Genomic DNA, 48,894 nt, shown 5'->3' on the forward strand with positions numbered 1-48,894 from the left:
TGCTCTTTCCGTGCGTGAACTTTCGGTGCTGGAGATGCTGATGGGTCGTGTCGGGCGGGTTGTCACCAAGCGCCAGATCGTCAATTCGCTGTCGGCCTGGGACGCCGATTTCAGCGAGAACGCGGTCGAGGTCTACGTGTACCGGCTACGCAAGCGCCTGGAAGGTACTGGTGCGTCGATCCAGACCGTCCGCGGTTTCGGTTATCTGCTTGATGTCGACGAAGTCTCATAACCAGCACTCTCAACGCGACGGCTCTGCTTCGCCGGATACGTTAAGCGCGCGGCTGCTGCGGCTGATGCCACGCGGCTCACTGGCCCGTCATCTTATTTTTCGTCTGCTTCCTCCGGTTCTGGTGCTGGTCGCTGTTGACCTGGCGGTGACCTGGCTGGTGACAACCAAGATTCATCTGGAATCCTGGCTGCTGCGCGACATTTTCTGGCTGATGCTTCTCAGCCAGATCCTGCTTGTGTTTTTGGTAGCCTGGGTATTGGTGTCGGGAGTGCGTTCCAGTCTGCGGTCCATCAACCGGCTTGCCGACGACATCAAAGAGCGGGACCTGGACGACCTTCAGCCTCTGGACGCTACGGGTCTGTCCAGTGAAATTGTTCCGGTTGTTGCGCGCATCAACGATCTGCTTCAACGCCTGGATCAGTCCGTCAAGGCCCAAAAGCGCTTTATCGGGCATGCGGCACACCAGTTGCGTACGCCTTTGAGCGGCTTGAAGCTGGAGTGTGAACTGATGTTGGCCAACGAGCTTCCCCAAGACGTGCGCTTGCGTGCAGAGCGGATCAAGTCAGTCACTGATCGCATGATACGGCTGGGCGAACAGTTGCTGGTCCTTGCCAGGGCCGACGCCTCGACTCGTCCACAAGATTCGTTCCAGCGCCTGGATCTGGCGGACTGGGTGCGCAATACAGGTGCAGAATGGGTGCCCCAGGCCCGTCGCCAGCATGTCCGACTGCAGCTGCGCGCGCCTGAAGAGGCGGTATGGATAGATGCGGACCCACTGCTGCTGACAGAACTATTGGGTAATCTGATTGATAACGCCCTGCGGTACGGCGGACATGTCCAGAACATCCGCCTGCAGGTCAACGCAACACCTCCCGCCCTCGTGGTCGAGGATGATGGCCGGGGTATCGATCCGGCACACCAGGAGCGGGTCTTTGATGCGTTCTATCGTTCACCTGATTCCGATGCACCAGGATCGGGCCTGGGGCTGGCTATCGTGCGCGAGATAGCCCAGGCACACGGTGCCTGGTGGAGTCTGACCAGTACTCCTCAAATTGATGGAACGCGCGTCAGCATTGTTTTTCCGGGCCCGCGAATGGGTACTCATCTGAATCGACAATAATCCAATATCCTCTGGGCAAGACCAAGCATGAAATGGAGCCAATCGAGAGTTCTCGCTGCGCGGGGTGCGCCGTGCAGCGCTTCAGGACTTAGTTCATGAGCACGCTACCAGCCGAGCGCAAGGTGGCCGAACTACACCCGGCCTCAGGCCTGACCATAGGCGCACTGGGTGTCGTGTACGGAGATATCGGAACCAGTCCCTTGTATACGGTGCGGGCCGCGCTGTCTCATATGCCGGAGGCCCTGCCCGAACACATTCTGGGCCTGCTCTCACTTCTGTTCTGGATGCTGATGCTGGTGGTGTCACTGAAGTACGTGACACTCATGCTTAGGGCGGATAATCGGGGGGAGGGCGGAACATTGGCCCTTATGGAGCTTGCCGCTCGAGGATTGAGCGGCCGCCGCCGTTGGGTAGTGGTAATTCTTGGGCTGACGGGCGCCTGCCTTTTCTACGGTGATAGCGTCATCACACCGGCAATTTCCGTGCTGTCGGCCGTCGAGGGCATTGGCGTGGTGTCGCATACGCTGGACCCATGGATTGTTCCCATAGCGATTATCCTGATCATCGCCTTGTTCACTGTTCAATCCAAGGGTACAGGCACCATGGGTCGCCTGTTCGGCCCGATCATGTTGTTGTGGTTCATGGTTCTGGGTGCGCTGGGCGCTTGGCGCATTGCGCAGTCGCCCGAAATTCTGTGGGCGCTCAACCCGATGTGGGCCATATCTTTTGCCTGGACTGCCCCCTGGACGACCTTTATTTTGCTGGGTGCGCTGGTGCTGGCCCTTACCGGCGCGGAAACCCTTTATGCGGACATGGGCCATTTCGGGCGCAGCGCCATACGTCGGGCCTGGTTCGGCGTTGTGCTGCCATCGCTGTTGTTGTGCTACTTTGGGCAGGGTGCCCTGTTGCTGGCTCATCCGGCAGCTGCCCGCAATCCCTTTTTTCATCTGGCTCCTGAATGGGGTCTGTGGCCCCTGGTCGTTCTGGCCACCATGGCAACCGTAATCGCGTCTCAGGCGGTGATTACGGGAAGCTTCTCGGTGACGCGACAGGCGATCCAATTAGGATTCTGGCCGCGCATGACTATTCTTCATACCTCAGCCGAAGAAGAAGGGCAAATCTATCTGCCCAGAGTCAATATCGCCATGTGTATTGTGGTGCTGGCACTGGTTGTGGGTGCCGGTACTTCACAGGCTCTTGCGGGAGCCTATGGTTTCGCTGTCACCGGCACCATGCTCATGACGTCGTTGCTGGCATTCAGGGTGTTGCCTGACCGCTCCGCTGGCACAAGAAAAATGCTGTTGCTGGCCTTGCTTGTGGTGCTGTTGAGTTTTGACGTGCTGCTGTTCTCGTCCAATGTGCTCAAGACTTTCGCCGGAGGGTGGATTCCATTGCTTCTGGCCACGTGCCTGTTTACCTTGATGATTACCTGGAAGCTGGGTCGCCAGCATTTGCACGACTCCCTGGCGGGCGGTCAACCGTCGCTGCATGAATTCATCGAGAGCCTGGAGGAACATCCTCCGGTAACAGTTGCGGGTACTGCAGTGTTCATGAGCGTGCTGGTCGATACCGTCCCACCGGCGTTCATGCACAATTTGAAACACAACAAGGTGCTGCACGAACAAGTCGTGTTCCTCACGGTTACCAGCTCGGATGAGCCCTTCGTCTCTTTTGACGAGCGATATCGCATCGACCGGCTTGGGCGCAGTACCTGGCAGGTGGTGGCAAAGTGGGGGTTCAAGCAGGAGCCCAATGTTCCGCAACTGCTTGAGCAAATTGCGCAAGAGCATCCCGAGCTCAATCTGGATCCGATGCAGACCTCGTACTATTTGTCGCGTCAGACCATTATTGTCGTGCGCCGCTTGCCGTTTTACCTTCGCTGGCGGCGAACGCTTTTTGCCTTCATGACACGCAATGCCGCCCGTAGCACGCGGTTTTTCAAGATTCCGCCCAATCGGGTAGTGGAAATGGGCATGCAGATCGAGCTCTAAAAAAATACCGCCCTCGACAGAGGGCGGCGATACCTGAATTCAGCTGCAAGGCTGCAAGGCTTACTGCACGGTTCCAGCCCTGGGAAGATTGCTGACAGCAGGGTCAACCGTTGTGGGCGTGATGATATTGGTCTGGGTCTCGGTCGAACCCGGGATAGTAATGGTAGTGGTGCGAAGGATGCCGCCTCCGGCCACGCTACCCTGAATGGTCGTGGTGGCAGATTCGGTCATTTGTGCCATGCAGTCTTCGCGTGCACCGGCAGGCAGGGCCTGGCAGCGGGCCGTGGCGTTGGCTTGTGCCGACTGCTCGCGGTCAGAAATCAGGCGTTGACGCCGGGCCTCTTGCAAAGCAGCCCCGGCCTCGCGTTTGCAGGTCTCGATGTCCTGGTTAGTCTGACCGGCGTTGCAGCGTTCGATGTCCTGGCGATACTTGGCTTCGAAATCGCTTATGGCTCCGGAACCATTTGCAGCAAGAGCGCCCATGGAAACCAGGCTGGCGCCAAGTGCGCAAATGGCCAGAATGTGCCGACCCGGTGTTGCTGAACGATGTTTCATTGTGAACTCCTTCTTAGACTAACTCAGCCACTATGACTGAAAACGGGTTGCTGGCAGTCAGTATATAAGAATGCTTTCGTGTCTCTGTAACTAAATGTTTGGCACGAAAACGGTGCTTGCTTGGCGCAAGCAGCAAGCGTCGTGCCGTCAAAAAATAGTCAAGAATCTGGGCGCGGCCAGCTGCCAGACAAAAGGGCGGTTAGTCTACGATCAAAATGTTATGTTATAACATTGCATTAATGAAAAAACTCCAATCGACTTTAGGAACACCATGCGGCCCGTTCTCCAGCCCTTTGCCATCGCTCTTCTCAGTACATGCCTTCCAGTTTCATATGCACAAGAAGGTGAGTCAATCGAGTCAGTGGTAACCAGTTTGAGGCCGATTGTTGTGTCACCTGATTCTTCGGCTTGGGAAGACGACCGCCTGACACCTCCCGCAACTGTCCTGACAGGTGAAAAGATGATTCTGAAGCGGCGGGGAACACTTGGTGACATGCTCGAGGGTGAACCCGGTGTCCATTCTGATTCCTTTGGGGGAGGGGCAAGTCGGCCAGTGATCCGGGGTCAAACTGCACCCCGCGTCAAAGTATTGAGCGATGGTTCTGAAATTCTGGATGCGTCCATGGTTTCTCCCGATCACGTGATCACCGCAGACACCGGTCTTGCCCGGGAAATCGAAATCCTGCGTGGTCCTTCCGCCTTGCTTTATGGTGGCGGCGCCATCGCGGGCGTGGTCAATGTACTCGACAGCAAGATTCCCACTGAGATACCGGTCGGAGGCGTTGAGGGCTCAATCGAGATGTCGGCCGAGACGGCTGCGCGCGAACGTTCCGGCGCAATAGGGATTTCGGCAGGCGAAGGCGCGGTCGCCCTGCGTGTCGAGGGCGCTCGGCGAAGAGCCGATGACTACCGGGTACCTCATTGGACGGAAAGGCGGGTCCCCAACTCCAATGCAGAAAGTACCAGTGGAAGTGTCGGAGTGTCCTGGGTGGGCAGTCGTGGCTTTCTCGGAGCGGCGTATACCTACCGCCAGGATGTTTACGGCTTGCCAGGTCACAGTCATGAATATGAAGATTGCCATCCTCATGGCCCCGCCCTGCATTGCGGAGCGCACGATCATGATCTTCACGATCACGACGATGATGAGCACGGCCATGCCGACCATACCCCCACGGCCCATGTGCGTAGTGACCGGGTCGATGTCCGCGGCGAGCTATACGACCCTTTTCCGGGCTTCACGAGCTTGAAATTCCGGGGTGGCCATACCAATTATCGGCACGAAGAAAGGGAAGATGGAGTACCAGGTACGACTTTCACCAACAGGGGCTTCGACGGGCGTCTGGAACTTGCCCACGAGCCAATTGGAGATTGGAATGGCATCGTTGGAATGCAGGCAGCGCAATTTGACTTTGCGTCGTCCGGAGGCTCAGAGAGTTTTGTTCCGAGGTCGCGAACGCAGACAGGGGGTGTTTTTCTGCTTGAAAACTATGTGTTGAACGACTGGCGATTCGAGTTCGGTGCGCGACACGACTGGCAGCGGGTCACGCCCGACTCCCGCGAGCTTCCATCGTACAGCGGTCGGACGCTGTCCTTCTCGGCGGGCGCTGTCTGGAACTTCACGCCAGGGTATTCTGCGTCGGCTTCAATTACCCGCTCCCATCGCATGCCCGACGCACAGGAGCTCTACGCGAGAGGCTTGCACCTGGCAACGCTGACCTACGAAGTGGGCAACCCCAATCTGGATAAAGAAAGCGCGACCACTTTCGACTTCGGTATCAAACGGACAGAAGGGGACCTGCAGTTTGCCGTGAACCTGTACCTTAGCCGCATAAACAACTACATCTACGGCAATACCCTGGACCAGCACGACGGTTTTCGCTTGATTGAATATACACAACAAGACTCCCTGTTCAACGGACTTGAAGCAGAGGTTTCGTATCGCCTTACCGGGTCAACAGTTGCAACGGTTTTCGGAGATTATGTGCGTGGCAGGCTGAAGGGTGGCGCGGGGAATCTGCCGCGCATTCCCGCCGCGCGGCTGGGTGCCAGGGTTCAGTACGATCGCGATAGCTGGGCAGGTTTTGTTGAATTTGTCCAGGTATTGCGTCAGAAACGTGTAGCCAGTTTCGAAGAAGACTCGGCAGGCTACGGCTTGCTTGGTGCCGGGGTGTCGTATCGCGGGAAGCTGGCAGACACGGATTATGTGTTCTACCTGAACGGAACAAACCTGTTGAACCGGCTGGGTTATAACCACGTTTCGTTCATTTCCCGCGAGGCGCCGGTTCGTGGACGCAGCGTGATGGCCGGTGTCAGGGTTGAGTTCTGATCAGTCTTCAGAAACCGGCCGTCGCGCATCACGACGAAGTGCAGCCTGCATCAGCAAAATTGCGGTAACTGGCGAAACAATTACCAGGAACATGACGATCAGCAGTTCGTGAAGCACCGGTCGCTCTGCCAGGGTCGACGCCACCAATACGCTGGTAAGCACTACGCAGCACACGCCCATCGTGTTGCCCAGGGTCACCGCGTGCATGCGCGAGTAGAAACGGCGAAAACGCAGCAAGCCTGCCGAGCCGATCAGCGTGATGGTGCCGCTTAGCAGCAAAAGCAGAGTGCCGGGAATGGTTACCCAAAGGGGCAGGTCGTTCATGGTTCGATTACCTCTCCGCGCAGCAAGAACTTGGCCATGGCCGTAGAACTGATAAAGCCGAAAATACTGATGATGACGGCGATATCGAAGTAGAGCCCTACCTGGTACTGCACACCCAGCACCAAAATAATCAGCATGCCGTTGATATACATGGTATCGAGCGCAAGTACCCGGTCTTGAGGCGTGGGTCCCCGCAATAACTGGAAAGTGGCAAACCCGAGGGCGATGGCGAAGCAACACAGGGCGTAGGTGCCTGCCCAATACAAAATGGTTGTCATTCGAAAATCTCCATCAACAGGCTCTCATAGCGATTCTGCACGGTGTCGATCCATTGGCTTTCGTCCTTGAGGTCAAGCACGTGCAGCGTCATGGTATTGGTTTCTTCCGAGAAACCCGACCAGACGGTACCTGGTGTGTAGGTGATGATGCAGGCGAGCGCGGCTCGCGCATGCGGGTCGCGCATGGTCAGCGGAATCTTCATGAACCCAGGCGTGTGAGAATCGGGACCCAGGATAATCAGTCGCGCTACCGCAAAGTTGGAAACGGTGATGTCGCAGGCAACGCGCCACATCAACTTCAGGATCAACAGCGGATGTTTGGGGCGCGACCGTACAGGGCGCAGCGCCATGGCTGCCCAAGCCAGCAGCAAGGCAAGAATGGTCCCCATAACAAGGTGACCGGGCGACACCGAATTGTTCAGCAGCAACCAGATGATCAGCAGAACGGCGGGCAGAAGCAGCCAGTAAAGTACGTTCTTCATGGCGTCCCTCCTAGTTGCCGAATGGTCTGTGACGTCATGACTGCATCGATATAGGCAGTCGGGCGATCGAGCAGCAAGGCAGTATCTTCAAGAAAGTCCATCACCGGGCCGGCCCAGATGGCAAGCGCAATGCACGAGAGCAGAAGGATGCCCACAGAGCCCGCCTCGCTGACGCGCAGCCTGGGCACCACGATGTCCGAACTCCAGAAAAGCCGGATGCCGGCGCGAGTCAGTGCAATGATGCCCGCAAACCCCGACAGCAGTACGGTAGCAACCAGCGTCCACGCGGCTGCCGAAGGGGTGTCGGTAATGGAGGTTTGCAGTGCTGCCGACAACATCGAGAACTTGGCGACGAACCCCGGTAACGGGGGCAGGCCTGCCACCAATAGTGCGCAGCAAAAGAATGCCATGCCCAGGAAAGCCAACGCGGCTGGAATGGCCACACCCACCACGTCATCAGAGCGGTCAGGAGACTCCGGGTCGTCAAGATCGAATGCTTCCATACTGACCGCCAGAACGTCGGCTCCGAAGGTTCTGGTGCGCTCGATCATTTCGATAAGCAGATAGAACGCACCCATTGCCAGCACTGATGTCAGAAGATAGAACAGGGCTGGCGCAGTCAGCGTGACGCCGGGCATGCCAAGCGCTGCCAGCAAAGTTCCCGACGACATGATGACGCAATACCCGATCATTCTTTCTGTCTGTTGCGTGGCCAGCATGCCGATTGATCCAAACACCAGTGTTGCTACGCCTACCGGAAACATCCATTCCCCGCCGAAGGCAGCTGGAGCGCCGGTAGGCAGCAACAGCGAGCCCAGCCGCAACAACGCGTAGATGCCGACCTTGGTCATGATGGAGAAGACTGCAGCCACGGGTGCGCAGGCATTTCCATAGGCATTGGGAAGCCAGAAGTTCAGGGGCCAGGCCGCTGCCTTGATGAGGAATGCGACGCCCAATATCGCCGCGGCTGTTTCGAACAGGCGGCGGTCGCCACCGGATAGATCTCCCGCACGTATGGCCAGATCGGCCATGTTCAGGGTGCCGGTGACTCCGTAAATTAACGCTATGCCGATCAGGAGCAGGAACGAAGCGACCAGATTGGTGGCGATGTAATGCAGCCCGGCAGTCACGCGCAGTTCACCGGAGCCATGCAACATGAGACCGTACGAGGCGCAGAGCATGACTTCGAAGAACACAAACAGGTTGAAGAGATCGCCCGTGACAAATGCGCCGTTCAAGCCCATCAGTAGTAACTGGAACAACGGCAGGAAATGCACCCCGGCTTTTTCCCACCGTGCGGTGGAGTAGGTAAGGGCTGCCAATGCCAGAATTGATGTCAGAAGAAGCATGACTGCCGACAGCCTGTCGGCGACCAGCACAATGCCAAACGGAGCGGGCCAGTCGCCGACCAGGTATACGGCAATGTTCTGTGGCCACAGGTCGGGCATTTGCCCCTTTGTCAGTTGCAATATCTGATAGGCGACAAAGATCTGTAGCAGCACCGACGCGAATGACAGGGTGAGCCGTGTCTTGCGACGCGATTCCTTCAGCAGCACCAACAGGGCACCTGCCATCAGCGGGACCGCGATGGGCAGTATGGGCAGATGTTGCAGCCAACCGTTCACAGGTCGGCCTCCCGCCCATCGACGTGGTCATTGCCGGCAAAGCCACGCGACGCCAGAAGTACCACCAAAAACAGCGCTGTGGTGGCGAAGCCGATTACGATGGCGGTGAGTACAAGGGCCTGAGGTACAGGGTCGGTGTACAGGGAAGGATCGATGTCCCCCGCCTTGTCGATTACAGGGGCCGCGCTGACGCGCAGGCGCCCCATCGAAAAAATGAACAGGTTGACCGCGTAGGCCAATAATGAGAGGCCGATAATGACCTGGAACGTGCGGGGCCGAAGAATCAGCCAGACACCCGATCCCGTCAACACGCCAATGCCTAGAGCCAGAATGATCTCCACTAACTTGCTCCGGAGTTTGAGTATGTTGCAGCAGGAATTGCCTCAGCCGGCGGCGTTTTCCGGCGAAAGCGCAGCGACTGGTGAGCCAGTGCCACCAGGATAAGTACCGTCGCGCCAACAACCAGCATATATACGCCCAGATCGAAGAAGAGCACGCTCGACAGATGCAGGGTACCGACGACCGGCACGGGAATATCCCACACCAGGGCAGACAGGAAGGGACGCGCAACGACCCAGGCGGATACGGCGGCAGTGCCCGCAAGGATCAACCCGAGGGCAATCCACTTTTGCGGCCGGATGCTTTGCCGCGATTCGACCCACACCACGCCACCCACGATGTATTGCAGAATGATGGCCATTGCCATGATCAGGCCACCGACAAATCCGCCGCCCGGAAGGTTGTGGCCACGCAGCAGGAAAAAGAGCGACACCATCACCGCGATCGGAAGCAACAGTCGGGCCAGGACGGCCGGCGCCTGCATATTGCCGCGAGGCAGATCCGCTTCTGGATCGGGCTCTGGCTCTTGCTGGTTCAGCGAAGGATTGTTGGCACCTTGTTGACGACGCAATGGTCCGTCCTTGACGCTTTCTGGTGGTGGCCGGAAGCGACGCAGCAGCGCATAAACCGTAAGCGCCACAATGCCCAACACGGTTATTTCGCCCAGAGTATCAAAACCCCTGAAGTCGACCAGGATCACATTGACTACATTGGATCCATGACCTTCGGGCAGGGCGTTACGCAAGAAGAACTCGGCAATTCCTTCACCCGCGGGGCGAGTGAGTACCGCGTATGCAAGGACAGACATGCCCGCGCCGGCCAGAATGGCTACGACCAGGTCGCGGGACCGTCGGGTGATGGTTCGGGCATTCAGTGGGGCGCTGGCGTCAGTGGCCTCGATTCGGGGCGGCAGCCAACGCAGGCCCAGGAGAATCAGTACGACCGTGACGACTTCAACAGCCAGTTGAGTAAGAGCCAGGTCGGGTGCCGAAAACCAGGCAAAGGTCAGTGCCGTAGCCAGCCCGGCACCTCCGGACAGGGCCAGCGTGGCAAGACGGTGGAATTTGGCCTGACGTGCGGCACCGATTGCACAGGCGGCTCCGGCCAGCCACAAGGTCAGGAAGAAGAAATTGACAGGTGTGCCCAAGCTGAAGGTAAACCAGCCCCCACGTGTTAAGGGAAGCAGTGCCACCACGAAGGTGGCTACCGTGACGATCAGCAATTGGCGTTGTAAACCGGAGGAGTACAGGCGATTGAGCAAAGACGCTGACAGGGCGTCAACGCCTTCCATGAACAGTTCGAAGCTGCGGCGTCCATCAAATCGGTAGATGAAAGGAGCGACTCCGGGACGAACGTGATTCTGGTGACGCAGCAGGTGCAGCAACAGAATGCCACCGGCCAATGCCGTCAAGCTCATGACCAGGGGCAGATTGAAGCCGTGCCAGATCTTCAGGTCGTAGTGAGGGGTGGCATCGCCCAAAATTGAAAAGGCGGCCGACTCCAGCAAGGGGCCAAGCGTGAACTTGGGCAATATGCCCACAACCAGACAGGTCAGGACCAGAAGGCCGCTTGGAACCAGCATCCAGAAGGGCGGCTCGTGTGGAGCGCGAGGAAGGTCGGTTGCAGGCGGTCCAAAAAATACCTGCAATACAAAACGAAGCGAATACGTGACGCTGAAAGTACTTGCCGCAACCGCCATTAGCGGAAGTCCCGATTCAATGATGGGCCCGTGGCCGGTCAGAACCGTTTCGGCAAAGAACATTTCCTTGGACAAAAAACCGTTCAGCAAAGGCACCCCCGCCATTGAGGCCGCCGACACCACGGCCAACGTGGCAGTGATCGGCATCGCCTTTCGCAGCCCCGATAGGCGCCCCATGTCGCGGGTACCTGTTTCGTGATCGACAATACCTGCCGCCATGAACAGCGATGCCTTGAAGGTGGCATGGTTCATCATGTGGAAGATGGCGGCTACGAGCCCGAGAGTGCTGTTCAGGCCCAGCAGGAGCGTGATGAGCCCCAGATGGCTGATGGTGGAGTATGCCAGCACCCCCTTCATGTCTTGCTGGAAAATCGCTGCGTAGGCGCCCAGCACCAGAGTGCACAGTCCGGCGCCGCCAATGATGTAAAACCATTCGTCGGTGCCGGCCAGTACGGGCCAGAACCGGGCAAGCAAAAATACGCCGGCCTTGACCATGGTGGCCGAGTGCAGGTACGCAGAGACCGGCGTTGGCGCTGCCATGGCGTTGGGCAGCCAGAAATGGAATGGGAACTGCGCGCTCTTGGTCAGCGTTCCCAGGGCGATCAGGACCAGAATGGTGGTGTACCAGGGGTGCTCGCGCACCAGGTCGCCCGACGCCAGCACAATATCGAGATCGTAGCTTCCTACGACATGGCCCAGCATCAGCACTCCGGCCAGCAGGCACAGCCCGCCTCCTCCGGTTATGGTCAGTGACATGCGCGCCCCGCGCCTGGCATCCAGACGATGGTTCCAGTATGCGATAAGCATGAAGGAGGTCAGGCTGGTGAGTTCCCAGAAGATGACCAGCTGGACCAGGTTGCCCGACAAAACCACGCCGAGCATCGAGCCCATGAAAAGCAGAAAAAACGAGAAGAAGCGTGGAACCGGGTCTTGTGGAGACAGGTAGTAGCGCGCGTACAGGACAATAAGCGCGCCCATCAGGGCGATCAGCATGCTGAACAGCCATGCGTATCCGTCCATGCGCAGATTGAAGTCTATGGACAGTGCGCCGGGTATCCAGGCGGTGGAGTACTGGATGACTTCGCCTTGAGCAACTACCGGGTACTGCAATGCCGTTAAAACTGCACAACTCAGGGCAATGATCCCTGAAAGCCAAGCCTCAATATTGCGCGCGTTTGATGGCAGCGCGACGGCGATCAGGCTGCCAATGAACGGCAATATGAGGATCAGAATCAACGACATTCGGTATGCGGCGGATAAGAAGAGACGTGACGAAGAAAGACCGCTCTAATGATACGATATTTTTCCAGGCCCTTATCCACGGCCGTTTTCATCGATGTGCCGAGTTTCGTTTCGGGGTGCGCCAGGAATGGTCTTGAGCCGGAAGATCAGATACAGGCTGACACCAACTCCGATGATGCCAATTGGCCACCATAGGGCCGGCAACAGGTACATCGTATAAAGTAAGGACCCCCACATCAGGCTTATGGCAAGAATCTTGACGCGCAGCGTAACGCCCTTATGGCGCTGGTAGTCGAGCAGGTATCGGCCAAAGACAGGGTTGTGTGTCATCCAGTGGTACATCCGGTCCGAGCCCCGCATGAAGCATGCTGCCGCCAGCAGCAGGAAGGGCGTCGTCGGCAAGAGTGGAAGAACCATGCCAACGACGCCCAGCGCCAATGCGATGAACCCGACGGTGTTGAAGAATATTTTCATGCCCGAAAACCGTTGTTATGTCGATCATACCGCCAACGCTCGGGCATGAACTGTCAGGCAGCCTGCTCCAGAAAGACATCCAGCCGACGTGGTGCCAGCAAGAGCCGGTCGCCCGGACGGGGTGCCAGCTTGCGATAGACGTCGGCGGGCACCAGGGCGTGCAATAAATGGTCGTCGTCTTCGCGCTGGAACTCCAGTTGTGCAAGTGGACCGATTGCCGTCACGTGCAGAAGGCGGGCCACAATCCCTTCGGCGCCAGGGCGATAGGGCAGCACATCGATTTCGTGCGGGCGCACGTACCCAACGCCGGGCAGATCGTTTACATCACTGAATTGCGGCGCCTCAAGCGTGGCCCCGCCCGCATGCAGCACGCCCTGATTGACGCGGCCGGTGAACAGGTTTACATCTCCCAGGAAACCGTAAACAAACGGCGTGGCGGGATTCTCATAGACTTCGGTCGGAGAACCCGTCTGTTCGACCCGTCCCTTGTTGATGACCACGACCTGGTCCGCGACTTCGAGGGCCTCTTCCTGATCGTGAGTGACAAAAATACTGGTGACATGAAGTTCGTCATGCAGGCGCCGCAGCCATCGCCGCAGATCTTTACGCACTTTTGCGTCCAGCGCTCCAAAGGGCTCATCCAGCAAGAGCACCCGTGGTTCGACAGCCAGGGCGCGTGCCAGCGCTATGCGCTGACGCTGTCCGCCCGACAGGTTTGATGGTGATTGATCGGCCAACCAGTCAAGCTGGACCAACTTCAGCAAATGATGCACGCGATCACGGATTTCTGTCGCCGAGGGGCGCTGATTGCGCGGTTTGATTCGCAGGCCGAATGCAATATTGTCGAAAACCGACATATGGCGGAACAGGGCGTAGTGCTGGAACACAAAACCGACCTGGCGTTGTCGAACGTGCTGATGTGACGCGTCATTTCCATCGAGCAGGACCTGGCCGCTGTCGGCCTGGGCCAAGCCGGCGATAATGCGCAGCAAGGTAGTTTTGCCGCAGCCAGATGGACCCAGCAGCGCCGTGAGGGCACCCTGCGGGAAGTTAAGCGACACATCATCAAGTGCCACAAATTCGCCAAAGCGTTTATTGATATTTCGAACTTCGATGCTCATGAAAGAGCCTCCTGTAATTGGCGTGCAGTGCACTTGTCGCGCCATTCGATGTAGGACTTGAGCGCCAGCGTCGCCAGAGCGAGCAAGGCAAGCAGGGAGGCGACGGCGAACGCGGCCGAAAAGTTATATTCGTTGTATAGAATCTCGACGTGCAACGGCATGGTGTTGGTTTCGCCCCGGATATGGCCCGATACCACCGATACCGCACCAAATTCGCCCATGGCACGTGCATTACACAGAATCACGCCGTACAGAAGTCCCCATTTGATGTTGGGCAAGGTGACGTGCCAGAAGGTTTGCCAGCCTGAGGCACCCAGCACAATTGCCGCTTCTTCTTCGTCTGAACCTTGGGACTCCATCAATGGAATCAGTTCGCGTGCGATGAACGGAAAAGTGACAAACACCGTGGCCAGCACAATGCCTGGTACGGCAAACAGTATGCGAATGTCGTGTTCGAGCAGCCAGGTACCAAACCAGCCCTGTGCCCCAAAAAGCAGAACGAAGATCAGGCCGGAAATTACCGGTGATACAGAAAAGGGCAGGTCGATCAGGGTGATCAGAACGCTCTTGCCCCGAAACTCGAATTTGGCGATGAGCCAGGCAGCGCACACGCCGAACACCAGGTTTAGTGGAACGGCGATGGCGGCAGTAAGTAAGGTGAGCCTGATTGCCGACAGGGCATCGGGTTCGGTAACGGCTGCCGCGTACGCCGACCAGCCTTTGCGCAAGGCTTCGACAAACACCGCAGCCAGCGGCATAAGAAGAAACAGGGCCAGGAAGAAAAGGGCGGATGCGATGAGTGCACGGCGAACCCACGCGGGCTCGTCCAGTACTGAAGGGGCGGGTGTGCTTGGCGAAGTAATGGCGGCGAGGCTTGGGAGGGTGTGTGTGCTGCTCATGTCAGTTCCTCGACGACAGGCCGCGACGCCGGGTCCAGGCTTGCAGCAGGTTGATGGCCAATAACAGAACAAATGATGTAAGCAGCATCACCATGGCTATCGCAGTGGCTCCCGCGTAATCGTATTGCTCCAATTGCGTGACAATCAGCAAAGGAGTGATTTCCGAGATCATCGGCATGTTGCCGGCGATGAAGATCACTGATCCGTACTCCCCCGAGGCCCGCGCAAAAGCCAGTGCAAATCCGGTCAGCAGGGCGGGCAGAATGGCTGGAAAGATGACTCGGAGGAAAACCTGGAACCGATTGGCTCCCAGGCTGGCTGCAGCTTCTTCAAACTCCCGGTCGGCTTCGGCCAAAACGGGCTGGACGGTGCGAACGACAAAGGGCAGGCCAATGAACGTCATGGCAACAATGATGCCCAATGGCGTGAACGCAACCTTCAGGCCGACTGCATCCAGATAGGAACCAATCCAGCCGTTCGGTGCATACAGGGCCGTCAGCGCGATCCCGGCCACGGCAGTGGGCAGGGCAAATGGCAAATCCACCAGCGCGTCGATTAGCTTTTTGCCCGTGAAGTCGTAGCGCTCGAGTACCCAGGCGACCAGCGTGCCAAAGACAACGTTGATCGCCGCTGCGATCAGGGATGCGCCGAAACTCAGTCGATACGAGGCCATGACCCGGTCGCTGGTGGCGGCGCGGACGAACTCCTCCCAGGTCATGGAGAAGGTGTTGATGAAGATCGCCGACAGGGGAATCAGCACAATCAGGCACAGATAAAACAGGGTGAAGCCGGCTGTTATTCCGAAGCCTGGCAGTACGCGACCGGAGCTTCGGCGTTGCATGGAAAACGGTAAGGCAATCTGCATGGGTGGGAACGGAACAATTAGGACGCGACGCCGCTTATGGTTACACCGTCGCGTCCGGGACGGAACGATTTACTTTGCATGTGCATAGACCTGTCAGGCATAACGGGTCTGATGCGCAGGGAAGGTCAGGCATTTATTTATTTGCTGCCCGGGGCGTAGATTTGATCGAATACGCCACCGTCGCCAAAGTGTTTGGCCTGTGCATCGGTCCAGTTTCCGGCTACGTCGTTGATGGTAAACAGTTCAATCGCCGGAAACTGGCTGGAATATTTCTTCCGGATTTTTTCCGAAATGGGGCGAAAGTAATTTTTTCCTGCAATGTCTTGACCCACATCGCTGTAGAGGTATTGAAGATAGGCTGTAGCGACTTCCCGGGTGCCGTTGCGTTCTACGTTCTTGTCCACCACAGAAACTGGCGGCTCTGCAAGAATGCTTACTGGCGGTACGACAATCTCGACCTTGTCCGGGCCGAGCTCGTTCAGGGCGAGCAGTGCCTCGTTCTCCCAGGCCAGCAACACGTCGCCAATTCCGCGTTCGACGAATGTAATGGTCGACCCGCGCGCGCCGGAATCCAGGACGGGCACCCGCTTGAACAGTTGTCCTATGAATTCTCGGGCGGCCGCCTCGTCGCCGTTTGCTTTCTTCAGCGCGTAGCCCCAGGCCGCCAGATAATTCCAGCGGGCACCACCCGAAGTCTTTGGATTCGGGGTGATGACAGAGACGTCGTCCTTGAGCAGGTCTTCCCAGTTCGAGATCTTCTTGGGATTCCCTTTTCGGACGAGGAACACGATGGTAGAAGTGTATGGAGCGCTGTTGTGTTCAAAACGCGACTGCCAGTCTTCGGCTATCAGGCCACGCTTGGCGATCGCGTCGATGTCCGGTGCAAGGGCCAGCGTCACGACATCGGCGGCAATGCCGTCAATGACTGTTCTGGCCTGTTTGCCCGACCCGCCGTGTGATTGCCTGACCTTGACGGTGTCACCGGTCTTTTCTTTCCAGTAGCTGGAAAACGCCTCGTTGTACTCCTGATATAGCTCGCGCGTCGGATCGTACGAGACATTCATCAGAGAGATATTGGCGGCATGCGAGATGCCGGAAGTAACGGCAGCCAATGCTGCCACCTGGAAAACGCGACGAAAGAAAACAGAAACGCGGAAGGCGTGCGAACGATGGTTTTGCATGATGACTCGATAAGCGGTTGCAGTTGGACGAGTCATCAGAGTAGAGGTGCCGTGGAGCAAAGTGAACGAATGCTTTCTCACTTGCAAAGACTGTAATGGCATATAGCCCGTAAATTGCCGCCCCTGCGTGGCAAAGTACTCAACCAAGTTGTCCGCGAACCTGCCGCTTGTTAGCATTACGCCTTGCGGTGATTTGCCGCATATTCATAGCAGGACGCGGCGCCCCTCTCACAACTGGAACACAAAATGAACGACAACCTGACACCGACTCCAACAGCCGTTGATTCTCAAGCCGGGCGGCCGCCCGATTCTCTCAAGACCGTGGCTGTGGTGGTGTATGCCCTGCAGGCCATCGGGTATTTTGTGGGTATTACCGCCCTGATCGGAGTCATCATCGCCCATATCAAGATTGGTGATGCGCGAGGAACCTGGCTCGAGTCCCATTTTCGCTGGCAGATCCGCACGTTCTGGTATTCGCTTTTGTGGGGCATTATCGGCGCCCTTCTGATTGCGGTTCTGGTCGGCTACCTGGTACTTGCGGTTGCCTTTGTCTGGAGCATCTACCGCGTAGCCAAGGGGTGGTTGCGCCTGATAGACGGCAAAGCCATGTACACGGCCGGCTAGGGCTATTCGGCTTTCCGTGCTCATTACCCGTGCCCATTACTTGAGGCACGGGCATAATCTTTGCTGGGATCCGGTTGCACCTTCTTCATTCAGAGGAGTGACCATGTCCTGGCAAGCATTGTTTGGCGAGCGGGCCACCACAAAAATCGCAGCGATCTACGACACACGAGAGGCGGCGGCGTCGATGGCTGATTCGCTGGAAGCGATCGCGGGCATCAAGGCGAATCAATGGATGCTTATCGCGCCGCACGAAAAAGGCTTCGCGCGAAAGCTCGAACCCGAAACCCAGGGCATTGCGCGAACGGGTATTCGGGCACACCTGATTCTGGGGGCCGTGGGTTTGTTGGCAGGCGTCATGCTGTGGCTAGTGCTGTACTTTCTACCCATCACCTATATCGTGGCGTCGCCAGTTGTCAGTGCTGCAGTCATCATCAGTTTTGCTACCATACTGGGCATGATGCTTGGTGGCCTTGTTACTGCGCGCCCCGACCACCAGGTCGTCATTCTAAAGGTCCGCAAGGCGGCCGAGCAGGGCAAGTGGTCCTTGGTATTGCATCCCCGCGATCCCAGGCAGTGTGAGCTTCTGATGAAGGCGCTTCTGGAATCCGAGGCCGACGTCGTCAGGACAGTCTGAATCGCCGCTGCCAGCCGGGACACTGCCTCAGGCCGGATTGGGCGCGGAGGCACAGCATGGATCCATTTCTACAGGCAGCCATACAAGAAGCGCGTCTGGGTTTGACTGAAGGAGGCATACCAATCGGCTCGGTGATTGTTCATCAGGGCCGGATATTGGGGCGTGGCCACAACAGACGGGTTCAAAAAGGAAGCGCCATACTTCACGGCGAGATGGATGCGTTTGAAAACGCCGGACGGCAGGCGGCGGCCGTGTATCGGGAGTCGGTTCTGTACACCACCTTGTCTCCGTGTTCGATGTGTACGGGTGCCATTCTCCTGTACGGCATTCCAAAGGTAGTCATAGGTGAAAACCAGACCTTTTTGGGAGACGAGGCCCTGTTGCGCGAACGCGGCGTTGAGGTGGAAGTCCTGCAGGACGAGGAATGCATTGCCATGATGCGGGATTTCATCCGCAATAAACCCGAATTGTGGAATGAGGATATCGGCGTGTGATGGCGAACGCTTCTTCGCAATATTCTTTTTTACGCAGAAGAAGCTTTTTTCGCGGCGCTTTTCTTTGAAGCCTTGTTGCGCGAGGAGCCGGTCGCGGATGCTTTCGTACGTTTGGCAGAACGGCCGGACGTTGTGGTTGCAACGGGTTTTGAAACGTAGGTACCTGACTTCTCGTCACGACCCACATCGAGCAGGCCCTGCGCCTGAGCTTCGTCCAGGACGCTGCCAAAGGCCTTGAACCCGTAATACGACTCGTTGAAGTCGGGCCTTCTGCGCTTGATGGCCTGCTTCAGGGTTGAGGCCCAGATTTTCTCGGTATCACCTCGCTCGGATAAAAGCGCTTCAAACGTGTCGACAACGATGGCAATTGCTTCGGCTCGTTTGGCTTGCTGTGCATCTTCGTGCACTTCGGCATTTTTGGCAGCCGTGCTTTCGGACGGCACAAGCGACGGCTTAATCGTGGCACGCGTCTGTCGGACCAGGTCGTCGTAAAAAATGAATTCGTCGCAGTTGGCGATAAGCAGATCAGAGGTTGAACGCTTGACGCCTACACCGATGACCTGTTTGGCATTTTCGCGAAGCTTGGAAACAAGCGGCGAAAAATCGGAGTCGCCACTGATAATCACAAAAGTATCGACGTGCGCCTTGGTGTAGCACAAATCCAGTGCGTCGACGACAAGCCGGATGTCGGCTGAGTTCTTGCCTGATTGACGCACATGGGGAATTTCGATGAGTTCGAAACTGGCCTCGTGCATGGACGATTTGAAGCTTTTGTAGCGATCCCAGTCGCAATAGGCTTTTTTGACCACGATGTTGCCTTTGAGCAGCAGGCGTTCAAGGACCAGCTGTATATCGAACTTTTCATATTGTGCGTCACGGACACCGAGCGCAACGTTTTCAAAGTCGCAAAATAGCGCCATGCTGGCGCTTTCATTATTGTGAGCCATACAGTCTGCCCCCGGCTTGGCGATGGTCGGTCTGGAATGACGCCATGATAGCGCTTTATACGGGATGCGTCGTTCAGCCGCTCGTTAGTTCGCAAGCGTATAGTGCACCGAAATAAGACTTGTTCAATGTTTGCTGGAGCATCATGACTGTTGTGGAGCTTGTTTGCAGGGTGGCGCGTGTCGTTGCGTGTCTGATGATATTCGCTGCGGGGGCCACGGCTCACGCTCAATCCGCTAACGGTGATGCGCGCCGGCTGTGGCAACTGCTGGATTACATAGCAGTGGATTACGGCGAGGCCATTGCAAACGGCCAGATTATCAACGAAAGCGAATACGCCGAAATGCTGGAGTTCACCCAGGCAGCTGCGGTGCAACTTCAAATTCTGCCTGGCCACGCCTCCAGCACTCGTATTGCCCAGTTGATCAGGCAGTTGACCGAAGCGGTACGCGCAAAAGAATCGAAGGAGCAGGTCGCTTTGCTGGCACAACAGGCAGCCGCCGCTGTGCTCGAAGCGTATCCGATGCCGCTGGCTCCTGCAACAACACCCGACCTCGCCTTGGGAGGTCGACTTTATGTAGAACACTGTGCATCGTGTCATGGCGCAGGTGGGGCTGGCGATGGTGTGGCAGCGAAGGGTCTTGACCCTGCCCCGATTGCGTTCACGGATGCCGAGCGCGCGTCGTCCCGCAGTGTGCTTGCTCTTTATCAGGTGATCACACAAGGGGTTGAAGGAACATCCATGCCGGCCTTCGAAAATATGTCCGATGACGAGCGTTGGGCACTGGCATTCTTAGTCGGAGGCATGGCCTACAACGACTCCGCGCGTGAAAGAGGGCGTGAAATCTGGTCCTCCGAACCCAAAGCGCGGTCGTTCTACGAGGATTTGACAGTAGTTGCGACAGTAAGCCAGTCCGAGGCCGCATCTACCTTCGGTGCTGATGCTGCCCGGGATCTGACGGCATTCCTGCGCTACGAGCCTGCGGCTACAGCCACCGCTGACTCTTCTGGTACCTCCCTGGCAAGGCGACGCCTTGGCGACAGTCTTCGGGCAATGCAAGCGGGCGACCAGAAGGCAGCATCCAGTCTGGCACTGTCGGCCTACCTGGACGGGTTCGAGCCGAACGAGCCGATGCTGGCAACTCGAAACCAGAAACTGCTCGATCAGGTAGAAGAGGCGATGTTGCAGTATCGCGCCGCGGTCGGAGCACGCGATCTTTCCAAGGCACAATCAGTGGCCGCGGGGCTCGACGCACTGCTGGTTCAGGTTGATGCCGAGCTGGGTGAGTCCAGAGCGTCTTCGCTCACGACTTACTTCGGGGCGTTGACCATTTTGTTGCGTGAGGGGCTGGAAGCCTTGTTGATCGTCGTGGGTATCGTCGCCTTCCTGAAAAAGGCAGATCGCCCTGGAGCATTGAGGGCGGTACACGGTGGATGGTTATCCGCCCTCGCCGCCGGGGGCCTGACCTGGCTGGCGGCAACTCATCTGGTAACGATCAGTGGAGCGAGCCGAGAACTGACCGAGGGATTGGGCGCTTTGTTCGCCGCCTTCGTGCTCCTTGGAGTCGGCCTGTGGATGCATCAGAAAAGCGCCGCAGGCCGGTGGCAGATGTACCTGGAAGGGAAGGTATCCGCCGCTGCCCGACGCCGGTCGGCGTGGGGCTTGTTTGTACTGACTTTTGTTGCCGTCTACCGCGAAGTGTTCGAGACCATATTGTTCTATTCGGCGCTATCAACCGACGGTAATGAACCTGCCTTGATGGCGGGATTGTCAAGTGCAGTATTGCTGTTGACCTTCATCGCCTGGTTGCTCCTGCGAACGAGTGCCCGCATGCCAATCGGCAAGTTCTTCGCCCTTACTTCCGTCGCAGTGGGTTTGCTTGCCGTTGTGCTTGCAGGCAAGGGGGTCTCGGCCCTTCAGGAGGCCGGCTGGATCAATGTACGACCAGTCAACGCACCACACATCGATCTGCTTGGTGTATACCCAACCGCCCAAACCCTGGGTGCCCAGATCGCGGTGCTGCTGGTGCTGGCGATCGGCGCGGCCCTTCAGCGTCGCAACAGGAACGCATAAGTGGCCATCGCACCCAGGACGGCGTTGACCGGCACAATTCCTGGAAGAAGGTGGCCGCAGGCCAATCCGGCCACCACGGCAACAAAGGCCGGTACATTGATCACTACCGCTGCCTTGCCCGGGTACTCGGCATACCGACGGCGCCGCAAGAGGTAGTCAGCAATGATCACGCCCCCGACTGGTGGAATGGCGGCGGATAGAAAAGTCAGCCAGCCTACAAAGTTGTGGTACAGCCACATGGCCATTGCAGTTCCGGCCAGGCCGTTCACGATGGACAGGGCCCGGCTCGCAAGCCCGGTGATGTTGGACAGGGCAAGACCCGATGCATAGAGCGCGTTATCGTTGGTCGTCCAGATGTTCAGCCCCAGCACAATCACCGCCGGCCAGATCAGGCCTTGCAGGAGCATGACATCACTGATGTCCGCAAGTCCGGTTGCTGCTGCTCCGGCTGCGCCGAATATGAACATCAATGAGTTGCCGGCAAAGAAGGCAATCAAACATACGACAACAGCCTGGCGCGGGCTTTTGCCGAAGCGCACGAAGTCCGCCGTCAGGGTGCCGGCGCTGATGAATGAGCCCACCACCAGCGCAATGGCGGTCTCCATGGGCATGGGCTGAGCGGAGACGGTCTGACTGAGTGCCCTGAAACCCCCGGCGTGTTCTATGGCCAGCCAGACCGAATAGCTGCCGAGCAAAGCGATGGCTGGTACGGCGATCACGGAAAGCGCCGTCAAACCGGCAATGCCAAAGTAAACCGTGGCGGTCATCAAGGCACCCGATAGGGCAATAAGCAGGGACGTATCCCAGCCGGTGGCCTTGGACACGGGAATCGCGAACATGGCTACCCCGACTCCGAACCAGCCTATTTGCGTTGCGCCCAACAGAAACGAGGGCAACCACGAGCCTTTGGTTCCAAAAGAGTAGTGGGCAAGCAGGTGGGTTGAAAGACCTGTGCGGGAGCCTATGTATCCCAGCGTAGCGGTATAGACACCCAGCAAGAGGTTTCCCGCCGCCACGGCAAGGAAAAATTCGCTGAAGGAAAGCCCGGCACCCAGTGTGCCACCGGCCCACATGCTGGCCGAGAAGAAGGTGAGTCCAAGCATGACGGCGCTTAATGACCAGGCTGTCTTGCGGGCGGAAGCAGGCACTGGTACGCGGCTGAAGTTGATGTCTTTCATGCTATGGATTCTTGTTCCTGGCCATGCGGTATACGCGTTTGCCGCGATAGTGTATCGCTACGTCTGCAAGTTTTGGTTTAACCTTACAAATAACTAAACGTTAAGACCCTTATGCAACCGATCCTGCCCGCTTATCTGATTACCCGCTGGCTTCTTGTGCTCGTCATACTTGCCGGGCTCTATTTTTTACGTGGCTTTCTGGTTCCTGTGCTGGCCGCCCTCATTATTTGTCTGGCAAGCTGGCCGCTGTATCAGCGTCTTTTGCGCCGTTGCGGAGGGCGCGATATCGTCGCAGCAAGTCTGGCTTTGGGTATTGTCATTCTGGTGCTCATCATTCCATTATCCTTGGCCTTGAGCTTCGCCATTCAGGAGGCAAGCAGTTTCATTCGATGGGCACTGGCCGCCAACCGCGATGGGGTTCCGGTCCCCCTTTGGCTGATTGAACTGCCCTTGGTTGGGGAGTGGCTGGCGCGCCATTGGGTTCAGTATCTGGGTGAACCGCATGCACTTGGTGAACTCGTCGAAATGGTCAGCGGCGAGCATCTTGGCAATATCTACCGCATGCTCCTGTCAGCCACAGGCGACGTCTTTCGCCTGCTGCTCACCGTAATCTTCATGTTGATTGTGCTGTTCTTTGTCTACAAGGACGGCTCGCGTATCAGGGCGCAGCTGGATGTCGTGGGAGAGCGGGTGTTGCCGGGTCGTTGGCAACGATTTTCGAGGATGGTGCCGGCCACCATCAACTCTACCGTCACCGGGATGGGCCTTATCGCGCTCGGAGAGGGCGTCGTGCTGGGCGTGGCTTATTGGATAGCCGGCGTTCCGTCGCCTGTACTGTTGGGTGTCGTCACAGGTTTCATGGCATTGATTCCGGGCGGCGCTCCGCTCTCCTTCACACTTGTCTCGCTATATCTGGTGGGTTCCGGCCAGGTCGTGGCAGGTGTTGCCCTCTTTGCCTGGGGCACAGTAGAACTCTTTATTGTCGACAAGACATTGCGACCCCGGCTGGTTGGCGGCCCCGTGAAGCTGCCGTTTCTGCCCACATTTTTCGGTCTGGTAGGCGGAGTTCAGACCATGGGCTTTGTAGGGCTCTTTATCGGTCCGGTACTTATGGCCTTGTTGGTGGCTATCTGGCGTGAATGGACGCTTGAAGAAAGCGATGACGTCCCCGACGTGGCTCCATCGGCTCCCACCCGGAATCCGGTAGTACCTTTGGCGCCGCAGCCGGGTGAGCCCGACTTTAACGGTGGTAGTGCGTACTCCGAAAACCCGCTCGAAGCAGGGCACCGGAAAACGGCCGGCAACTCATAAGGGGTTTCTCCCGCAACAAGGTTGCTGCACGCTCAAGTGCAAAATTTGAGGCTGGCTGCGGGTCTCTTCTCGAAACCCGTTGCCACAGGCAATTGCTCGGCTTCCGGTCCAGATCGTTTTACTCGATTGAAGGGTAACACCCTGGGGGGTGAAGCGTGGCGCGTTTTGCACGTTTTTCATATTTGAATCACAATCTGGTTGACAATGTTATTAAGAATCATTATTGTTCAGCATCGCGGAGGCGGGTGAATATTTGTGTACGTAATGTGCCCCTCCGCAACAATACGAATGATCAAATAACGGAGTAGCCCTAATGGCTAAGACAACTCAGCATCGTCAACATCGCTTCAATCTGGTGCATTTAGCCGTCTGCGGTGCACTGGCGTCGCCCATGATGGCCGCGGCCCAGGACACTGGTGTCTCGCAATTGGCGCCAGTTCAGGTCCAGGGCGTCGCCCCTGCCTTCAAGCCCGAGGCGCCACAATCTGTAAAGTTTCAGGCGCCATTGGTAGATACGCCTCAGACCATCAATATTGTTCCTTCCGAAGTCTTGCAGCAGCAAAATGCCCAGACCCTTCAGGAAGTCCTGAGCAACGTTCCCGGTATTACGTTTTCATCTGGCGAAGGTGGAGCGGGCTGGGGCGACATGATGACGATCCGTGGTTTTTCTGCGGAGCAGAGCGTCACGGTCGATGGCGTGCGTGAAAGTGCCCTCAGCACCCGTACGGATATTTTCAATATGGAACAGGCAGAGGTGTTCAAGGGCACGGGCTCTATCGAGTCAGGAGTTGGCGCAGTGGGCGGCTCGGTCAACCTGGTTACCAAAACACCGAAGCTTGACGATTTCTACGACTTCCATGTGGGTGTGGGAACTGATCACTATCGGCGCACGACGGCCGATCTGAATCACCAGATCGGCGACACCATGGCGTTCCGCCTGAATGCCATGTGGCACGAGAACGACATTGCCAAGCGTGGCGCCAGCGATTACAAGCGGTGGGGCATAGCGCCTTCGTTCTCATGGGGCCTGGGCACCGATACCCGTGTAACAGCCATGTTCATGCATCAGAAAGACAACAACACGCCCGACTGGGGGGTGCCGCTGAACCGCAGTGGCAATCGCATGGATGGGGTAGGCCGCGAATACTGGGGTCAACTGGATAACGTCGATACTGAAGAGACGGAATACAACAGCGCGACCTTGCGCGTGGAGCACGACTTCAATGACAAGGTGTCGATTCGCAACCAGACTCGCTGGGCGGAAACCAAGCGATTCACACTGTTGAATTCTGGGGGCCGTTTGTTGAATGCCCGTGGCGCCACGGCGGCCGGTGAGTATATCGCCGCACCTGGCAGTTCAGACTACTGGGGTTACGACGCAGCGGGCAACGAAGTCTATCCGACCGGATATCTGGCCGTTAACCGCCTGCGTGGCAATGCGAATTCCTACAAGGGCAGGATTGTAGCGAACCAGACCGACCTGAATCTTGATTTCAATACAGGTAGCGTGCGCCATCAATTGGTTACCGGGATCGAATATTACGAGGAAAGCTATCGTAAGGATCCTCGGAGTTACGATGCGCCATCATTCATGGATCCAAACTTGCCCCCAAAACAGCGACAGGCATTGGTTATTGACGTCCGTGATCCGAACACCCATTACTCCGGTCCGTGGAGCACTTTCGACTATACGAACGAGAGCGGAGCCAAGATAAAGAACTGGGGCCTGTATGCCTATGATCAGATATCACTGAACGAGCAGTGGGAACTTGCAGCCGGACTTCGCTACGACAAATTCAAGGTCAACTGGTACAACGACCTGGGCAATCGCGAGCCCTACGAGCAAAGCGAGGGCGTCTGGAGCGGCCGCCTGGGCGTCGTCTACAAGCCGACACGCAACAGCAGTGTGTATCTGTCCTACAGCCAGGCCTCGCAGCCCTCGGCGGCAGACGCGGCATCGCGCAGCGGCGGGGGTGGAAATGCCAATGTCGCAAATTATTCGCCGGGCAAGGCCAAGACATGGGAACTGGGTACAAAGTGGGACCTGCTTGAGAACAAGCTTGCATTTACCGCTGCCGTCTTCCAGGTCGAGCGCAGCAATCCTTCGGATACGGACGATGTCGGTAACCCCATCCAGACTGCCGGCAAGGAAAGGGTGCGAGGCGTCGAGCTGGGATTGGCTGGCAACGTGACGCCCAAGTGGTCGGTTTATGGAGGCTGGTCCCTGTTACGCAGTAAAGTGTTGTCGGATGAGTCGGATCCCTTGCAGGAAGGCGGCAAGATGAAGAACGTGCCCGACATGACCTTCAACTTGTGGACGAACTATCAGTTTGACAATCAATGGGATGCCGGGATCGGAGCGCAATACATTGGCAAGCGGCAGTTCCGGGCCGGTAACTACACCACGGCAAGCGCGCCAGGTGGCGTTCAACCCAACGATATCAACATGCCAAGCTACTGGCTGTTCAATGCAGCAGTGGGCTACAAGCTCAACAAGAACGTTGCGCTGCGCTTGAACGTCAATAACGTCTTCGACAAGTTCTATATTCAGCGCTCAACCAGCAGCTCCGATGGCTTCCAGCTATATGGTGTGCCTGGAGCCGGTCGTACTGTCATCCTCAGTGCAGACATGAAGTTCTGATCCACATTGAAGGTCGACTGGTGCACAATGGCCGCAGCCGGTTGCTGCGGCCATTGTGCTCGTTCCGCTATAAAATCCGCTTCATCAAGCCGCTGTATGTATAGGCCACTATATCTATAGCGGTTTTTCATTTTTAGGCAGGGGTCTCCGACATGATGCTCAAAATTCCCGACGTCCTGACGCCGGATCAGGTGCGCCAATGCCGCGAGGCGCTGGAGCAGGCCGAGTGGGCTGACGGTCGCCTGACTGCCGGCTACGTGGCAGAAAGTGCCAAAAAAAACCTGCAATTGCCGCTGGACCACCCGGTTGGGCGACAGGTCGGAGAGCTGATTCTCAATCAGCTCAGCAGTAATCCATTATTTATTTCTGGCGCCTTGCCCCAGCGCGTCTTGCCGCCGCGGTTCAATCGCTATGAAGGCGGGGGGGAGTACGCAGATCATATTGACAACGCGATCTTTGGTGTGCCGGGTTCATCACAACGGGTACGCAGTGACATTTCGGCAACCTTGTTTCTCAGCCATCCGGATGAGTACGAAGGCGGCGAACTGGTTGTTCAGGACAGCTATGGCTCGCATACTGTGAAGCTGCCGGCAGGGCACATGGTGGTCTACCCGGGTTCAAGCCTGCATCGTGTCACACCAGTTACCCGAGGGGTCCGTCTGGCCGCGTTTTTCTGGATACAAAGCCTGGTACGCGAAGATCACCGTCGTGCCATGCTGCTTGAACTGGATAACGCCATACAGAGCGTGGCCAAAAGCCACCCTGGTCACGGGGCGTTGCCCCGTCTGACAGGGGTCTATCACAACCTGATCCGCGAGTGGTCTGACACATGAGCGCCAACCGGCTTCTACCGCCCCTGACCCAGATTCCCGCACAGATTGCGTCCATCGGCGACTACGAATCATATGCTCGGCCCCGGATGACGGACTCGGCGTGGGCGTATCTGCAGGGCGCCTCCGGCGACGAACTGACGTGTGCCGACAACAAAGCGGCGTTCGATCGCATCCGTATTCGACAACGAGTGCTGAGCGATCTGCGCGGTGCGCACACAAGGCTGGAGTTGTTGGGACATCGCTGGGACTTTCCCATCATGCTCGCTCCGGTCGCGTTTCAGAAGCTTGCCCATCAACAGGGTGAAGAAGCAACCGTATTGGCGGCGTCGGCGATCGGAGCGGGCATGGTTGTCAGCACACAATCGAGTGTGTCACTTGAGGATCTGGCCCGGGCAGCGTCCCGTCCGTTGTGGTTCCAGCTGTATATTCAGCCTGATAGGGACTTTACCCTGGAGCTGGTCCGTCGGGCTGAAGCGTCAGCGTATCAAGCCCTGGTTCTGACGGTAGATTCGCCTGTCAATGGGCTGCGCAATCGCGAGCAGCGCGCAGGCTTCTGCTTGCCGGCCGGCATCGAGGCCGTGAACTTGAAAGGGATGCAGCATCCCGGGACTCACGTGGCTCAGGCCGGTGGGAGCCCTGTGTTCGGCTCGGGTGCGCTTGAGGCAGCTCCGACGTGGAGCGATCTGGGTGCGCTCGTCGAATCAACCAGACTGCCGGTGCTGGTAAAGGGGATTACACATCCGCAAGATGCGCGCATGGCGATCGACCACGGGGCGGCGGGCATCATCGTATCCAACCATGGCGGGCGTACCCTGGATGGTTTACCAGCAACCGTAGATGCGTTGCCCCAGGTAGTCGATGCAGTGGAAGGCCGGGTTCCTGTCATGCTCGATGGCGGCATCCGCCGCGGTAGCGATGTGTTCAAGGCGATAGCACTGGGTGCGCAAGCCGTTCTTGTCGGTCGGCCTTACGTGCACGCCCTGGCTGCTGCCGGAGCCGCCGGAGTAGCCCATGTGCTGCATATATTGCGAACAGAACTCGAAATAACCATGGCGCTGGCGGGTACCCGGACGCTGGCTGATATTGACCGGTCTGCCTTGTGGACGTAATCGACCTCGATATTGACGTGATTGATGAGCGTGGCCAAGGGCTCGCAAATCGCGGTAGCAAGACATATTTTGTTTCGGACGCGTTGCCGGGAGAACGGGTCACGGCCACCATAGAACGTGACAAGGGCACACATGCCATTGGGCGCGTGCAGCGTATCCTTCGGGCATCGCCGGCACGGGTCATGCCGCGTTGCCCCCACTTTGGTGTGTGTGGCGGATGCCTGTTGCAGCACATCGAGCCAGGGGTTCAGGTGGCGTTAAAGCAAAGAGCACTCGAAAAGACCTTCGCCCGGGTGGCGGGGTTACGGCCTGCCCGGATGCTCTCGCCCATCCATGGCCCTGACTGGAATTATCGGTTCCGTGCGCGCCTGGCGGTACGCTACGTGCCGACACGTGGCGGTGTCTTGCTGGGGTTCCATGAGCGCAAGAGCAGTTATGTGGCCGATATACAGGTATGCCTTGTGATGCCCAAGGTGGTGTCAGACCTGCTCATGCCCTTGCACGACCTGATCGCAAGGCTTTCCATACCGCATCGCATACCGCACATACAGGTTGCAGTCGGTGACGACTTTAAGGTAGCGCTGGTGCTGCGACATCTATTGCCGCTCACCGAGACAGATATCAGGCAGCTGAACGAGTTTTCGGCCGAGTTCGATGTGCAATGGTGGTTGCAGCCCGGCGGCCAGGAAACGGCAGCTGCTCTGCTTGAAGCACCCGCGGGCCAGGGAATCAGCCCTGCAGCGGGTCGGGAAAGTCGTGCAGCAGATGCGGCCCTGACGTACCTGCTTCCGGAATTCGGCCTCCAGATGCGTTTTCGGCCTACTGATTTCATTCAGGCGAACCTGTCAGCAAATCGGGCGCTCGTCTCACGGGCGGTGAGCTTGCTGCAGCCGATGCCGAACGATCGTGTCCTGGATCTTTTCTGTGGCCTGGGGAATTTCACATTGCCGGTTGCCACGCTTGCTCGTGAGGTCGTGGGAGTGGAAGCCAGTGAAGCGCTTTTGGACAAAGCGCGTCAAATCGCTGCAGACCACGGGTTGGCGTCACGCGTGCGGCTGCAATGTGCGGACTTGTTCCGAATAGATTCCGGGTGGCTGGAAAAGCAGGGCGAGTTCGACCTGATGGTGCTTGACCCGCCTCGTGAAGGGGCCAGGGCAGTGGTTGAGGCTATGGCAACCCGCGGGCGTCGATACGGTCCCCGCCGTATCGTGTACGTTTCCTGCAATCCTGCCACACTGGCGCGCGATGCAGCCATACTGGTTCATAAAGGCAAGTATCGTCTCACGTCGTCAGTCATCGTAAACATGTTCCCGCATACCCTGCACGTGGAGTCGATCAGCGTTTTTGAATAGACACTCCGATAAATGACGGTGGCGGCAGGTGACACCTGGCAATGAGCGCGAGCCGGCAGAGACATATGGTGCCCCCGGATTGCATGCAACCCCTTCCATCCATGCAGTAAATTTCGGCTATCTAGCCGCTAATTCAGCTTTCAGATTCTCTTGTAACAAATTAAGCTAATTTTCATATATCGTTTCAATCGATCTTCGGCCTTTGTTATCAATCATTTACGAAGCATCGCACCATAGCGGAACGTTTGCGCACCATCAGCGGCAATTTCAAGGTCTTATCCTATTGCATACACTGCTTTCTTTTAACCGCTGGATGATCCTCATGACATTGTTAAGACGTATCAAGACCTCTGTTCTGGCTGTTGCCCTGGTAGTCGCGCCCTCCGCCATGGCCCAGGACGTGGTAAAGGTTGGTTTGATCACCTCACTGACCGGGCCATTTGCTGAATTCGGGCAACAGATGCAGGCAGGGGTCAAGGCTTACCAGGCCATGCATGGCGATACTGTTGCAGGCAAGCGCGTCGAAGTCATTTTTCGCGATACCGGCGGAGCCAACCCCGAGATCGCCAAACGTCATGCCCAAGAGCTGTTCGTGCGTGAAAAAGTTGATTTCCTGGCAGGGTTTGCATTTACGCCCAGCGCGTTGGCGGCGGCACCTATCGCAACCCAGGCCAAGATCCCCATGGTGGTGATGAACGCCGCGGGCGAGAATTTGCCGTCCCGGTCTCCGTACATGATCCGGGTGGCGTTCGAGGTTGCTTCGACAGTTCCCCCTATTGCCAAATGGGCGTACCGCGAGGGAGCCCGAACCGCCTATGTCATTGCAGCCGATTATGCTCCCGGACTGGATGCCGAAAAGGCCTTCATCAAGGCGTTTGAGGCTGAAGGCGGAAAAATCATCGGTACTGTTCGCACGCCAATCGTGACGGTAGATTTTTCACCCTACATCATGCGGATCAAGGACGCCAAGCCCGACGTCATTTTTGCATTCGTCAACGGGGGCGATGTGGCGCCCGCACTGCTGCGCGAATACCGTACCCGCAACCTCGAAGCCGACGGGATCAAGCTGATTGGCACCGGCGACATCGTTGATGAGCCCATTGTCAATGTCATTGGCCAGAATGGGGTCGGGGTTGTCACGGTCTACCCTTATTCCATGCATCACGATTCCGAACTTAACCGCCGGTTCGTCGCCGAATTCCTGAAGTTGCGCGAAAAAAATGCCCGTCCTGCCATTATGGCCGTGGCGGCGTATGACGGCATGGCCGCCATATACAAGGCGCTTGAAAAGACACAAGGCGATACGGATGGTGCGAAGCTGATGGAGGCATTCAAGGGCATGGAGTTCGAGAGCCCTCGTGGCCAGATTCGCATCGATCCTGAAACCCGCGATGTGATCCATAACCAATACATCCGTCGTTTTGACAAGGTCGACGATGTATTCGTGAACGTTGAGTTCGAAACCTTCAAGGCAGGGGAATAATGTCGTACGCGCGGACACGACCCGTTGACGAAAACCTGCTCGGGCTTGATTGTGACGGACTTGTCCGCGCGTATCACGAAGGCAGAACCACACCGCTCCAAGTCGTCGACGCCTTGAAAGCAGCCATTGAAGCCGGCGACACCATCATCAACGCATTCTGCTACCTGGATTGGAATGCGGCTTACCAGGCGGCCCGCGAGTCAGAGCATCGTTACCGCGATGGTTCGGTGCTTGGCCCACTGGACGGTGTACCGGTGTCTGTCAAGGATCTTACCGATGTCCGTGGCTGGCCCACCCGCTTCGGCTCTTTTGCCATGGCCGAGGCAGCCGAGGCCGGATCGGATGCGCCGGCAGTAGAACGCCTGCGCGCGGCCGGGGCAATACTGTTTGGCAAAACTACAACCACCGAGTTTGGCTGGACAATCCGCTCCGATAATCCCCTGAACGGACTTACTCGTAACCCCCATGATCCAAAGCGGTCTGCAGGAGGGTCCAGCAGCGGGGCGGCAGCCCAGGTGGCAGCAGGCTGGGGGCCGTTGGCCCTGGGCAGCGACGCCGGGGGTTCGGTGCGGGTGCCTGCTTCGTACTGTGGCGTGGTCGGATTCAAGCCCAGCTTCGGAACCATAGCCATGCCGCCGTCCAGTGCCTTTACCGAGCTCGCTCATCTGGGAGTGTTTTCGCGTTCGGTTAAAGATTGTCGCAGCGCCATGAAAGTGCTCTCCGGTCCGGACGCACGCGATATCGCCTCAACCTTCCCCCGGGTGCCTCAGCAGGGTGCTGCGCCTCGTCCCCGGGTGGGCTGGACGCTTTTCGCAGGTTCCGACCTGCCGCCATCGCACCATGTCGTCACGGCGTTTCATTCATGTCTCGAGCAGTTGCGTGCGGCCGGTTATGAAGTACGCGAGGTGAATCTTGACATTCGGGATTGCGCCGACCCCATGTGGATGACATGGCGTTATCGCGCTCTTGAAGCTTTTCATGCATGGCCGGATGAACAAAGGAACCGCTTGGACCCTGCCTTGAAGCAGCTGTATCACGAAGGCGAAGCCTTAAGCACCATACAGCTCGCCAAGGCGCGTACGCGATTGCGCAGGATGGCAGTTCAGATTGGTCAGGTATTTTCCGATGTCGACGTCCTTCTGACACCTGCCATGCCAGACTCCGCTCCAATCGCCCGTAGTTCTGATTCCTCCGACGGCGCAGAAAACTGGTTCAGGCGAAGTGGCTACGCGTATCCATTCAACGTCACCGGACAGCCGGCCTTATCCATTCCCATGGGCGCATGCCCGCAAGGCATGCCCATGGGGTTGCAGCTTGTCGGGCTGAAATACCACGATGAAGCAGTATTGAGGTTGGGCGAGGAAATTGAAGCCTTGCTTACTCCACCGCCACCGAGACCTCGTTGAACCAGGAGTCATCCACTACCGGCAGGGGTATTGCGTCAATGAGCTGGCGGGTGATGTCGCTTTGAGGATTTTCGAACACTTGCTCGCATGGCCCCGATTCCACGATGACTCCGCGGTCAAGCACAACTACGGCATCGCACAGGCTGCGAATGACTGAAAGGTCGTGACTGATGAAGGCGATGGTCAGGTTCAAGTCGGTCGCAAGTTCCTTTAGCAGCGTCAGCACGCGAGCCTGAGATGACACATCCAGGCCGGATACGATCTCGTCCGCCAGGATAAAGGCCGGGTTCAGGGCGATGGCACGCGCTATGCCGACCCGCTGGCGTTGACCGCCAGACAGTTCGTGTGGATAACGGGCAGCGAAAGCGCCTGGCAGGCCCACGCGCTCAAGCATCTCCATGGCGCGTTTGCGAGGATTCGGCAAACCATAACGCTGCATGGGGGTCGCCACGATATGCCCGACTGTATGCCTGGGATTGAGTGACGACATCGGGTCCTGAAAGATCATCTGCAGGTCGCGGCGCAGCGGCTTGAGTTCGTTTTCATCCAAGCTGCTGATGTCTTTGCCCTTGAACAGGATCCGACCTGCAGAAGGAGTCAGAAGGCGAACCAGCACACGACCGAGCGTCGTCTTGCCGGAGCCACTTTCACCAACGATGCCGGTAATGGTTCCCTGGGGAATCTCGAAGGAAATGCCCTTGAGGATGTGAATAAGCGGGGCGCGCCCCAGCAATGGCTTGCGTGCCATGTCAGGCAGGGCCAAATGCAGATCTTCGATGCGAAAAAGCGAATCAACCATTTGCAATCGTGTCCTGACGAGCGATTTCTTGAGTCAAGGCAGCTACCAGTTCGGCGGGAACCGGCTGCAGCGGCTCATGCGGATGGGTGTACCGGGGTGTTGCCGCGATCAAGGCTTTGGTGTAGGGATGTTGGGGCTGAGCCAGTATCTGTTCAGTTGCACCACTTTCCATGACTTTGCCAGAGAACAGAACGGTGACGGTCTGACTGATTTTGGCGACCACTCCCATATCATGCGTGACAAAGAGTACCGATGTCCGTGTTTCGGCCTGCAGCTCGCGAATCAGTTGCAGGATCTGTTTTTGTACGGTGACGTCCAGCGCCGTGGTAGGTTCGTCTGCCACGATGAGCTGTGGGCGTGGGGCAAATGCGGCAGCGATCAACACCCGTTGACGCATGCCCCCGGACAGTTCGTGGGGATACGAGGCCATGACCCGCTGGGGGTCGCGGATGCGCACGCGGTCAAGCAGTTCGAGGGCGCGCCGATTCGCATCACTTGAGTTCCAGCCAAGGCGTCGCACCAGGCGATCAGTAATCTGGCCGCCAATCCTGCGCGATGGATTCAGGGCGGTGAGCGGATCCTGGGGTATCAGCGATGCAACCGCAGCCACCGTCTGGCGACGTGCGGCCGGTCGAAGGTTCTCCAGTACAACGTCGTGCAGTTGTATGCGGCCGGCGGTCTGTTCAATGCCGCGTGGCAGTACGCCCAGTACGGCCTTTCCGATCATGCTTTTGCCGGCGCCGCTTTCACCAACCAGGGCGCGGACTTCGCCCGGCTGCACATCCAGTGTTACATCCCGAAGCAGAATCGGGCCTCCGCGTACGGCGACGCTGAGTCCGTCAACCCGGAGAGTGGGAGCCAAAGCAGTCATTTGAGAGGATTCTTTGTTCATGTCCGGTCCTTGTTAGCGCATTACGGGATCGAACTGATCCTTCAAACCCTCGCCCAACTGGCTGAAGGCCAGCACAGTCAGGAAAAGCACCAGTAATGGGGCGGCCAACACCCACCAGCTGAAGTGGATCGAAGCGCGCCCTTCGGCAATCATGCCTCCCCACGTAGGAGCGTCTGACGAAATGGACAGGTTCACAAAGCTGAGGATGGCTTCGACGATGACAGCAACGCCCATTTCAAGTGCAAGCAGGGCAACGATGGTGGGCAGGACGTTTGGCAGCACCTCACCAGCCAATGTCGCCAGGCGTGATGCGCCGCCGATGCGGGCGGACTGGACGTAATCCATTCGCGATTGCACCAGGGTTTCGGCACGGATGACGCGAGCGAAGCGGGTCCAGTCAATGATGGCAATGGCCAGAATTACCGACGTAAGGCCGGTTCCCAATACGGCAACCAGCAAGATCGAGAACAGCACTGGCGGGAAGGCCATCCAGACATCGACCAGGCGAGAAACGATGCGGTCGACCCAGCCACCGAAATAACCGGCCAGCAGCCCAAGCAGGGAACCGAAAACGCACGCGGCGGTGGCGGCGACAAGAGCGACGGTAAGGGCGATTCGTGCACCGTAGATAATTCGTGACAGTACATCGCGGCCGAGGCTGTCCGTGCCCAGAAAATAGCCGGGCTCTGCACCGTTCAGGCCCATGGGCGGCATCCTTTCCAGCATCAGATCCTGGGCCAGGGGGTCGTGTGGCGCCAGGAACGGAGCGAAGACTGCAGCCAGCACGACAATCAGGAGCCATCCCGCCGAAAGCCACAGACGCAGATTTCGACGGCGGCCACGAGTGCGCGGGCCGGAATGCACGGGGTTCATTGTGGTATCAGCCATGACGCAGCCTCGGATTCAGAAAGGTGTAGGCCAGATCGACAGCCAGATTCACCAGGATGAAGATGCCGGCAAACGTCAGGACAATACCTTGTATCAGTGGAAGATCGCGGTTGATGACGGCGTCGATCGCCATATTGCCCAGGCCTTCGTAGGCGAACAGGCGCTCGACTATGACGGTACCACCTATCAGAAACGTAAACTGCACGCCGATGAGCGTAAGTGTCGGCAGGGCCGCATTACGAAGCGCCTCGCGCAAGATCACCTGAATTTCCGTGAAACCGCGCACACGTGCAAGAACCGTATAGTCCTGTTCCAGCACTTCCTTTAGACCCTGTTTCAGCAACTGTGAAATGATGGCTGCCAGGGGCAGGGCCAGCGATAGAGCCGGCATGATCATGTGGGCCAGCAGATCGGCAACCAGATCGAAACGGAATCTGACAATACCTTCAAACAAATAGAACTGGGTGACGAACGGCAAGCTGAGGTGGGGGGAGATTCGCCCGGAAATGTGCAGCACCGGCCACAGCACACCAAACAGAAGTATCAGCAGCAGCCCCCACAGGAAGTCGGGGATGGACAGGGTGATGCCGTTGAAGAGGTCAACGCCCGCCTCGGGGCTGCGACCCCGTGCCCTGGCGCCGAGTATCGCCGTGGTGCCTCCCAGGGCGACGGCAATCAGCAATGCAAGGATAGAGAGTTCGAGCGTGGCGGGAAGGCGCTCAAGCACGAGATCCCAGACCGGTTGCCGCATGGTGATCGAGGTGCCGAAATCACCCTGAAGCGCGTTTCCGCTCCAGATAATGAATTGTTCGAACAGGGATTTGTCCAGGCCATACATGGCTGTGAGCCTGGCGATGTCCGCTTCGGTGGCGCCCGGCGGCAGCATCATGGCGATGGGATTACCCGGTGCCACCCGGATCAGGACAAAGACAACGATGGCGACGCCCAGCATCGTCAACGCCATCGAGACGAGCCTGGCAAGAATGGTTTTGAGCATTGAAACTACATTGTGTTGCGAAAAGGCGGCGACCGCAATTGCGGTCGCCGGCTGGAGCGCCCTGACAGGCAGGGCGAACGTACTGCTTAGGCTGGGCGCATCATGGCGGGAGTGATGTCACCCGTGGCGGCAGGAGGAACCACGACTTTATCGGAATGAATGACAGGCATCACATATTGCAGTAGCGGAATGACGTAGCCTTGCTCCATGATGTAAGCACTGACATCTTTCCAGCCCTGAATGCGTTTCTCTTCGTCTTTTTCGCCCCACAGAGGAGCGATCTTGGCGTCGAGATCGTCGGTATCCCATACGGAGTGGGGCGAGGGGCCGAACATGGCGTGGCCGGTTGACGTGGTGGGATCGCCGATGGCGTTGCCCCAGTTATAGAAAGCAGCGGGGGCCAGCTGGTCGGCGGCACGCAGTTCGAAGTGCTTGGCGATCTCGTAGATCTCGATCTCGGCCTCGATACCGACTCGGCGCCACATACCCACAATAGCCTGGATCATTTCGTAATCCTTGGGTTTGTAGCCGCGTGTCGTCTGGATCTTGAAGCGAACCGGATTCTTGGTGGAGTACCCCGATGCCGCCAACAGCTCCTTGGCTTTTTCGGGGTTGTATTCAAACTTGAGGTTGGGATCGAATGCGTCGTATTCGGGCGCTTCGAGTGTGGACAATGGTACGCCGTAGCCGCGCAGCAGCCGGTCAATGATCAACTGCTTGTCGATGGCATGATGCGCTGCCAGGCGTACGTTCTTATCCTCCATCGGGCCGATGTCGTTCAGGAAGATCATGCCGACGTCAGCCACCGGGAAGGCTTCGCCCGCCAGGCCGGGCTTGGCCTTGAGACGATCGTATTCTTCGTACGGGATTTCGAGAGTGACGTGGGAATTGCCCGATTCGACCTCGGCGACCCGGCTGGCGGCGTCGGGCACGAATTTGATGGTGACGACATCGTAGGCCGGCTTGCCTTGCCAGTAGTCCTTGTTGGCGACCAGTCGCACGTAAGCGCCGCGCTCGTAGTTGTCGATCTTGTACGGACCTGTTCCGATCGGGGCCTTTTCAAAGCCTTCGGGGCCCACTTTCTCGAAGTAAGCCTTGGGCAGGACATAGCCGGTGAGGAACGCCATCCACTTGAATACGGTAGGTTCGTACTCGAGGACGTCGCCGGTGATCTTGTTGCCGTCGATCTTGTAATTGCCAAATTTGCCCCAGACGAACTGGCCCGGATTGCCGGATTTGGGATCTGCAGCACGTTCGAGGGAGAAGACCACGTCTTCAGGGCCGAAGTCGGAACCGTCGTGCCACTTGACGCCTTCGCGTACTGTCATGTGAATCTTGGTTTTGTCTTCGCTGAAGCCCCATTCGGTAAGAAGGCCAGGCGCAAAGCTGAGGTCGGGCTTCTGCTGAATGTAACGGTCGAACACCGTGAGATAGATAGGTTGCAGCTTGGGGTTGACGCCCGAGGCTCCGGTGGTGGGGTCCCATTGAGGAACGCCGGTATTGTACGCAATGACCAGGTTATCGATGGATTGCGCAAAGGCAGAGGGCAGACCCAGCATGGACAGAACGCCCAAGCTCAGGCTGGTTTGTAGGAACTCGCGTCGGGTATGAGCCATGATCGTGTCTCTTTGGTGTTGTCGTTAATACAGGCACAGGCAGTGCGCCCATGCGTCGTCCCATCTTAAGATTCAAAGCTTGAAGCTTGAAGTAGTGTTAACCCGGTAATAATTTATTTCGTGGGGCAGTCTCCGCTATTTGGCCGATGCGACAGGGGTTTCGGGGCGGATCAAACTTTTGAAAGACGCCTGCGACGCCTCACTGGTGAACCGCTCGATGCTTTTGTGGATGCGGGCTCGCTCTTCCCTTTGCCGCGTTCGTAAAATTGCAATCAGGGCGCCAATGCTTTGAGCTACCTCGATATCAGGTGCTCCGTCTTGTAAAGGGATGTCCAGCAGCGCCTTGATCAGGTTCTGCTGCTGCACGGCGTAGTCGTTGTATCGGCCCAGCGTGTCCTGCAGCTTTTTCAGGGCAGCAATCTGTGCGTTGAGTGGACCTGCAGGGTAAAACGAAGCTGAAAGCTCCAGCGGGTATCGCAGTTTCTTGCAATGGATCCGCAGCGAATGAAGCTGCTTATCAGACGCGTCGAGGTCGATTCGGGCGGCAAGCTTGCAAACTTTTCTGAAGCGTTTCAGAAGCAGTTTATCGGCATGTGCGCGCGCCGGCTTCCGGGCGTGCCGGCCTTTTGCAAGAGCGCCGGAAGGCGTGAACATCGCGCTTAATTTTTGAATGTCGTTTTGGTAGCTGTCGCTGCTTAACAGCTCGGCGACTGTGGCATGTTCGACTTCGCGAGTTTGTGTAATCAGATCGAAAAGGGTGTCCAGTCCGGCATGTAACGATTGCGGAAGCAGATCGTAGTATCGCGGCCTTTCAAGCAATTGCACGTCCAGGTCGCGCAGTCGTCCCGTCATTTTCATCAGGTTCGACAGCAAGTCCTTGATGGATTCGATGTCTGATTTTTTGTACACCTTCTTGTATTGCCCGAGTACCGAACGAATCTTGCGCAACTGGATACGGTAATCATGCAGGAACTCACTGTCGTGGTCGGCAATAATGCCAGGTTCGTTCGCCCGCGCGACGGGGATCAGGGCGGCAACGATTTCGTTGGCGGCATCATCGGCACAGGCGTCCTGGTCAAGCCGAATCGTCGGCTTGGCGTCATAGGGATGCTCAAGGGGAAACAAGGCGTCGACCCAGTTCATATCATGTTGGTCGGCTTCGTCACCCGGCCCGATGGAGTCTGGGCCGGTGCCAGTGCCAAGCCTGGAAAGGCGTTGGCGAAGCCGGTGCACCTGTTCATCGGCCTGCTCAGGCTCGTGCCATATGGCAACAGCCACTGCACGGTCCGCCGCGCCAGTCAGAAACACCATCGACAGACTGCACTTGACCCCCTTCGCGGCGTCAACAAAGTCCAGTCGGGCGCGTTGCCACAGGCCCGATCCCATTGGCATAAGCCGTCGCAAGGGGCTGAGATGGTTCAGGCGTTGGGCCAGTTCGCCATCTGGAATGTCCGACTTGAACATGACGGGGGCGTCCCGATCTTGCGAGAACAACCGGCCGTCTGCCTCGATGAGTTCAAGCGTCGCGCCGGTATCCAGAAGAAGCCCGCCCGCCTTGCGCAGGGTCTGGTCGAAATCATCCAGGGCGGTATAGGGAGTGATATCGCTGAGTGCGATGAGTTCAGGGGTGAAGCCTGCAAACTGGTGGGTCGACAATTGCTCGACAGCAGAAGGCGACAGATAGTAGCGGTCGCTGGGGAGATTGCTCATGGATTCTCTGAGGGTCGTGATTCGGCCGGCAAACTTTAGTGCTCCAAGCCAATGGAACTGGCCTAACTTTTTCATGACCTCAGATTTCCGTCAAGCGCATCCGCTCGTATCCCGGATTTCCATCAAGCAAATCCTCTGGATAGGAGGATCGAGGATGAGCCGGGAATGCCGGTCGGCCCGCTTTCCATCCAGTCAGGAAGATCTTTTGATTCAATCGGTAGATCATTTCATCAAGTCCGGAAGATCCACTCATCCAGTCCGGAAGATCATTTCATCCCGTCGGGAAGATCACTCTGATGTCCACGCTCGTCCTCCTTTCCAGAGCGCGGTTTGTTCTTCGATCCCTGCCGATCCTGTCACCGATCTCCCAGCCTGAATTCTGTAATATATTGAAACAAAAGACAGGAGGCGTTGATGGCGAAAGGTGTAGCAGCAAAGCTTTTGTTCAGCATATTGGCGGCATGTGCCGCATCCATGATTTCTACCGTAATTCGGGCTGAAACCGGACCACTTCCCGTTATCACCACCGAGGGTGGACAAGTACATGGCGTCCTTCGACATGGGGTAGTGGAATATCGCGGCATTCCTTATGCAGAATCGCCGGCTGGTGCGAAGCGCTGGACGCTTCCCGAGCCTGCCAAGCCTTGGGAGGGCGTGTTGTACGCCGAAGATTTCGTGCCCATGTGTGCACAGGCCGCGCGCTATGACCTGACAGAAGCCAGCAACAATGAAGACTGTCTTTACCTGAATGTCACGGTGCCGTTTGTTCAAGAAACCGTAGCGGTAAAGCGCCCCGTCATCGTATGGATACATGGGGGTGGTTTCGTGGGCGGATCCAGTTCACTGTACCGGCTGGACCATCTGGCCAAAGAGGCGGGTGCCGTGGTGGTCTCCATCAACTATCGCCTGGGCGTACTGGGCTTCATGCCGCATCCGGGATTCGATGCCGATCATAATGGCGCTTACGCGCTGGAAGACCAGCGCCTGGCGATGCACTGGGTCAGGCGCAATATTGCCGCCTTTGGCGGAGACCCCGAGAACATCACATTGGCAGGAGAATCCGCGGGCGGCGCATCGGTCTGCATGCACCTGTTGACGCCCGAAGCCACAGAAGGCTTGTTTCATAAGGCGATTATTCAAAGTGCGGCCTGCTCCTTTCAATTAAGAAACGCAAAGCAGTGGAGCGAGTTCGGCGTCAAGGTGGCGAATGAGGTGGGGTGTACCGATCCGCAGCACGCCGTCGATTGCATGAGGAGCAAGAGTGTCCAGCAATTGATTGCGGCGGCTGACAAGGTGGCCGACGGAGACCTGATGGCCTTCGCTCCGGTAATCGGCACCAAGACCCTGCCACGCCAGACGCTCGAGTCCCTGGAAGCCGGCAAGTTTGTCAAGGTGCCGGTTCTGGCCGGCGGTACGCGTGATGAGCTTCGTTTGTATGTGGCGTATGCAGAGCAGGCCGGACAACGCATTACCGCCGACAATTTCGCCGATGTGCTGCGCGAAACCTATGGCGATAATGCTGCTGCTGTGCAGGCACGTTATCCCTTGGCCGGCTTCGAATCGGCTCCGGCTGCGCTGGGGTCCATAACTACCGATTTCAGGCCCGACATCGGAATCAATCACTGCCTGTATGTTGAGTCTGCACGTTTGCTGTCACGACACGTGCCCGTTTACCTGCTCGATTTTGCTGACCGCGATGCCCCCGTCCTGGGTGTGTCCATCCCCGAGACACCGGACCCGGAATTCGAACTGGGAGCTGTACATTCATCCGAGTTGAATTACTTATTCCCCAATTTTTCGAACACCACCAAACTGGATGGCCCTGAACTCAAGCCCGCGTCTCGGGAACTATCGGATCAATTGGTGGAAACCTGGGCGCAATTCATTCGTACTGGCGTACCCCAGGCCAAGGGCCTGCCCGCCTGGCCCCGCTTTGCCGACGCAGGCGAGGCCATGCGATTTGAACCCGGCAATAGCAGGCTGATCGACCCTGCTGCAGAGTACCAATGCGGTTTCTGGAAGCGGCTGTATCCGAAGGCGTTTGCAGGCAAGCACTAAGGGCTGCGCGTAGAGCCCTTGGGTGCAAGACATTAATGCAAGAACCAGAAAGAAGCCCGCACAAGCGGGCTTTCTTTGTTGCGCCAATTAGATGCACCGCGACATTCGTTAGCATCCTCCAATTTTCCTCCACTAAATTGGAGGAACACAGTGAAAAGCGGTTATACGCGCGCCGCGGAGTGGATGGGGTGAACGGTAAAAAGTGTAAGAAAATCAACCGTCTACTGCGCTAATCTTGGTGGAGACGAGGAGGATCGAACTCCCGACCTTCGCATTGCGAACGCGACGCTCTCCCAGCTGAGCTACGTCCCCGACAACGGCGTATTTTAGCAAATGAATTCTGTTTGTTGGCTCATTCAGGTATGTTGATCAAACCTTTCCGACGTACTCTGGCTATGCTTGAGGTAGCGCAGCACTTCAATGCATTTTGGTTTGCCAACACACATCTTGATTCCTCATGAATTCGCCAACCTCTTTTCCGCCGAAAGAACCCAGCAGCAATCCGCGTCCTGTGGCCGCGGCGATTCTTGCAGCCGGGTTCAGCCGCCGCATGGGCGTGGTCAATAAGCTGATACAGGAAGTGGACGGAGAGCCGATGCTGCGGCAGGTAGCCCGACAGTTGCTGGCTTCGCGCTGCGATCGCGTAGTTGTAGTCGTAGGTCACCAGGCCGATGCAGTGCGTGATGTCCTGAGCGGCTTGAGCGTTGACGTCATTCCGAACCCAGATTTTCACGAAGGTATGGCCGCGTCTGTCCGGGTGGCGGCGGGCACCGCCAGGCAGGGCGAGGCGCTTTTGATTTGTCTGGGTGATATGCCGTATGTATCGGTACAGGTTATTGATGCGATCATCGAGGCGTATCGGGCCGGCGGGCATTATGAAAACGTGGCTGCGTTTCAGCCGTATTTTCAGGGCCGTGCAGGGAACCCTGTGCTTTGGGTTCCACACGCCGTGCGCTCACTTAAAGCGCTCAAAGGAGATGAAGGCGCACGCGGCCTTCTGAAAAGTCTGGGCAATGCCGTCAGGCAAGTTCCCGTGCCGGATGACAGTATTTTCCTTGATATTGACACACCCGAAATGCTGGCTCGGGTGCGCGCACAGCAAAAATAGCGCCAACCGTGTCAACAGAAGCGTTCGGCAAGGCCTTAAAGCAAGAGAACTTTTCGTGTACGTAGTAGAATTTCGTATTCGAAATTTGGCTTACGCGATGACTACCATACTTCAGAACGTTCCTGTCGGCCAGAAGGTCGGCATTGCATTCTCAGGCGGCCTGGATACCAGTGCCGCCTTGCTTTGGATGCGTAATAAAGGGTCTATTCCTTACGCTTATACGGCTAATCTGGGTCAGCCAGACGAGCCCGATTACGAGGCCATTCCACGCAAGGCGCTCGAGTACGGGGCCGAGAAGGCCCGCCTGATCGACTGCCGGCCCCAGCTTGTAGCCGAAGGCATCGCCGCGCTGCAGTGTGGTGCGTTTCACGTTTCAACCGCCGGCGTCACGTATTTCAATACGACGCCTATCGGCCGGGCTGTTACTGGCACGATGCTGGTTGCGGCCATGAAGGAAGACGACGTTCATATCTGGGGCGATGGAAGCACGTACAAGGGCAACGACATCGAGCGGTTTTATCGTTACGGCCTGTTGACTAATCCCAATCTGCAGATCTACAAGCCCTGGCTTGATCAGACCTTTATCGACGAGCTTGGCGGTCGCGCCGAAATGTCCGAATACATGCGCGAGCATGGTTTCGACTACAAGATGTCGGCCGAAAAAGCATATTCGACCGATTCGAACATGTTGGGAGCCACTCACGAGGCCAAGGATCTCGAGCACCTTAATTCGGGTATTCGCATTGTCCAGCCCATTATGGGTGTTGCCTTCTGGCGCGACGATGTAGAGGTCAAGGCAGAAGAAGTGTCGGTCAGGTTTGAAGAAGGCCGCCCCGTTGCACTGAACGGTCGCGAATTCGCAGATCCGGTCGAGCTGATGCTTGAGGCCAATCGCATCGGCGGTCGCCACGGTCTGGGCATGAGCGACCAGATCGAGAACCGGATCATCGAAGCCAAGAGCCGTGGCATCTACGAGGCGCCGGGTCTGGCCTTGTTGTTTATCGCATACGAACGCCTGGTTACGGGCATTCACAACGAAGACACCATCGAGCAGTACCGCATCAATGGCCTCAAGCTCGGCCGCTTGCTGTATCAAGGGCGCTGGTTCGATCCCCAGGCCATCATGCTGCGGGAATCGGCCCAGCGGTGGGTCGCTCGTGCAGTAACCGGGGAGGTCACCCTGGAGCTGCGTCGTGGCAATGATTACTCCTTGCTCAACACCGAATCGCCCAATCTCACCTATCATCCCGAGCGTCTTACCATGGAGAAGGGTGATTCCGTGTTTTCGCCTCGTGACCGCATCGGCCAGCTGACCATGCGTAACCTGGATATCACCGATACCCGGGACAAGCTGTTCACCTATACAAAGGCCGGCCTGCTGTCGAGCAAAGGAGAAGCCTTGCCGCAGTTGAAGGACGAGTCCGACAAGTAGTTCCGAAGCTGGAACAGATATAGTCAAGAAGGCGTCAGCTGGAACGGCTACGAATCGTCTGTAAACCGTCTTGCCGTAAGAAAAGAGCCGCTACGTTGAACTGCAGCCAATAAGTTGGACACCGTCCTGTCTTGTGGGGTCAGTTCAGTTTTAGCGGCTCTTTTTATTGCTGTCTGGCATTCGGCCTGATCTTCAGATACCTTTGCTACAGGTGACCCAGAAGCAGGAATTCCATCAGGGCCTTTTGCACATGCATGCGGTTTTCGGCTTCATCCCACACCACGCTCTGGGGGCCGTCGATTACTTCGGCAGTCACTTCTTCACCCCGATGCGCGGGCAGACAATGCATGAACAAGGCCGAGGGGTCAGCTGCAGCCATCATCTCGGCATCGACACACCAATCGGCGAAGGCCTTGCGGCGGGCTTCGTTTTCATCCTCGTAGCCCATGCTCGTCCAGACATCGGTTGTGACCAGATGAGCACCCTTGCAGGCCTCGAGAGGGTCGGAAAACTGTCGCAAAACCTTAACTGAAGGCTGTCCGATACGGGCCGGATCAAGTTCGTAGCCCTTGGGCGTCGAGACATGCAAGGTGAATCCGAGCATTTCGGCAGCCTGAAGCCAGGTATAGGACATGTTGTTGGCGTCGCCAATCCAGGCAACAGTGCGGCCTTCGATCGAGCCGCGATGTTCGATGAATGTGAAGATGTCGGCGAGGATCTGGCAGGGATGATATTCGTTGGTTAATCCGTTGATCACCGGCACCCGCGAATGCGAGGCGAACCGCTCGATGCGCGTTTGTTCGAATGTCCGGATCATTACCAGATCGACCATGCGCGAAATCACGCGTGCTGTGTCTTCGATGGGTTCGGATCGGCCCAGTTGCGAGTCGCCCGTGGTAAGGTGGATGACGGATCCGCCCAACTGGTACATGCCTGCTTCGAATGACACCCGGGTGCGTGTGCTGGCCTTTTCGAACACCATGGCCAGGTTGCGGTCGTGCAAGGGGCGGTACGGCTCATAGCGCTTGAATTTGTCCTTGATCAGCTTGGTGCGCTCGAACAAGTACAGGGTCTCTTCTTTGGTGAAATCGCGAAACTGCAGATAATGCCGCAAGGGGCCTGTTTGCTGGTTTTGGGACATGTCAAGCCTAGGTTCAAAGACGACTATTGTAGCTATCATATACAATCTTCGCGCGGCCCCCCAGCATTGCATGTCGGGCAGGCCGATCAGTTATTCGGGGTTTTGCGGAATCAGCATGTCGGAAGATCAACAGCAGGGCACGATCAGGCAGTTCATCATTCATGGCGTTACCCAATCAGGGCAACGCTTTCGTCCAAGTGATTGGGCCGAGCGACTGTCGGGGGTGATGGCCCGATTCAGGCCCGGAGGAAGCCGGGGCGGTCCGTTAACCTATTCTCCGTATGTGGTGCCGATGGTCATTGAGGGGGTGCGCTGTGTCGTCGTGGACCACCGCTTGCGACAACTGGAGCCGCTGGCCTGGAACTTCGTCGAAGAGTTCGCCAAGGACAATAATCTGCGAACTTCCGAGCGAGAGATTCCGGAACGAATACGCCCGGCCTAGCCGGGCTTTTTAATGGGTGGTTACAGGGAAACTGGAACCGGAGTCAGAACCTTGCCATGGCGAGCATAGGCTTCGGCATTTTCAATCATCAGGTTGACCATGGCTTGCCGGGTTTCCAGCGTGGCGCTGGCGACATGAGGCAGCAGGACGACGTTATCGAGCTGTTTGAGGACATCGGGAACATGGGGCTCGGATTCGAACACATCCAGCCCCGCACCTGCGATAGCACCTTGTTCAAGTGCCGCAACCATTGCCTTTTCATCCACAACCGTGCCTCTGGACACGTTGATCAAAACGCCTTCAGGCCCCAGGGCTTCGAGCACCTTGGCGTCGATAAGGTGATAGGTTGACTGGCCGCCCACTGTCGCAATCACCAGAATATCTGCCCACTGGGCCAGCGAGTGGAGTTCGCTTTCGTATTTCCAGGCCACATCTGTACGGGGCTTGCGGTTGTGGTAGCGCACGTCCATCGAAAAGCCTGCAGCGCGTTGCGCAACGGCCAGCCCGACCCGCCCAAGGCCGACGATGCCCAGGCGCTTTCCTGTGACGCGTCTGCCCAGGGGCAGGGAGGCCAGCTGGTTTTCCCAGTTTCCTTCCCGAACGAAGCGCTCGGCCCGGCCCATTTGTCGCATGGTCGCCAAAATAAGGCCCCAGGTCAGGTCTGCCACGCAGTCGTTAAGTACATCGGGTGTATTGCTGACCTGTATGCCACGCGCATGGGCATGCTCGACGTCGATGTTGTCATAGCCGACTCCCAGGCTGCAAATAGCCTTGAGTGCCGGGAGCTGGTCGATAAGTGCAGCTCGGGCTGGATGGAAGGCACTGGCCAGCAGGACTTCGACCTCAGGGCCGTATTCGAGCATCACATCGTTGGGATCTTCTGCCTTCCACAAGGGCACGGTGCGGTAGCAGCGATCCAGGCGTTCCTGACCGTCGGGCAGTAATGAGGGAAGGGCGAAAAGCTGAAGCAGAATGGGCTTGGAATCGGTCATGGTCGCGTCGTTTTCGTGATGCAAGGCACAAGCTGAACTTTTGTATTAGAAGACTATATGAACTCTTGTATGAGAAAACTATAGCAGGACTCAGCTTATGGTTGACGCAAAAAAAACAGGACGCAAGGTGCGTCCTGTTTTTGCGGGATTTACCCCGGTGGCCGATTAAACCAGAGGCTGCTTAAGCAAGAGCCTTGACAGCAGCGGCCAGGCGGCTCTTGTGGCGAGCAGCCTTGTTTTTGTGGATGATCTTTTTGTCGGCCACGCGGTCGATGACGCTGGTGGCTTTCTGCAGAATTTCGGTAGCAGCGGCTTTATCACCGGCATCGATAGCCTGGCGAACACGCTTGATAGCGGTGCGCATCATCGAGCGCATGCTGGAATTGTGTTTGTTGCGCGCAATAGACTGGCGAGCGCGCTTGCGAGCTTGGGCGGTATTGGCCATATGTTGTAGCGAGTATGCTTAAAAAAGGTTTAATCGGCAAAGACAGCTACTATACCTTACACTTGCCTTTTTGTAAAGTCTCTGGGGCGAAAACCGCAGATAAACAGCGCCCCAAAGTAAGCGCTTGCTGCCATAACCAAAACGACGGCAAGGAACAGTGCCCGCTGGCCGGCATGGACGCCGGAGCCAGTCCATTCGATGTAGCGGTTGGCCAGAACGAGCACCGCGCACAGAGCGATGATGGCCGGAGCGCATCGCATGCAAAATCGGATCCAGCCCGCCGACGGCGAATAAACGCCTCGTTTGCGAAGCAGGACAAGCAGCATCAAGGCGTTGAAGCTGGCTCCCAGGCCGATAGAAAGGGCGAGCCCCGCATGTTGAAACAACGGTACAAACAATAGATTCATGGCCTGGGTCAATACCAGTACCACGATGGCGATTCGCACCGGCGTCCGGATATCCTGCTTGGCATAAAAGCCGGGCGCCAGAATCTTGACTGCAAGCAGGCCCAGCAGTCCGACTGAATACGCCATGACTGCAAGCCGTGTCTGATTGACATCGGCGGCATCAAAGGCGCCATAGTTGAACAGAGTGGCTACCAAACCTTCGGATAAGAGGGCCATTCCCAAGGCCGCAGGCAAGCCCAGAAGGACGACCAGACGCAGACCCCAATCCAGCAAGGCGTTGTAACGCTGGCTATCCTGTCGTGCGTGCGCAGCCGAGAGGCTTGGCAGCAATACCGTGCCCAGTGCGATTCCCAATAATGCGGTGGGAAATTCCATCAATCGGTCAGCAAAGGACAGCCATGTCACGCTGCCTGATTCCAGCCAGGTCGCAATGTTGGTGTTGATGAGAAGAGAAATCTGGGCCACCGAAACGCCCAAGGTGGCGGGAACCATCAGACGGCCTATTCGGCGTACCCGCGAATCTCGCCAGGCTTGGCGCGCTTCAGGCGTCAGGCGGGGTCGTAAGCCCAAGCGAGACAGTGCAATCCATTGAAGGGTGAGTTGCGCTATGCCGCCTATCATGACGCCTGCGGCAAGAGCGTAGATTGGCACGTCGAAATAGGGCGTCAAAAACAGGCAGGCGCCGATCATGCTTACATTTAGCAGGACCGGAGTGAATGCCGGCACCGCAAAGCGACTCCAGGTATTGAGTACCCCCGAGGCAAATGCCACCAAAGACATGCACAAGATATAGGGGAACATCAGTCGAGTCATCCACACGGCGGCATCGAAGGCATGTTGCCTGGACTCCGCAAGGAGCCCGCTTGCCATGGCAGACACCACCCAGGGCGCAGCAATAATGCCAATCAAGGTCACCAGCATCAACGTCAGCGTCAAAAGAAACGCAACGCGGTCAAGCAGGACCTGTGTGGACCCGGGGGACTCGGTGCTTCGTACTTCGCCCAGAATGGGAACGAAGGCTTGCGAGAATGCGCCTTCGGCGAAGAGTCTGCGCAAGAGGTTAGGAATGCGGAACGCAACCCAGAACGCGTCGGTAAGTGGGCCTGCACCGAAAGAACCGGCGATGAGAA

General features: G+C 57.3%; 41 protein-coding genes, 1 tRNA gene and 2 pseudogenes. 19 read left to right on the forward strand and 25 right to left on the reverse strand.

Annotation, left to right across the window (positions count from 1 at the left end; translation table 11 throughout):
• From Q1J88_RS06025 to Q1J88_RS06035, 3 genes are all read left to right on the forward strand, one after another.
• Positions 1 to 232 (forward strand): helix-turn-helix domain-containing protein (locus Q1J88_RS06025; protein WP_301116675.1); only part of this gene is annotated, 232 nt, incomplete at its 5' end.
• A gap of 64 nt (positions 233 to 296) precedes the next feature.
• On the forward strand, positions 297 to 1,352 hold the full coding sequence (locus Q1J88_RS06030; RefSeq protein WP_301116718.1) for a HAMP domain-containing sensor histidine kinase: 1,056 nt from the start codon (positions 297 to 299) through the stop codon (positions 1,350 to 1,352).
• 95 nt (positions 1,353 to 1,447) lie between these two features.
• Positions 1,448 to 3,343 (forward strand): potassium transporter Kup, encoded by a 1,896-nt coding sequence (locus Q1J88_RS06035; protein WP_301116676.1) that lies wholly within the window; start codon positions 1,448 to 1,450, stop codon positions 3,341 to 3,343.
• A gap of 60 nt (positions 3,344 to 3,403) precedes the next feature.
• Here the strand turns inward: Q1J88_RS06035 and Q1J88_RS06040 are convergent, their stop codons facing one another.
• Positions 3,404 to 3,898 carry a hypothetical protein gene (locus Q1J88_RS06040; protein WP_301116677.1) on the reverse strand — a complete coding sequence of 165 codons (495 nt, stop codon included), beginning with the start codon at positions 3,896 to 3,898 and terminating at the stop codon, positions 3,404 to 3,406.
• A 388-nt stretch (positions 3,899 to 4,286) separates the two neighbouring features.
• Between Q1J88_RS06040 and Q1J88_RS06045 the strand changes: the two genes are divergently transcribed.
• Positions 4,287 to 6,224, forward strand: coding sequence for a TonB-dependent receptor (locus tag Q1J88_RS06045; protein WP_301116678.1), 1,938 nt, complete (start codon positions 4,287 to 4,289; stop codon positions 6,222 to 6,224).
• Here Q1J88_RS06045 and mnhG read toward each other — a convergent pair whose 3' ends face one another.
• From mnhG to Q1J88_RS06100, 11 genes are all read right to left on the reverse strand, one after another.
• The gene (mnhG, locus tag Q1J88_RS06050) at positions 6,225 to 6,548 is read right to left on the reverse strand and encodes a monovalent cation/H(+) antiporter subunit G (RefSeq protein ID WP_301116679.1); all 324 of its coding nucleotides are present in this window, start codon (positions 6,546 to 6,548) and stop codon (positions 6,225 to 6,227) included. It abuts the gene before it with no gap.
• Positions 6,545 to 6,826 (reverse strand): K+/H+ antiporter subunit F, encoded by a 282-nt coding sequence (locus Q1J88_RS06055; RefSeq protein WP_301116680.1) that lies wholly within the window; start codon positions 6,824 to 6,826, stop codon positions 6,545 to 6,547. The genes mnhG and Q1J88_RS06055 overlap by 4 nt, the downstream gene beginning before the upstream one ends.
• Positions 6,823 to 7,308 carry a Na+/H+ antiporter subunit E gene (locus tag Q1J88_RS06060; RefSeq protein WP_301116681.1) on the reverse strand — a complete coding sequence of 162 codons (486 nt, stop codon included), beginning with the start codon at positions 7,306 to 7,308 and terminating at the stop codon, positions 6,823 to 6,825. The genes Q1J88_RS06055 and Q1J88_RS06060 overlap by 4 nt, the downstream gene beginning before the upstream one ends.
• Positions 7,305 to 8,933: a monovalent cation/H+ antiporter subunit D gene (locus Q1J88_RS06065; protein WP_301116682.1), complete on the reverse strand. Its 1,629-nt coding sequence runs from the start codon at positions 8,931 to 8,933 to the stop codon at positions 7,305 to 7,307. The genes Q1J88_RS06060 and Q1J88_RS06065 overlap by 4 nt, the downstream gene beginning before the upstream one ends.
• On the reverse strand, positions 8,930 to 9,274 hold the full coding sequence (locus tag Q1J88_RS06070; protein WP_301116683.1) for a Na+/H+ antiporter subunit C: 345 nt from the start codon (positions 9,272 to 9,274) through the stop codon (positions 8,930 to 8,932). The genes Q1J88_RS06065 and Q1J88_RS06070 overlap by 4 nt, the downstream gene beginning before the upstream one ends.
• The gene (locus Q1J88_RS06075) at positions 9,274 to 12,213 is read right to left on the reverse strand and encodes a monovalent cation/H+ antiporter subunit A (RefSeq protein WP_301116684.1); all 2,940 of its coding nucleotides are present in this window, start codon (positions 12,211 to 12,213) and stop codon (positions 9,274 to 9,276) included. The genes Q1J88_RS06070 and Q1J88_RS06075 overlap by 1 nt, the downstream gene beginning before the upstream one ends.
• Positions 12,214 to 12,285: 72 nt before the next feature.
• Positions 12,286 to 12,687, reverse strand: coding sequence for a YbaN family protein (locus Q1J88_RS06080; protein WP_301116685.1), 402 nt, complete (start codon positions 12,685 to 12,687; stop codon positions 12,286 to 12,288).
• A gap of 53 nt (positions 12,688 to 12,740) precedes the next feature.
• On the reverse strand, positions 12,741 to 13,808 hold the full coding sequence (locus Q1J88_RS06085; RefSeq protein WP_301116686.1) for a sulfate ABC transporter ATP-binding protein: 1,068 nt from the start codon (positions 13,806 to 13,808) through the stop codon (positions 12,741 to 12,743).
• Positions 13,805 to 14,707, reverse strand: coding sequence for a sulfate ABC transporter permease subunit CysW (cysW, locus tag Q1J88_RS06090; protein WP_301116687.1), 903 nt, complete (start codon positions 14,705 to 14,707; stop codon positions 13,805 to 13,807). Before cysW ends, Q1J88_RS06085 begins: the two co-directional genes overlap by 4 nt.
• Position 14,708: 1 nt before the next feature.
• A complete protein-coding gene (gene cysT, locus Q1J88_RS06095) occupies positions 14,709 to 15,572 on the reverse strand; it encodes a sulfate ABC transporter permease subunit CysT (protein WP_301116688.1) in 864 nt (287 codons plus the stop codon).
• 137 nt (positions 15,573 to 15,709) lie between these two features.
• Positions 15,710 to 16,753 (reverse strand): sulfate ABC transporter substrate-binding protein, encoded by a 1,044-nt coding sequence (locus tag Q1J88_RS06100; protein WP_301116689.1) that lies wholly within the window; start codon positions 16,751 to 16,753, stop codon positions 15,710 to 15,712.
• Positions 16,754 to 16,999: 246 nt separating this feature from the next.
• Here Q1J88_RS06100 and Q1J88_RS06105 point away from each other — a divergent pair, with 246 nt between their 5' ends.
• The 3 genes from Q1J88_RS06105 to Q1J88_RS06115 all read left to right on the forward strand — a co-directional run bounded on the left by Q1J88_RS06105 (position 17,000) and on the right by Q1J88_RS06115 (position 18,505).
• On the forward strand, positions 17,000 to 17,377 hold the full coding sequence (locus Q1J88_RS06105) for a hypothetical protein (RefSeq protein ID WP_301116690.1): 378 nt from the start codon (positions 17,000 to 17,002) through the stop codon (positions 17,375 to 17,377).
• Positions 17,378 to 17,480: 103 nt separating this feature from the next.
• Entirely contained in the window at positions 17,481 to 18,011 is a 531-nt protein-coding gene (locus Q1J88_RS06110) for a hypothetical protein (RefSeq protein ID WP_301116691.1), read from the forward strand.
• 56 nt (positions 18,012 to 18,067) lie between these two features.
• Positions 18,068 to 18,505, forward strand: coding sequence for a nucleoside deaminase (locus tag Q1J88_RS06115; RefSeq protein ID WP_301116692.1), 438 nt, complete (start codon positions 18,068 to 18,070; stop codon positions 18,503 to 18,505).
• A gap of 152 nt (positions 18,506 to 18,657) precedes the next feature.
• On the opposite strand, the pseudogene Q1J88_RS06120 reads toward Q1J88_RS06115, so the two are convergent.
• Positions 18,658 to 19,452, reverse strand: a pseudogene (locus tag Q1J88_RS06120) (NYN domain-containing protein); the annotation flags it as partial.
• A 143-nt stretch (positions 19,453 to 19,595) separates the two neighbouring features.
• Between Q1J88_RS06120 and Q1J88_RS06125 the strand changes: the two are divergent.
• On the forward strand, positions 19,596 to 21,524 hold the full coding sequence (locus Q1J88_RS06125) for a cytochrome c/FTR1 family iron permease (protein WP_301116694.1): 1,929 nt from the start codon (positions 19,596 to 19,598) through the stop codon (positions 21,522 to 21,524).
• Here the strand turns inward: Q1J88_RS06125 and codB are convergent.
• Positions 21,500 to 22,702, reverse strand: a complete 1,203-nt coding sequence (gene codB, locus Q1J88_RS06130; protein WP_301116695.1) for a cytosine permease — start codon at positions 22,700 to 22,702, stop codon at positions 21,500 to 21,502. The two genes, Q1J88_RS06125 and codB, sit on opposite strands and share 25 nt — an antisense overlap.
• Before the next feature lie 111 nt (positions 22,703 to 22,813).
• Here codB and Q1J88_RS06135 point away from each other — a divergent pair.
• From Q1J88_RS06135 to Q1J88_RS06165, 7 genes and pseudogenes are all read left to right on the forward strand, one after another.
• A pseudogene (locus tag Q1J88_RS06135) lies at positions 22,814 to 23,845 on the forward strand (AI-2E family transporter); the annotation flags it as partial.
• A 481-nt stretch (positions 23,846 to 24,326) separates the two neighbouring features.
• Complete coding sequence (locus tag Q1J88_RS06140; RefSeq protein WP_301116698.1) at positions 24,327 to 26,654, forward strand: TonB-dependent siderophore receptor; 2,328 nt, start codon at positions 24,327 to 24,329, stop codon at positions 26,652 to 26,654.
• Between the two features lie 152 nt (positions 26,655 to 26,806).
• The gene (locus Q1J88_RS06145; RefSeq protein WP_301116699.1) at positions 26,807 to 27,487 is read left to right on the forward strand and encodes a Fe2+-dependent dioxygenase; all 681 of its coding nucleotides are present in this window, start codon (positions 26,807 to 26,809) and stop codon (positions 27,485 to 27,487) included.
• On the forward strand, positions 27,484 to 28,596 hold the full coding sequence (locus Q1J88_RS06150) for an alpha-hydroxy acid oxidase (protein WP_301116700.1): 1,113 nt from the start codon (positions 27,484 to 27,486) through the stop codon (positions 28,594 to 28,596). The genes Q1J88_RS06145 and Q1J88_RS06150 overlap by 4 nt, the downstream gene beginning before the upstream one ends.
• Positions 28,587 to 29,948: a 23S rRNA (uracil(1939)-C(5))-methyltransferase RlmD gene (gene rlmD, locus Q1J88_RS06155; protein WP_301116701.1), complete on the forward strand. Its 1,362-nt coding sequence runs from the start codon at positions 28,587 to 28,589 to the stop codon at positions 29,946 to 29,948. The genes Q1J88_RS06150 and rlmD overlap by 10 nt, the downstream gene beginning before the upstream one ends.
• A gap of 322 nt (positions 29,949 to 30,270) precedes the next feature.
• Complete coding sequence (locus Q1J88_RS06160; protein ID WP_301116702.1) at positions 30,271 to 31,431, forward strand: ABC transporter substrate-binding protein; 1,161 nt, start codon at positions 30,271 to 30,273, stop codon at positions 31,429 to 31,431.
• Positions 31,431 to 32,837 carry an amidase family protein gene (locus tag Q1J88_RS06165; RefSeq protein ID WP_301116703.1) on the forward strand — a complete coding sequence of 469 codons (1,407 nt, stop codon included), beginning with the start codon at positions 31,431 to 31,433 and terminating at the stop codon, positions 32,835 to 32,837. Before Q1J88_RS06160 ends, Q1J88_RS06165 begins: the two co-directional genes overlap by 1 nt.
• On the opposite strand, the gene Q1J88_RS06170 is transcribed toward Q1J88_RS06165, so the two are convergent.
• From Q1J88_RS06170 to Q1J88_RS06195, 6 genes are all read right to left on the reverse strand, one after another.
• Entirely contained in the window at positions 32,809 to 33,636 is an 828-nt protein-coding gene (locus Q1J88_RS06170; RefSeq protein ID WP_301116704.1) for an ABC transporter ATP-binding protein, read from the reverse strand. The genes Q1J88_RS06165 and Q1J88_RS06170 overlap by 29 nt on opposite strands.
• Positions 33,629 to 34,528, reverse strand: a complete 900-nt coding sequence (locus tag Q1J88_RS06175) for an ABC transporter ATP-binding protein (RefSeq protein WP_301116705.1) — start codon at positions 34,526 to 34,528, stop codon at positions 33,629 to 33,631. The genes Q1J88_RS06170 and Q1J88_RS06175 overlap by 8 nt, the downstream gene beginning before the upstream one ends.
• A gap of 12 nt (positions 34,529 to 34,540) precedes the next feature.
• Complete coding sequence (locus tag Q1J88_RS06180) at positions 34,541 to 35,416, reverse strand: ABC transporter permease (RefSeq protein ID WP_301116706.1); 876 nt, start codon at positions 35,414 to 35,416, stop codon at positions 34,541 to 34,543.
• Entirely contained in the window at positions 35,409 to 36,413 is a 1,005-nt protein-coding gene (locus tag Q1J88_RS06185) for an ABC transporter permease (RefSeq protein ID WP_301116707.1), read from the reverse strand. Before Q1J88_RS06185 ends, Q1J88_RS06180 begins: the two co-directional genes overlap by 8 nt.
• 86 nt (positions 36,414 to 36,499) lie before the next feature.
• Positions 36,500 to 38,029 carry an ABC transporter substrate-binding protein gene (locus Q1J88_RS06190; protein ID WP_301116708.1) on the reverse strand — a complete coding sequence of 510 codons (1,530 nt, stop codon included), beginning with the start codon at positions 38,027 to 38,029 and terminating at the stop codon, positions 36,500 to 36,502.
• Positions 38,030 to 38,164: 135 nt separating this feature from the next.
• The gene (locus Q1J88_RS06195; RefSeq protein ID WP_301116709.1) at positions 38,165 to 39,739 is read right to left on the reverse strand and encodes a CHAD domain-containing protein; all 1,575 of its coding nucleotides are present in this window, start codon (positions 39,737 to 39,739) and stop codon (positions 38,165 to 38,167) included.
• A 414-nt stretch (positions 39,740 to 40,153) separates the two neighbouring features.
• Between Q1J88_RS06195 and Q1J88_RS06200 the strand changes: the two genes are divergently transcribed.
• Positions 40,154 to 41,797 (forward strand): carboxylesterase family protein, encoded by a 1,644-nt coding sequence (locus Q1J88_RS06200; protein WP_301116710.1) that lies wholly within the window; start codon positions 40,154 to 40,156, stop codon positions 41,795 to 41,797.
• Between the two features lie 236 nt (positions 41,798 to 42,033).
• Here Q1J88_RS06200 and Q1J88_RS06205 read toward each other — a convergent pair.
• Positions 42,034 to 42,109, reverse strand: a tRNA-Ala gene (locus Q1J88_RS06205).
• Between the two features lie 145 nt (positions 42,110 to 42,254).
• Between Q1J88_RS06205 and Q1J88_RS06210 the strand changes: the two genes are divergently transcribed.
• Positions 42,255 to 42,905: a nucleotidyltransferase family protein gene (locus tag Q1J88_RS06210; protein ID WP_301116711.1), complete on the forward strand. Its 651-nt coding sequence runs from the start codon at positions 42,255 to 42,257 to the stop codon at positions 42,903 to 42,905.
• Positions 42,906 to 43,002: 97 nt separating this feature from the next.
• Positions 43,003 to 44,337 carry an argininosuccinate synthase gene (argG, locus tag Q1J88_RS06215; RefSeq protein WP_301116712.1) on the forward strand — a complete coding sequence of 445 codons (1,335 nt, stop codon included), beginning with the start codon at positions 43,003 to 43,005 and terminating at the stop codon, positions 44,335 to 44,337.
• 205 nt (positions 44,338 to 44,542) lie between these two features.
• Here argG and argF read toward each other — a convergent pair whose 3' ends face one another.
• Complete coding sequence (argF, locus tag Q1J88_RS06220) at positions 44,543 to 45,478, reverse strand: ornithine carbamoyltransferase (RefSeq protein WP_301116713.1); 936 nt, start codon at positions 45,476 to 45,478, stop codon at positions 44,543 to 44,545.
• Between the two features lie 115 nt (positions 45,479 to 45,593).
• Between argF and Q1J88_RS06225 the strand changes: the two genes are divergently transcribed.
• Entirely contained in the window at positions 45,594 to 45,920 is a 327-nt protein-coding gene (locus Q1J88_RS06225) for a DUF3579 domain-containing protein (RefSeq protein WP_301116714.1), read from the forward strand.
• A 20-nt stretch (positions 45,921 to 45,940) separates the two neighbouring features.
• Here Q1J88_RS06225 and Q1J88_RS06230 read toward each other — a convergent pair whose 3' ends face one another.
• From Q1J88_RS06230 to murJ, 3 genes are all read right to left on the reverse strand, one after another.
• Complete coding sequence (locus Q1J88_RS06230; RefSeq protein WP_301116715.1) at positions 45,941 to 46,912, reverse strand: 2-hydroxyacid dehydrogenase; 972 nt, start codon at positions 46,910 to 46,912, stop codon at positions 45,941 to 45,943.
• Positions 46,913 to 47,093: 181 nt separating this feature from the next.
• The gene (rpsT, locus tag Q1J88_RS06235; protein WP_301116716.1) at positions 47,094 to 47,357 is read right to left on the reverse strand and encodes a 30S ribosomal protein S20; all 264 of its coding nucleotides are present in this window, start codon (positions 47,355 to 47,357) and stop codon (positions 47,094 to 47,096) included.
• A gap of 56 nt (positions 47,358 to 47,413) precedes the next feature.
• On the reverse strand, positions 47,414 to 48,894 hold a 1,481-nt coding region (gene murJ / locus Q1J88_RS06240), incomplete at its 5' end, for a murein biosynthesis integral membrane protein MurJ (protein WP_301116717.1).

The organism is Pusillimonas sp., from assembly GCF_029263785.1.
GTDB lineage: Bacteria > Pseudomonadota > Gammaproteobacteria > Burkholderiales > Burkholderiaceae_B > Pusillimonas.

What these genes read in the sequence shown, in the direction of transcription:
- Q1J88_RS06030 (WP_301116718.1), top strand. Translation starts at nt 297, where the DNA reads ATGCCACGCGGCTCACTGGCCCGTCATCTTATTTTTCGTCTGCTTCCT.
- Q1J88_RS06035 (WP_301116676.1), top strand. Translation starts at nt 1,448, where the DNA reads ATGAGCACGCTACCAGCCGAGCGCAAGGTGGCCGAACTACACCCGGCC.
- Q1J88_RS06040 (WP_301116677.1), bottom strand. Translation starts at nt 3,898, where the DNA reads ATGAAACATCGTTCAGCAACACCGGGTCGGCACATTCTGGCCATTTGC.
- mnhG (WP_301116679.1), bottom strand. Translation starts at nt 6,548, where the DNA reads ATGAACGACCTGCCCCTTTGGGTAACCATTCCCGGCACTCTGCTTTTG.
- Q1J88_RS06055 (WP_301116680.1), bottom strand. Translation starts at nt 6,826, where the DNA reads ATGACAACCATTTTGTATTGGGCAGGCACCTACGCCCTGTGTTGCTTC.
- Q1J88_RS06060 (WP_301116681.1), bottom strand. Translation starts at nt 7,308, where the DNA reads ATGAAGAACGTACTTTACTGGCTGCTTCTGCCCGCCGTTCTGCTGATC.
- Q1J88_RS06075 (WP_301116684.1), bottom strand. Translation starts at nt 12,213, where the DNA reads ATGTCGTTGATTCTGATCCTCATATTGCCGTTCATTGGCAGCCTGATC.
- Q1J88_RS06080 (WP_301116685.1), bottom strand. Translation starts at nt 12,687, where the DNA reads ATGAAAATATTCTTCAACACCGTCGGGTTCATCGCATTGGCGCTGGGC.
- Q1J88_RS06085 (WP_301116686.1), bottom strand. Translation starts at nt 13,808, where the DNA reads ATGAGCATCGAAGTTCGAAATATCAATAAACGCTTTGGCGAATTTGTG.
- cysW (WP_301116687.1), bottom strand. Translation starts at nt 14,707, where the DNA reads ATGAGCAGCACACACACCCTCCCAAGCCTCGCCGCCATTACTTCGCCA.
- cysT (WP_301116688.1), bottom strand. Translation starts at nt 15,572, where the DNA reads ATGCAGATTGCCTTACCGTTTTCCATGCAACGCCGAAGCTCCGGTCGC.
- Q1J88_RS06100 (WP_301116689.1), bottom strand. Translation starts at nt 16,753, where the DNA reads ATGCAAAACCATCGTTCGCACGCCTTCCGCGTTTCTGTTTTCTTTCGT.
- Q1J88_RS06105 (WP_301116690.1), top strand. Translation starts at nt 17,000, where the DNA reads ATGAACGACAACCTGACACCGACTCCAACAGCCGTTGATTCTCAAGCC.
- Q1J88_RS06110 (WP_301116691.1), top strand. Translation starts at nt 17,481, where the DNA reads ATGTCCTGGCAAGCATTGTTTGGCGAGCGGGCCACCACAAAAATCGCA.
- Q1J88_RS06115 (WP_301116692.1), top strand. Translation starts at nt 18,068, where the DNA reads ATGGATCCATTTCTACAGGCAGCCATACAAGAAGCGCGTCTGGGTTTG.
- Q1J88_RS06125 (WP_301116694.1), top strand. Translation starts at nt 19,596, where the DNA reads ATGACTGTTGTGGAGCTTGTTTGCAGGGTGGCGCGTGTCGTTGCGTGT.
- codB (WP_301116695.1), bottom strand. Translation starts at nt 22,702, where the DNA reads ATGAAAGACATCAACTTCAGCCGCGTACCAGTGCCTGCTTCCGCCCGC.
- Q1J88_RS06140 (WP_301116698.1), top strand. Translation starts at nt 24,327, where the DNA reads ATGGCTAAGACAACTCAGCATCGTCAACATCGCTTCAATCTGGTGCAT.
- Q1J88_RS06145 (WP_301116699.1), top strand. Translation starts at nt 26,807, where the DNA reads ATGATGCTCAAAATTCCCGACGTCCTGACGCCGGATCAGGTGCGCCAA.
- Q1J88_RS06150 (WP_301116700.1), top strand. Translation starts at nt 27,484, where the DNA reads ATGAGCGCCAACCGGCTTCTACCGCCCCTGACCCAGATTCCCGCACAG.
- Q1J88_RS06160 (WP_301116702.1), top strand. Translation starts at nt 30,271, where the DNA reads ATGACATTGTTAAGACGTATCAAGACCTCTGTTCTGGCTGTTGCCCTG.
- Q1J88_RS06165 (WP_301116703.1), top strand. Translation starts at nt 31,431, where the DNA reads ATGTCGTACGCGCGGACACGACCCGTTGACGAAAACCTGCTCGGGCTT.
- Q1J88_RS06170 (WP_301116704.1), bottom strand. Translation starts at nt 33,636, where the DNA reads ATGGTTGATTCGCTTTTTCGCATCGAAGATCTGCATTTGGCCCTGCCT.
- Q1J88_RS06175 (WP_301116705.1), bottom strand. Translation starts at nt 34,528, where the DNA reads ATGAACAAAGAATCCTCTCAAATGACTGCTTTGGCTCCCACTCTCCGG.
- Q1J88_RS06180 (WP_301116706.1), bottom strand. Translation starts at nt 35,416, where the DNA reads ATGGCTGATACCACAATGAACCCCGTGCATTCCGGCCCGCGCACTCGT.
- Q1J88_RS06185 (WP_301116707.1), bottom strand. Translation starts at nt 36,413, where the DNA reads ATGCTCAAAACCATTCTTGCCAGGCTCGTCTCGATGGCGTTGACGATG.
- Q1J88_RS06190 (WP_301116708.1), bottom strand. Translation starts at nt 38,029, where the DNA reads ATGGCTCATACCCGACGCGAGTTCCTACAAACCAGCCTGAGCTTGGGC.
- Q1J88_RS06195 (WP_301116709.1), bottom strand. Translation starts at nt 39,739, where the DNA reads ATGAGCAATCTCCCCAGCGACCGCTACTATCTGTCGCCTTCTGCTGTC.
- Q1J88_RS06200 (WP_301116710.1), top strand. Translation starts at nt 40,154, where the DNA reads ATGGCGAAAGGTGTAGCAGCAAAGCTTTTGTTCAGCATATTGGCGGCA.
- Q1J88_RS06210 (WP_301116711.1), top strand. Translation starts at nt 42,255, where the DNA reads ATGAATTCGCCAACCTCTTTTCCGCCGAAAGAACCCAGCAGCAATCCG.
- argG (WP_301116712.1), top strand. Translation starts at nt 43,003, where the DNA reads ATGACTACCATACTTCAGAACGTTCCTGTCGGCCAGAAGGTCGGCATT.
- argF (WP_301116713.1), bottom strand. Translation starts at nt 45,478, where the DNA reads ATGTCCCAAAACCAGCAAACAGGCCCCTTGCGGCATTATCTGCAGTTT.
- Q1J88_RS06225 (WP_301116714.1), top strand. Translation starts at nt 45,594, where the DNA reads ATGTCGGAAGATCAACAGCAGGGCACGATCAGGCAGTTCATCATTCAT.
- Q1J88_RS06230 (WP_301116715.1), bottom strand. Translation starts at nt 46,912, where the DNA reads ATGACCGATTCCAAGCCCATTCTGCTTCAGCTTTTCGCCCTTCCCTCA.
- rpsT (WP_301116716.1), bottom strand. Translation starts at nt 47,357, where the DNA reads ATGGCCAATACCGCCCAAGCTCGCAAGCGCGCTCGCCAGTCTATTGCG.